Origin of the sequence: Methylotenera sp. (assembly GCF_030653755.1) — a bacterium.
Taxonomy (GTDB): Bacteria; Pseudomonadota; Gammaproteobacteria; order Burkholderiales; family Methylophilaceae; genus Methylotenera.
Genome location: NZ_JAURYU010000036.1, coordinates 1 through 57,671, shown reverse-complemented (window position 1 = coordinate 57,671; position 57,671 = coordinate 1). Strand labels below are relative to the sequence as shown.

59 protein-coding genes and 2 tRNA genes (1 of these 61 running past the window's edge) are annotated in these 57,671 nt (G+C 41.0%); 13 read left to right on the top strand and 48 right to left on the bottom strand.

Translation table 11 applies throughout. The features are described from left to right. From Q7U33_RS06530 to Q7U33_RS06445, 18 genes are all read right to left on the bottom strand, one after another. Nucleotides 1–158, bottom strand: the 5' portion of a protein-coding gene (locus tag Q7U33_RS06530) for a DUF6494 family protein (RefSeq protein WP_304858836.1). 49 nt of this gene lie to the left of the window's left edge; only the first 158 of its 207 coding nucleotides appear in the window; it begins with the start codon at nt 156–158; the stop codon falls past the left edge of the window. A 69-nt stretch (nt 159–227) separates the two neighbouring features. Next, complete coding sequence (locus tag Q7U33_RS06525; RefSeq protein WP_304858835.1) at nt 228–1,007, bottom strand: TIGR01458 family HAD-type hydrolase; 780 nt, start codon at nt 1,005–1,007, stop codon at nt 228–230. Nucleotides 1,008–1,314: 307 nt separating this feature from the next. Next, nucleotides 1,315–1,695, bottom strand: a complete 381-nt coding sequence (locus Q7U33_RS06520; protein ID WP_304858834.1) for a hypothetical protein — start codon at nt 1,693–1,695, stop codon at nt 1,315–1,317. Between the two features lie 79 nt (nt 1,696–1,774). Further along, complete coding sequence (locus tag Q7U33_RS06515) at nt 1,775–2,536, bottom strand: MBL fold metallo-hydrolase (RefSeq protein ID WP_304858833.1); 762 nt, start codon at nt 2,534–2,536, stop codon at nt 1,775–1,777. Nucleotides 2,537–2,597: 61 nt separating this feature from the next. Next, nucleotides 2,598–3,368: a TatD family hydrolase gene (locus Q7U33_RS06510; protein ID WP_304858831.1), complete on the bottom strand. Its 771-nt coding sequence runs from the start codon at nt 3,366–3,368 to the stop codon at nt 2,598–2,600. A 9-nt stretch (nt 3,369–3,377) separates the two neighbouring features. After that, nucleotides 3,378–3,761, bottom strand: coding sequence for a PilZ domain-containing protein (locus Q7U33_RS06505; protein ID WP_304858830.1), 384 nt, complete (start codon nt 3,759–3,761; stop codon nt 3,378–3,380). A gap of 94 nt (nt 3,762–3,855) precedes the next feature. Continuing rightward, nucleotides 3,856–4,854, bottom strand: coding sequence for a DNA polymerase III subunit delta' (holB, locus tag Q7U33_RS06500; protein ID WP_304858829.1), 999 nt, complete (start codon nt 4,852–4,854; stop codon nt 3,856–3,858). Next, nucleotides 4,851–5,456 carry a dTMP kinase gene (gene tmk, locus Q7U33_RS06495; RefSeq protein WP_304858828.1) on the bottom strand — a complete coding sequence of 202 codons (606 nt, stop codon included), beginning with the start codon at nt 5,454–5,456 and terminating at the stop codon, nt 4,851–4,853. The genes holB and tmk overlap by 4 nt, the downstream gene beginning before the upstream one ends. Nucleotides 5,457–5,460: 4 nt before the next feature. Continuing rightward, on the bottom strand, nt 5,461–6,456 hold the full coding sequence (mltG, locus tag Q7U33_RS06490) for an endolytic transglycosylase MltG (RefSeq protein ID WP_304858827.1): 996 nt from the start codon (nt 6,454–6,456) through the stop codon (nt 5,461–5,463). After that, nucleotides 6,449–7,285 carry an aminodeoxychorismate lyase gene (gene pabC, locus Q7U33_RS06485; RefSeq protein ID WP_304858826.1) on the bottom strand — a complete coding sequence of 279 codons (837 nt, stop codon included), beginning with the start codon at nt 7,283–7,285 and terminating at the stop codon, nt 6,449–6,451. Before pabC ends, mltG begins: the two co-directional genes overlap by 8 nt. A 105-nt stretch (nt 7,286–7,390) precedes the next feature. Next, nucleotides 7,391–8,623 carry a beta-ketoacyl-ACP synthase II gene (fabF, locus tag Q7U33_RS06480; RefSeq protein ID WP_304858825.1) on the bottom strand — a complete coding sequence of 411 codons (1,233 nt, stop codon included), beginning with the start codon at nt 8,621–8,623 and terminating at the stop codon, nt 7,391–7,393. 228 nt (nt 8,624–8,851) lie between these two features. Continuing rightward, nucleotides 8,852–9,088, bottom strand: a complete 237-nt coding sequence (gene acpP / locus Q7U33_RS06475) for an acyl carrier protein (RefSeq protein ID WP_015832083.1) — start codon at nt 9,086–9,088, stop codon at nt 8,852–8,854. 140 nt (nt 9,089–9,228) lie between these two features. Further along, the gene (fabG, locus tag Q7U33_RS06470; protein ID WP_304858822.1) at nt 9,229–9,969 is read right to left on the bottom strand and encodes a 3-oxoacyl-ACP reductase FabG; all 741 of its coding nucleotides are present in this window, start codon (nt 9,967–9,969) and stop codon (nt 9,229–9,231) included. A 31-nt stretch (nt 9,970–10,000) separates the two neighbouring features. After that, on the bottom strand, nt 10,001–10,927 hold the full coding sequence (gene fabD, locus Q7U33_RS06465; protein ID WP_304858820.1) for an ACP S-malonyltransferase: 927 nt from the start codon (nt 10,925–10,927) through the stop codon (nt 10,001–10,003). A 36-nt stretch (nt 10,928–10,963) separates the two neighbouring features. Then, nucleotides 10,964–11,908, bottom strand: coding sequence for a beta-ketoacyl-ACP synthase III (locus Q7U33_RS06460; RefSeq protein ID WP_304858818.1), 945 nt, complete (start codon nt 11,906–11,908; stop codon nt 10,964–10,966). After that, nucleotides 11,905–12,951, bottom strand: a complete 1,047-nt coding sequence (gene plsX, locus Q7U33_RS06455; RefSeq protein ID WP_304858816.1) for a phosphate acyltransferase PlsX — start codon at nt 12,949–12,951, stop codon at nt 11,905–11,907. Before plsX ends, Q7U33_RS06460 begins: the two co-directional genes overlap by 4 nt. Nucleotides 12,952–13,133: 182 nt before the next feature. Then, nucleotides 13,134–13,313, bottom strand: coding sequence for a 50S ribosomal protein L32 (rpmF, locus tag Q7U33_RS06450; RefSeq protein WP_304858814.1), 180 nt, complete (start codon nt 13,311–13,313; stop codon nt 13,134–13,136). Nucleotides 13,314–13,467: 154 nt separating this feature from the next. Further along, on the bottom strand, nt 13,468–14,025 hold the full coding sequence (locus Q7U33_RS06445) for a DUF177 domain-containing protein (RefSeq protein WP_304858813.1): 558 nt from the start codon (nt 14,023–14,025) through the stop codon (nt 13,468–13,470). A 332-nt stretch (nt 14,026–14,357) separates the two neighbouring features. Here Q7U33_RS06445 and Q7U33_RS06440 point away from each other — a divergent pair, with 332 nt between their 5' ends. The 5 genes from Q7U33_RS06440 to Q7U33_RS06420 all read left to right on the top strand — a co-directional run bounded on the left by Q7U33_RS06440 (nt 14,358) and on the right by Q7U33_RS06420 (nt 20,553). After that, on the top strand, nt 14,358–15,776 hold the full coding sequence (locus Q7U33_RS06440) for an acetyl-CoA carboxylase biotin carboxylase subunit (protein WP_304858812.1): 1,419 nt from the start codon (nt 14,358–14,360) through the stop codon (nt 15,774–15,776). A gap of 56 nt (nt 15,777–15,832) precedes the next feature. After that, a complete protein-coding gene (oadA, locus tag Q7U33_RS06435; RefSeq protein ID WP_304858811.1) occupies nt 15,833–17,680 on the top strand; it encodes a sodium-extruding oxaloacetate decarboxylase subunit alpha in 1,848 nt (615 codons plus the stop codon). 69 nt (nt 17,681–17,749) lie between these two features. Continuing rightward, nucleotides 17,750–18,331, top strand: coding sequence for a Maf family nucleotide pyrophosphatase (locus Q7U33_RS06430; RefSeq protein WP_304858810.1), 582 nt, complete (start codon nt 17,750–17,752; stop codon nt 18,329–18,331). A 60-nt stretch (nt 18,332–18,391) separates the two neighbouring features. Then, nucleotides 18,392–19,837: a DUF4139 domain-containing protein gene (locus Q7U33_RS06425; protein WP_304858809.1), complete on the top strand. Its 1,446-nt coding sequence runs from the start codon at nt 18,392–18,394 to the stop codon at nt 19,835–19,837. Continuing rightward, complete coding sequence (locus Q7U33_RS06420) at nt 19,837–20,553, top strand: SAM-dependent methyltransferase (protein ID WP_304858807.1); 717 nt, start codon at nt 19,837–19,839, stop codon at nt 20,551–20,553. The genes Q7U33_RS06425 and Q7U33_RS06420 overlap by 1 nt, the downstream gene beginning before the upstream one ends. Here the strand turns inward: Q7U33_RS06420 and rnhB are convergent. The 16 genes from rnhB to Q7U33_RS06340 all read right to left on the bottom strand — a co-directional run bounded on the left by rnhB (nt 20,542) and on the right by Q7U33_RS06340 (nt 36,371). Continuing rightward, nucleotides 20,542–21,150 carry a ribonuclease HII gene (gene rnhB, locus Q7U33_RS06415; RefSeq protein WP_304858806.1) on the bottom strand — a complete coding sequence of 203 codons (609 nt, stop codon included), beginning with the start codon at nt 21,148–21,150 and terminating at the stop codon, nt 20,542–20,544. The two genes, Q7U33_RS06420 and rnhB, sit on opposite strands and share 12 nt — an antisense overlap. Continuing rightward, nucleotides 21,147–22,280, bottom strand: coding sequence for a lipid-A-disaccharide synthase (gene lpxB / locus Q7U33_RS06410; RefSeq protein WP_304858805.1), 1,134 nt, complete (start codon nt 22,278–22,280; stop codon nt 21,147–21,149). Before lpxB ends, rnhB begins: the two co-directional genes overlap by 4 nt. Nucleotides 22,281–22,289: 9 nt before the next feature. After that, nucleotides 22,290–23,072, bottom strand: coding sequence for an acyl-ACP--UDP-N-acetylglucosamine O-acyltransferase (gene lpxA / locus Q7U33_RS06405; RefSeq protein ID WP_304858804.1), 783 nt, complete (start codon nt 23,070–23,072; stop codon nt 22,290–22,292). A 59-nt stretch (nt 23,073–23,131) separates the two neighbouring features. Further along, nucleotides 23,132–23,602, bottom strand: a complete 471-nt coding sequence (gene fabZ / locus Q7U33_RS06400; RefSeq protein WP_304858803.1) for a 3-hydroxyacyl-ACP dehydratase FabZ — start codon at nt 23,600–23,602, stop codon at nt 23,132–23,134. Between the two features lie 56 nt (nt 23,603–23,658). Further along, the gene (lpxD, locus tag Q7U33_RS06395; protein WP_304858802.1) at nt 23,659–24,693 is read right to left on the bottom strand and encodes a UDP-3-O-(3-hydroxymyristoyl)glucosamine N-acyltransferase; all 1,035 of its coding nucleotides are present in this window, start codon (nt 24,691–24,693) and stop codon (nt 23,659–23,661) included. A 38-nt stretch (nt 24,694–24,731) separates the two neighbouring features. Continuing rightward, nucleotides 24,732–25,196, bottom strand: a complete 465-nt coding sequence (locus tag Q7U33_RS06390) for an OmpH family outer membrane protein (protein ID WP_304858865.1) — start codon at nt 25,194–25,196, stop codon at nt 24,732–24,734. Between the two features lie 152 nt (nt 25,197–25,348). Then, complete coding sequence (bamA, locus tag Q7U33_RS06385) at nt 25,349–27,673, bottom strand: outer membrane protein assembly factor BamA (protein ID WP_304858801.1); 2,325 nt, start codon at nt 27,671–27,673, stop codon at nt 25,349–25,351. A 4-nt stretch (nt 27,674–27,677) separates the two neighbouring features. Further along, the gene (rseP, locus tag Q7U33_RS06380; RefSeq protein WP_304858800.1) at nt 27,678–29,045 is read right to left on the bottom strand and encodes an RIP metalloprotease RseP; all 1,368 of its coding nucleotides are present in this window, start codon (nt 29,043–29,045) and stop codon (nt 27,678–27,680) included. A 39-nt stretch (nt 29,046–29,084) separates the two neighbouring features. Next, nucleotides 29,085–30,323 carry a 1-deoxy-D-xylulose-5-phosphate reductoisomerase gene (gene ispC, locus Q7U33_RS06375; RefSeq protein ID WP_304858799.1) on the bottom strand — a complete coding sequence of 413 codons (1,239 nt, stop codon included), beginning with the start codon at nt 30,321–30,323 and terminating at the stop codon, nt 29,085–29,087. After that, nucleotides 30,316–31,140 carry a phosphatidate cytidylyltransferase gene (locus tag Q7U33_RS06370; protein WP_304858798.1) on the bottom strand — a complete coding sequence of 275 codons (825 nt, stop codon included), beginning with the start codon at nt 31,138–31,140 and terminating at the stop codon, nt 30,316–30,318. The genes ispC and Q7U33_RS06370 overlap by 8 nt, the downstream gene beginning before the upstream one ends. A gap of 38 nt (nt 31,141–31,178) precedes the next feature. After that, entirely contained in the window at nt 31,179–31,937 is a 759-nt protein-coding gene (locus tag Q7U33_RS06365) for an isoprenyl transferase (RefSeq protein WP_304858797.1), read from the bottom strand. A gap of 71 nt (nt 31,938–32,008) precedes the next feature. Beyond that, nucleotides 32,009–32,566 carry a ribosome recycling factor gene (frr, locus tag Q7U33_RS06360; protein WP_304858796.1) on the bottom strand — a complete coding sequence of 186 codons (558 nt, stop codon included), beginning with the start codon at nt 32,564–32,566 and terminating at the stop codon, nt 32,009–32,011. A gap of 142 nt (nt 32,567–32,708) precedes the next feature. Continuing rightward, nucleotides 32,709–33,425 (bottom strand): UMP kinase, encoded by a 717-nt coding sequence (gene pyrH / locus Q7U33_RS06355; RefSeq protein WP_019898403.1) that lies wholly within the window; start codon nt 33,423–33,425, stop codon nt 32,709–32,711. 170 nt (nt 33,426–33,595) lie between these two features. Beyond that, complete coding sequence (gene tsf / locus Q7U33_RS06350; protein WP_304858795.1) at nt 33,596–34,471, bottom strand: translation elongation factor Ts; 876 nt, start codon at nt 34,469–34,471, stop codon at nt 33,596–33,598. A 128-nt stretch (nt 34,472–34,599) separates the two neighbouring features. Further along, complete coding sequence (rpsB, locus tag Q7U33_RS06345) at nt 34,600–35,337, bottom strand: 30S ribosomal protein S2 (RefSeq protein ID WP_304858794.1); 738 nt, start codon at nt 35,335–35,337, stop codon at nt 34,600–34,602. 197 nt (nt 35,338–35,534) lie between these two features. Further along, nucleotides 35,535–36,371, bottom strand: coding sequence for an HDOD domain-containing protein (locus Q7U33_RS06340; protein ID WP_304858793.1), 837 nt, complete (start codon nt 36,369–36,371; stop codon nt 35,535–35,537). A gap of 204 nt (nt 36,372–36,575) precedes the next feature. On the opposite strand from Q7U33_RS06340, the gene map reads away from it, so the two are divergent. Continuing rightward, entirely contained in the window at nt 36,576–37,382 is an 807-nt protein-coding gene (map, locus tag Q7U33_RS06335; protein ID WP_304858863.1) for a type I methionyl aminopeptidase, read from the top strand. A gap of 55 nt (nt 37,383–37,437) precedes the next feature. Further along, the gene (locus Q7U33_RS06330) at nt 37,438–40,059 is read left to right on the top strand and encodes a [protein-PII] uridylyltransferase (protein ID WP_304858861.1); all 2,622 of its coding nucleotides are present in this window, start codon (nt 37,438–37,440) and stop codon (nt 40,057–40,059) included. A gap of 21 nt (nt 40,060–40,080) precedes the next feature. Here Q7U33_RS06330 and Q7U33_RS06325 read toward each other — a convergent pair whose 3' ends face one another. The 5 genes from Q7U33_RS06325 to Q7U33_RS06305 all read right to left on the bottom strand — a co-directional run bounded on the left by Q7U33_RS06325 (nt 40,081) and on the right by Q7U33_RS06305 (nt 42,321). Next, complete coding sequence (locus tag Q7U33_RS06325) at nt 40,081–40,353, bottom strand: cupin domain-containing protein (RefSeq protein WP_304858792.1); 273 nt, start codon at nt 40,351–40,353, stop codon at nt 40,081–40,083. 132 nt (nt 40,354–40,485) lie between these two features. Next, complete coding sequence (locus Q7U33_RS06320; protein ID WP_304858791.1) at nt 40,486–40,761, bottom strand: cupin domain-containing protein; 276 nt, start codon at nt 40,759–40,761, stop codon at nt 40,486–40,488. A gap of 81 nt (nt 40,762–40,842) precedes the next feature. Then, nucleotides 40,843–40,932: transfer RNA gene (locus Q7U33_RS06315), tRNA-Ser, on the bottom strand. Nucleotides 40,933–40,978: 46 nt separating this feature from the next. Next, complete coding sequence (gene def, locus Q7U33_RS06310; RefSeq protein WP_304858790.1) at nt 40,979–41,524, bottom strand: peptide deformylase; 546 nt, start codon at nt 41,522–41,524, stop codon at nt 40,979–40,981. Between the two features lie 50 nt (nt 41,525–41,574). Then, on the bottom strand, nt 41,575–42,321 hold the full coding sequence (locus Q7U33_RS06305; protein ID WP_304858789.1) for an S-methyl-5'-thioinosine phosphorylase: 747 nt from the start codon (nt 42,319–42,321) through the stop codon (nt 41,575–41,577). Nucleotides 42,322–42,476: 155 nt separating this feature from the next. Between Q7U33_RS06305 and hpnC the strand changes: the two genes are divergently transcribed. Genes hpnC through hpnE form a run of 3 tightly spaced genes read left to right on the top strand, consistent with a single transcriptional unit; the run spans nt 42,477 to nt 45,611 of the window. Continuing rightward, nucleotides 42,477–43,379 carry a squalene synthase HpnC gene (gene hpnC / locus Q7U33_RS06300; protein WP_304858788.1) on the top strand — a complete coding sequence of 301 codons (903 nt, stop codon included), beginning with the start codon at nt 42,477–42,479 and terminating at the stop codon, nt 43,377–43,379. Between the two features lie 30 nt (nt 43,380–43,409). Next, nucleotides 43,410–44,252: a presqualene diphosphate synthase HpnD gene (gene hpnD / locus Q7U33_RS06295; RefSeq protein WP_304858787.1), complete on the top strand. Its 843-nt coding sequence runs from the start codon at nt 43,410–43,412 to the stop codon at nt 44,250–44,252. A gap of 27 nt (nt 44,253–44,279) precedes the next feature. Then, the gene (gene hpnE / locus Q7U33_RS06290) at nt 44,280–45,611 is read left to right on the top strand and encodes a hydroxysqualene dehydroxylase HpnE (protein WP_304858786.1); all 1,332 of its coding nucleotides are present in this window, start codon (nt 44,280–44,282) and stop codon (nt 45,609–45,611) included. Between the two features lie 18 nt (nt 45,612–45,629). On the opposite strand, the gene radA is transcribed toward hpnE, so the two are convergent. The 8 genes from radA to uvrB all read right to left on the bottom strand — a co-directional run bounded on the left by radA (nt 45,630) and on the right by uvrB (nt 53,359). Beyond that, nucleotides 45,630–46,988 carry a DNA repair protein RadA gene (gene radA / locus Q7U33_RS06285; RefSeq protein WP_304858785.1) on the bottom strand — a complete coding sequence of 453 codons (1,359 nt, stop codon included), beginning with the start codon at nt 46,986–46,988 and terminating at the stop codon, nt 45,630–45,632. Beyond that, a complete protein-coding gene (gene alr, locus Q7U33_RS06280) occupies nt 46,988–48,076 on the bottom strand; it encodes an alanine racemase (RefSeq protein ID WP_304858784.1) in 1,089 nt (362 codons plus the stop codon). Before alr ends, radA begins: the two co-directional genes overlap by 1 nt. Before the next feature lie 22 nt (nt 48,077–48,098). Next, the gene (gene dnaB, locus Q7U33_RS06275) at nt 48,099–49,481 is read right to left on the bottom strand and encodes a replicative DNA helicase (protein WP_304858783.1); all 1,383 of its coding nucleotides are present in this window, start codon (nt 49,479–49,481) and stop codon (nt 48,099–48,101) included. A gap of 213 nt (nt 49,482–49,694) precedes the next feature. Continuing rightward, nucleotides 49,695–50,144, bottom strand: a complete 450-nt coding sequence (gene rplI / locus Q7U33_RS06270) for a 50S ribosomal protein L9 (RefSeq protein ID WP_304858782.1) — start codon at nt 50,142–50,144, stop codon at nt 49,695–49,697. 11 nt (nt 50,145–50,155) lie between these two features. Beyond that, nucleotides 50,156–50,389 (bottom strand): 30S ribosomal protein S18, encoded by a 234-nt coding sequence (rpsR, locus tag Q7U33_RS06265; RefSeq protein WP_015832124.1) that lies wholly within the window; start codon nt 50,387–50,389, stop codon nt 50,156–50,158. A 38-nt stretch (nt 50,390–50,427) separates the two neighbouring features. Next, nucleotides 50,428–50,712 carry a primosomal replication protein N gene (gene priB / locus Q7U33_RS06260; RefSeq protein WP_304858781.1) on the bottom strand — a complete coding sequence of 95 codons (285 nt, stop codon included), beginning with the start codon at nt 50,710–50,712 and terminating at the stop codon, nt 50,428–50,430. Then, nucleotides 50,713–51,108 carry a 30S ribosomal protein S6 gene (gene rpsF, locus Q7U33_RS06255; RefSeq protein ID WP_304858780.1) on the bottom strand — a complete coding sequence of 132 codons (396 nt, stop codon included), beginning with the start codon at nt 51,106–51,108 and terminating at the stop codon, nt 50,713–50,715. Nucleotides 51,109–51,325: 217 nt separating this feature from the next. Then, complete coding sequence (uvrB, locus tag Q7U33_RS06250; protein ID WP_304858779.1) at nt 51,326–53,359, bottom strand: excinuclease ABC subunit UvrB; 2,034 nt, start codon at nt 53,357–53,359, stop codon at nt 51,326–51,328. Between the two features lie 244 nt (nt 53,360–53,603). Here uvrB and Q7U33_RS06245 point away from each other — a divergent pair, with 244 nt between their 5' ends. Both Q7U33_RS06245 and Q7U33_RS06240 read left to right on the top strand, forming a co-directional pair. Further along, nucleotides 53,604–54,611: a serine protease gene (locus Q7U33_RS06245; protein ID WP_304858778.1), complete on the top strand. Its 1,008-nt coding sequence runs from the start codon at nt 53,604–53,606 to the stop codon at nt 54,609–54,611. Nucleotides 54,612–54,763: 152 nt separating this feature from the next. Next, nucleotides 54,764–55,966: a pyridoxal phosphate-dependent aminotransferase gene (locus Q7U33_RS06240; RefSeq protein ID WP_304858777.1), complete on the top strand. Its 1,203-nt coding sequence runs from the start codon at nt 54,764–54,766 to the stop codon at nt 55,964–55,966. 118 nt (nt 55,967–56,084) lie between these two features. On the opposite strand, the gene Q7U33_RS06235 is transcribed toward Q7U33_RS06240, so the two are convergent. After that, a complete protein-coding gene (locus Q7U33_RS06235; RefSeq protein WP_304858775.1) occupies nt 56,085–57,419 on the bottom strand; it encodes an AsmA family protein in 1,335 nt (444 codons plus the stop codon). Nucleotides 57,420–57,493: 74 nt separating this feature from the next. Here Q7U33_RS06235 and Q7U33_RS06230 point away from each other — a divergent pair. Further along, a tRNA-Asn gene (locus Q7U33_RS06230) sits at nt 57,494–57,569 on the top strand. Nucleotides 57,570–57,671 lie beyond the last annotated feature (102 nt).

The window sequence follows — 57,671 nt, the reverse complement described above, 5'->3', positions numbered from 1 at the left end:
CCTATTGTAAGGGTCATTTTTACCGGTAACTTCTCGTTACCATCTAGTTCAAGCTTGGCGCATGCTTGTGCCACAGCCTGCTCGATTTCTCTCTGGGAATTAATACCCACCATTTTCAAAAACTGGCGAATGCTCATATTGAAAGTATCGTTGTTCATATTAAACTCCACACTGAATGGTTGAATTGTTGATGACACATACATAGAAAAATCTTTAAATACTCAATCTTAGAACCCTATTACGCCCAATAAGTTTGCAATTGAATCTATGGTGAAATCTGGCTTAATGGTCGATGCATCAGCATAACTCTGGCGGTATTTCCCCGTTTTCACTAAAACCCCTTTTAGGCCAACTTGTTGCCCACCGCTAACATCCACATCGATATCATCACCTACCATCATCACATCACAAGGCATAAGACCCATATCATCAAGGGCAATTCGAAAAAAGTCAGAAGATGGCTTACCGATAACCATAGCATTAACTCCGCTTGCATACTCCAGCGCCGTGACAAAACCACCAATGTCCATTTTTAGCCCTTGGTCTGTTTGCCAAAACTTGTTTTTATGAATGGTGATTAACTTAGCGCCATTCATCAGCGCATTAAAAACATCATTCAGCAACGCATAGGTCCAAGCATTACCAATATCGCCAATCACTATGTAGTCAGGGTTAGCCTCTGATTGCGGTAACTCATTAAAGTCTTGTTTAACATCTTCGGCTAATAATAAACGGCATACAGGGTGATTTTGCTTCCTTAAATAAAGCAAGGTAGCCTGAGGTGCACTGATGAGCTCATTTGCAGGGATATCAAACCCTAAGGCATTGATTTTTTTGAGTAGTGTAGCTAATGATAATGTGCTGGCGTTAGTAACAAAACGGCATGGTATACCACTAGCGCGTATTGCTGTGATTGTATCGACTGCACCCTCTATGGGGCTGTCACCAGTATAAAGCACACCATCTAGATCAAATAAAATGCCTTTAATTGATAGCTGATTGTTCATATTTGGCTTCACCTCCATACTAGGTTAGCAAATGATATCAATAACGATAATCACAATATGAAAGCATGAAAAAACTATGCACTCATCAATAATATCGCAAAATACGCAAATTAAGTGTCTTATTAAACTAAGCTGTGTAGTTTTAAACTAAGATTTATTATTAAACTAAAGAAGATTTAAAGCAGCGGCGTTAATCAATACTAATGGTTGGATGGTGAGAATAGAATAAGGTTTTAAATGGATTGACCATTAAAGAAGCATAACTTAGCTATCTACAAAGCTATGCTTCTTATCGGCTATCCCGGAATTAACGATTATTAAAGAATGCTATGTTCATTGCCTTGTCATTTACAAATGTAATTTCAGTTTCTTTGTAAGTGCGTTTTGGATCATATTTCACAATGTTTTTGTAATACCACATCTCAACTTTAACTGGCTTAGATTTACTTTCATCTGCACCAGCCTTGAGCATTACTGTATTAGCGCCAGATGGCTTAACTGACATTTCCTTTTTAAAAGGCGCACCTAATTTATCAGTCACTACCTTTTTAGTTTTTCCGCTAAATGTATCTAAAAACTCATTCTCAGTATATGTTTTAGGAGGCGCAGCATGTGTCACTGACATTGAGGCGGCTAAAAAAGAGGCCATCGCGATGGTTAACAATAATTTCTTAATACTAAATTGCATATCTATCTCCATAATTAACACTTTATTATCTCATTTATCGGTGCATTAACAAACGTCTCACTGAGTAATTGGTTTACTATTAAATCGTAATTTTTAATCCATCGTAGCCAACAAACACATTATCTGGCAGTTGCGCACTGAGTGTAGTGTATTCCAAATCATGTGTCATATGAATCAAATAAGTTACTTTAGCCCCTATCTGACTAGCAAAAGCAAGGCTTTGTTCCACATTGATGTGGCTATAGTGTGGGGTAACGCGTAAACAATCTAATAACAAAACATCAACATCTTTCAAAAGTGCCATCGATGTATCTGGTATTGCAGATACATCTGTCAAATAAACTAAATTACCAATTCGATAGCCGTATATATCGCTGTGCCCGTGCTTGATTGGAATCGGTATGATGACTTGGTCAAATAATGTGAATGATGCAACAACTGGATTTACTTTCAGAATGGGTAAATCCCAAAAGTCACCAGCTTCACGCAACGTATAGCCAAATTTATCTGCGATATGTCGCATCGCATCTGGACTGCCATACAACGGAATTTGACAGCGCTGTTTTTGACAATAAGCGCGCAAATCATCAATACCATGTAAATGATCAGCGTGTGTATGCGTGTAAAGCACGGCATTCACATTCATCAAACCTTCTCTCAAAGCTTGATAACGCAAATCTGGCCCTGTGTCGATAAGAATCACGTTGCCATTATCCAGCGTGATAGCACTTGAGCAACGCGTTCTATGGTTACGTTTATCTTTAGAGACGCAAGTGATGCATTGGCAGCCAATCATTGGCGTACCAGCACTTGAACCTACCCCTAACATTGTTAATTGCATTGACAACCTTTATCTGTGATACCTGCGCCTACAATTTTACTATGCGTAGAGATTAGACAAATTAATGCTTAGCATGCTTAAACAAGCGGAAGAAATTCTCCGTCGTAGCCGCAGCAAGCACATCAAAAGAAATACCTCGTAGATTAGCAACCTCCTCAGCGACATGCTTGACATAGCTCGGCTGGTTTGTCTTTCCACGATAAGGCGTTGGCGCTAAATAAGGTGAGTCAGTTTCCACCAGAATTCGATTTAATGGCACATGCTTAGCCACTTCTTTGATGGTATGTGCATTTTTGAAGGTGATGATGCCAGAGAATGAAATATAAAATCCTAACGCAATCGCCTCTAATGCAACGTCCAAACTTTCGGTAAAACAATGCATCACACCACCCACTTGTTGCGCGTTTTCTTCCCGCATAATACGTAAGGTATCTTCAGGTGAGTTTCGTGTATGAATCACCAACGGCTTGCCAGTGGCAATCGCAGCGCGTATATGCGTACGGAAACGTGTACGCTGCCACTCTAGGTCACCCGTGAGTCTAAAGTAATCTAATCCCGTTTCACCAATGGCAATCACCTTAGGATGATTAGCCAGTTTGATTAACTCATCGATGGTAGGCTCTTGAATGTCTTCATAATCGGGATGAACACCCACAGAAGCATAAAAATTTTCATTTTCCTCCGCTAATGCCAAAACTTGAGGAAAATCAGGCAAAGTAACCGAAATGCATAAGGCATGTCCTACCTGATTATCCTGCATAGCCTGTTTAATGGCAGGGAGGTTAGCTAGTAGCTCTGGAAAATTAAGATGGCAATGAGAATCAACAAGCATGGTTTTCAACTAAATCGTATGAGTAGCACGTAATGATTTAAGCGCGTTACCTAAAAGTCCCTCTATTTTAGTGCGAGCTTCTAAGCCACCACTTTTTTCATTAAACTGCACGCCAATACCCTGTGGTTTATTACCTTGTGTGTTGGGCGTAATCCAAACAACATTACCAACCACTTTTAATTTTACTGGGTCTTCAATCAAGCTAAGCAGCATAAACACTTCTTCGCCCATTTGAAATGCCTTAGTGGTTGGAATAAATAACCCACCACCCACTAAAAATGGCATGTAAGCTGCATAAAGTGCGGCTTTTTCCTTGATAGCTAATGACAAAACCCCAGGTTTGGGTGTAGTCGTATTTGCACTTTTAATTTCGTCTTGTATATCTTCAGCCATAATTAAACTCTATTGAGAAACTCTACTTAAAATGATTTGTTTATCAAGTTAACGAAAAATCGGAATTAAAAAATCTAGCTCTAAAAATCCATATTTAAAAAATCTTAGTGTAATCAAGTAAAAGGCTTTCCATCTGCAATTCATGATTCAATGGATGTGAGGCTAATTTTCTTAACTCATTCATTTTTTTATGCATATCGAACAATCTACTTAAGTTTACTCTGTCAGCCAGCGCTTGCAAAGCGCCTATGTGTTGCAAGTGATAACGTGCTTGTTGCCCCAACTTAACGGCAACCATATCATATATCCATTTCTGAATGGTGATCACACCAGCCTCAGCTGAGTTTGCGATTAACAACGGTGCAAGGACATAAGGCTCTAATTTGGGACCAAGTGCCAGATGCTTCCAAATATCAGATAATTGATCAAACTGTATTTGTTCAGAACATACTTTAATCGGGGAGCCTTCTAAATAAGCTAATTGCTGCTTTGCATTTTTAACCCCCTGCTCCTCTAGCCACGACAGCGCTTGAGACTCATTGGGTACAGGCATGTTTATTTTTTGACATCGACTGATAATCGTTGGGAGTAATCGCTGTAATTGATGTGCAACCAAGATAAAAATTACACCTTGAGCCGGCTCTTCTAGCATTTTGAGTAATGCATTTGCAGATGCTATATTCAATGTTTCAGCTGGATGAATTAAAACAATACGGAGACCACTACTTTGATGGCTTGATAAGCTCAAAAAGTCACTTAAATCACGAATCTGTGCAACAGAAATCTGTGTTTTCTTTTTGGTCTTTTTACTCGGCACAGCATCATCAGATTCAGCTTCTTGTTCAGGGCTCAACAAACGAAAATCAGGGTGGCTCTCATCATTAAACCAGTGACAGCTAGCACAAGTTTTACATGCGCCTCCATTGGACATTTTATTCAAACACAATAACGCCTGACTAAAACTACGTGCGAAATCGTACTTACCAATACCTGCCCTGCCATGCAGCAAAAGGGCGTGGGGCAAGCGTTGACTATCATGCGCTAAACGCTCCCATAGTTGGGTTTGCCATGGGTAGATGTGAGTATCTGTCATAAAGAGGCTATCGCTTGCGTCACAGATTGGGAAACCTCTTCTAACGGTCGATTACCATCAATGATTTTAAATCTGGCAGAGTTTTGTTGTGCACGCTGTAAATAAGCATTGCGTATACGCGTAAAGAAATCAGCAGATTCTCTTTCAAATTTATCTGGCGTACGCGCAGCGGACAACCGTTGCATGCTGACTTCAACAGGCACATCAAACAGCAAAGTCATGTCTGGTTGTAAACCATCTTGCGCCCAGTGTTCCAGATGTTCTATTTTTGAAGCTTCTACGCCTTTAGCGCCACATTGGTAAGCATAAGTCGCATCTGTGAAACGATCAGACAGTACGTAAGCTCCGCGTGCTAATGCAGGCCTAATCACCTGTGCAATATGCTCACGCCTAGCTGCAAACATTAATAAAGTTTCAGTCTCCGGGTGCATAGCCTCATGCAACAATAACTCCCTCAGGCGCTCACCTAACTCAGTGCCACCCGGCTCACGCGTTGAAACAACCTCTACACCACGAGCACTCAGTAACTCAATAATGCTGGAGATATGCGTGCTTTTACCTGCACCATCCATCCCTTCTAGCGTAATAAACTTGGCTTCCATATTTTTACTTTTTCAACTGATAACGCACGACTGCTCGGTTATGATCATTTAGATTGTTAGAAAACACATGACTACCATCACCCTTACCCACAAAATAAAGTGCTTGGGTTTTAGCAGGGTGCAAAGCGGCTTCAATGGCAGCGATACCAGGCATCGCGATGGGCGTCGGTGGTAAGCCACCTCTTGTATAAGTGTTATAGGGCGTATCTGTTAATAGATCTTTTTTTCGTATATTACCGTTAAATTGTAAACCCATTCCATAAATAACCGTTGGATCAGTCTGCAATCGCATGCCAATGCGCATTCTGTTAATGAAAACACCCGCTATAATTGGACGTTCACTTGCCTTGCCTGTCTCTTTTTCTACAATTGAAGCCATAATTAATGCCTCGTAGCTATTTTTATAAGGTAAGTTTTCTTCTCTGTTTTGCCATGCTTTATACAGTTTAGTCTGCATGGCATCGTAACTGACTTTCAACAACGCAATATCTGTTGTGTCACGATTAAAGTAAAAAGTATCTGGGAAAAACAAACCCTCTGGCACGCTATAAGGCGAGCCAAGTAGCTGCATAATTTCACGGTCAGATAAACTGTGAATGGTTTGCTTAACTGCGTCATTCTTTGCAAGTTTTTCACGCATCTGTGCAAAGGTACGCCCTTCAATAAAGGTGACACTACCTTGGGTTGTCTTGCCATAATTTAGCGAAAGCAACAGTTGATAAGGTGAAATATTTTTATTTAAGGTGTAACTTCCCGCTTGTAAATATTGTTCTTTATTTAAAAGCTTGGCGATTAAAACAAATCGCCATGGTTCACGCAATACGCCTTGCGCCACTAATTGGTTCGCAATACTTCGAAGCCCACTATTAGGAGCAATCACAACCTCTTGGCTACTAGGCTGGAGTTTTAGAGGTGTAATCGCGTAGTACACTAGCCATCCTGCTAGCAATGCAGTGATGATTAGACTGATAAAAAGCCAACCTTTAACGCGCTTAACCATGAGTGAGTATGTTTCTTATTTTAGAAGCCAAATTCTGTTGCTCCCATGTTTGATTACCTACTGCAGTAACCTGAAATGCGCCATACAGACTATTACAAATCAACACTTCATCTGCACTTAGCAGTTCTGGTAATGTTAATGTTGCTTGACTACAAGTCAAGCCGAGTAAGCTTTCTAAACCAAGTATTCTTTGCCTAGTAATGCCAGCAACACCACACTGGCTTAAATCTGGCGTGTATAAGTGGCCACCTACACGGACAAAAATATTACTCATCGTACATTCAATAACATTAGCGTTCGTATCAAGCATAAGTCCATCAAAGATAGACTCTTCACGCCACTCCATACGCGCCAGTATATTTTCCAAGCGATTAAGATGTTTGATACCAGCAAGTTTAGGCTGTAAGGCTAACCGTGTTTCACACAAGTGTAAGCGAATCCCCTGCACATAATAGGTTTCAGCATAGGTAGGCATGGCTGATTTAATTATTACACGCGTAGGAATTGTGACTGCAGGCGGTGCATAGCCTCGCTCACCCTCGCCTCTGGTGATAATAATTTTAGCGACAGAAACTTCAGCATTGTCAAACTCATCAATAGGAAAAAGTTGCTGAATATCCAACATTAACAACTCAGCACTCGGACAAACTATCCCAATCACAGCACAATCTGCCACCAACTTCTGATAATGAAAAGGCCAGCTAACAGGTTGACCATCTCTAATTTTCATCGTCCGAAAAACACCATCCCCGTAACTAAATCCACGGTCTAAGGCTGAAATTTCTTGATCAAAACTGCCATTTACTAAAGATGTGTGATGATGAATCATAAGACGTAATTAAACCATACAGACCACAAATACACTATTAAAACAGCTAATAAAAAACCCGCAATGACTATCAATGCGGGCTTATATAATAGCAATTATTACTACTTAGATTTTTTTAAATACTAAACTGCCATTAGTACCACCAAAACCAAAGTTATTTTTCAGTGCGTACTCAATTTTCATATCACGCGCAGTATTCGCACAGTAATCTAAATCACACTCTGGATCTTGGTTAAAGATATTAATAGTAGGTGGAGACAATTGATTGTGAATTGCCAGCACAGTAAATACTGATTCCAATCCACCAGCGCCTCCAAGCAAATGACCTGTCATTGATTTAGTCGAGTTCACTACAAACTTGTAAGCATGATCACCAAATGCAGCTTTAATTGCATTTGTTTCATTGGCATCACCAAGCGGTGTTGATGTGCCGTGCGCGTTTACATATTGCACTGCATCTGGATTAATACCAGCGTTCTGCATTGCATTGCGCATAGATCGGCGCGGGCCATCCATGTTTGGCGCAGTCATGTGGTAAGCATCAGCACTCATGCCGTAACCACTCAGTTCGGCATAAATCTTCGCGCCACGTTTTTTTGCATGCTCATACTCTTCTAGCACCATCACGCCAGCGCCTTCACCGATGACAAAACCATCACGATCTTTGTCCCAAGGGCGACTAGCTGTTGCAGGGTCATCATTACGTGTTGAAAGTGCACGTGAAGCGGCAAAACCACCTACGCTTAAACGTGTAATCGCAGCTTCTGCACCCCCAGCAATCATCACATCAGCATCGCCGTACTCAATCATGCGTGAAGCGTCACCAATTGAGTGAGTTCCAGTTGTGCATGCTGTTACGATAGAAACATTAGGGCCTTTAAAACCAAACATGATACTCAGATTACCTGAGATCATATTGATGATAGTACCTGGAATGAAGAATGGTGATATTTTACGTGGACCAGACTCTTTATAAAGGATATCAGTATCTTCAATAAGTTGCATACCACCAATGCCTGAGCCGATTGAAACACCGATACGTTCAGCATTTTCTTCTGTGGCGACAATGCCTGAGTCTTTGACTGCTTCAATAGCGGCAGCTAGGCCGTATTGAATAAAAGTGTCCATGCGTCTCGCGTCTTTTGCAGTGATGAAATCTTCAGGATTGAAGTTTTTCACCTCCCCTGCGATGGTCGATGAAAATGCACTTGCGTCAAATTTAGTAATTTGCGTAATACCAGATTTACCAGCAACCAAATTATCCCAAGCAGTTTTAACACCAATTCCAACAGGTGAAACAACACCAAGACCAGTTACTACAACTCTACGTTTAGACATACAGGATACCTCTAAGAATTCTTTACTATGTGTATTACATAGTCCGTGAACTAGTCACGGCTACACTGTGCAACAAGGACTATCTCGGTTTCTATTCCCTGCGTCTAGTGATGTCACTTATCCATTGGATGTTAAAGCCGCTCTAAAAAAGCGCTTTAAGACGAGGTCTAGGAAACAAAAAGGCAAAAGGCAGTAAGCTCTGAATGAGCCAACTGCCTAATTGTGAATTTATTTGAGGTTAGTATTGATGTAATCAATCGCTAATTGAACTGTAGTGATTTTTTCTGCTTCTTCATCAGGAATTTCGCAGTCAAATTCTTCTTCTAGCGCCATTACCAACTCCACTGTGTCTAGTGAATCAGCACCTAAATCATCTACAAATGATGATGCATTTTTAACATCAGCTTCATTTGCACCTAGTTGTTCAGCAACAATTTTTTTAACACGTTGTTCGATGTCAGACATCTAAATACCCCTTAATATAAAAAATAGCTTAAATATAAAAAATAGTTCAGCTAAGGCAGCATTCTACCAAAACTCAACGATAATACAAAAAACTTAATCAATAGTAGCAAATCTAACGGCATCTTTATACAAAAAGGCCATTAAACCATTAACATTCCACCATTTACATGGATTGTTTCGCCCGTAATATAAGCAGCATTTGGTGAAGCTAAGAATGCAACCGTTGCTGCGATTTCTTTTACAGACCCTAAACGCCCTACAGGAATGCGAGCAAGCATTTTATTAGTGATATCCTCAGACAGCTCTGCTGTCATGTCGGTTTCAATAAAACCTGGCGCCACACAGTTTACAGTAATTCCACGACTTCCAACCTCTGCTGCCAATGATTTTGTAAAGCCAGTCATACCTGCTTTAGCAGCAGCATAGTTAGTCTGTCCTGCGTTACCCATATGGCCAACTACTGATGAAATGCTAATAATACGCCCTGTACGCGCCTTCATCATTGGACGTAAAACTGCTTGGCTCATGCGAAACACTGAGGTCAGATTGGTGCTAATGACAGCATCCCAATCATCATCTTTCATACGCATGAGTAAAGTATCGCGTGTAATACCTGCATTATTGACCAGGACACTTACATCGCCAAACTTTTCGCTAATCAATTTTAGCGTCACTTCAACCTGTTCAGCGTCATTAACGTTTAATGACATGCCTTCACCTTTAATACCAGCTTCGGAAAAAGCCTCCGTAATAGCAGCTGCGCCTTTGTCAGAAGTTGCAGTACCAATCACTGTAGCACCTTGCTTACCCAACTCTAAAGCAATTGCAGCGCCAATGCCACGGCTTGCACCTGTAATTAATGCAATTTGACCTGTTAACATAAGTACCTCTGTATAAAATTACTGTATAAAATTAAAGTGTGTTTTTAAGTTCAAGTAAAGCTTCATTACTTGTCATTGCGATGCATGGCAACTCTGCAACGATACGCTTAGTTAAGCCTGCCAACACTTTACCTGGCCCGCACTCGGCGGATTGAGTAACTCCTTGTGTCGCAATATACTGCACTGTCTCAACCCAACGCACTGGGCTGTGTAACTGACGCACTAATGCGTCTTTTATTTTATCACCATCATCATAAGCCATCACATCTGCGTTGTGTACTATTGGTATCAACGGCTTGTTAACGGCGACGTTAATTAAGTAATCTGCCAACTTAAGTGCCGCTGGGCGCATTAATGCGCAATGAGAAGGCACGCTGACTGGCAAAGCCAGTGCACGCTTAGCACCCTTAGCTTTTGCAGCTTCCATACCACGCTCTACAGCCGCTTTATTACCAGCAATCACTACTTGCCCTGGTGAATTTAAATTAACTGCTTCTAATACCTCACCTTGCGCAGCCTCACTACAGACCATGCGCACAGCATCATCATCAAGCCCTAAAATTGCTGCCATCGCACCCACGCCAGCTGGCACCGCATTCTGCATGACTTCTGCACGATATTTAACCAATGGCAATGCATCTTTAAATGATAAGGCACCAGCAGCCACCAAGGCCGTATATTCACCCAAGCTATGACCAGCCACCACTGCTGGCATTTGGTCTGATACAGATTGCCATGCACGCCAAGCAGCAACACCTGCTGTCAGCATGATAGGCTGGGTATTGCTGGTTTCGTTAATCAGCTCATTAGCTTCCGTGGCCATTACCCAAAAATTCACACCTAAAATATCGGATGCTTCTTGAAATGTGTCGCGGATGATTTTATTGTCACCAAAGCCGCTCATCATGCCTACTGATTGGGAGCCTTGACCTGGAAAAAAGAATGCTGTTTTTTTCATAAATTACTTTATATTATTTATATAATCGATTGAATATTAATATTTAATTAATGCAGAACCCCAAGTGAAGCCACCACCAAAAGCTTCCATTAATATGACGTCGCCACGCTTAATGCGCCCGTCCCTGACAGCTGTATCCAGCGCCAAAGGAATGGACGCAGCAGAAGTATTACCGTGTATATCTACAGTCACTACCACTTTATCCATGCTCATATCTAGCTTTTTGGCTGTTGCTTGTAAAATGCGAATGTTAGCCTGATGTGGCACGAGCCAATCAATATCTGACTTCTGCATTTGATTTGCCGCAAGGGTTTCATCAACAATTTGGTCTAAAGTGTTAACCGCCATTTTAAACACAGAGTTGCCTTCCATGACAACAGTATCAGGCTTATCAGCATTACGTGGCACATGGAGCATGTTTTCGTAGCGACCATCTGCATGCAGATGGGTAGAAATAACACCTTGCTCAGTTGATGCCTGCAAAATCACGGCACCAGCGCCATCACCCCAAAGAATACAATTACCTCGGTCGGTATAATCTGTAATGCGTGAAAATGATTCAGCGCCTATCACTAGGGCACATTTAACACCACCAACTTTAATAAAATTATCTGCTGTTGCAAGTGCATACACAAAACCACTGCAAACAGCTTGCATGTCAAATGCAGGACATCCTGCTATATCCAACTTTTTTTGCACCATCGTGGCTACGCTAGGAAATATCTTATCTGGTGTAGTTGTCGCAACAATAATTAAATCAATATCATTTGCACTAACACCTGCGCTTGCAATCGCGTTCTTAGCTGCTTCAAACGCCAAATCACTTGTAAACTCGCCCTCTGCAGCGATGTGACGTTCGCGAATGCCAGTGCGCGTAAAAATCCATTCATCTGTAGTATCTACCATACGCTCTAAATCAGCATTGGTGAGTACTTTACTCGGCAAATAACTACCGGTACCTGCTATACGAGAAAATATCATTGCATATCCTGAGAATTTTTTACAGCCATACTTGGTTGTAAATGTTCGATTTCCAGCTGCTCTGTAATGCGGCGCAACACCCCACTACGAGCTTCTTCTATTGCCACATGAATTGCCGAAATAAAAGCGACGTGATCTGCACCACCATGGCTTTTTACAACAATTCCACGCAAACCCAAGAAGCTCGCACCGTTATATCGACGCGGATCTAGTCGCTTTTTGAAAGCTTTAAGTACTGGCATCGCACAAAGTGCCATCAGTTTAGTCAGCCAGCTTTTTTTGAATTCCTGAGTTAAGAACTTACCCATCATATGGGCCAAGCCTTCCGTGGTTTTTAACGATACATTACCAACAAAGCCATCACAAACCACTAAATCTGTTGTACCTTTAAAGATGTCATCACCTTCAACATTGCCGTAAAAGTTTAAATGACTCGCTTTAAGTAGCTCACCTGCCTGCTTAGCAACTTCGTTACCTTTGATATCCTCTGAGCCAATATTGAGCAAACCGACAGTTGGACGCTCTTTGTGCTCCACACAACTTACCAACATAGCACCCATGATGGCGAACTGATATAGATGTTCTGCGGTACAGTCGGCATTTGCACCTAGGTCAAGCATATAAGTATTGCCTTTTTCGCTTGGTAAGGCAGAGGCAATTGCTGGGCGATCAATTCCTGGCAAGGTTTTTAATACAAAACGAGCAGTTGCCATCAGTGCGCCTGTATTGCCTGCACTTACGCATGCGTTAGCTTCGCCACTTTTCACCAAGTTAATGGCAACTCGCATAGACGAGTCTTTCTTATTTTTTAGGGCACTTTGTGGCGACTCATCCATGGTAACAACTTCAGCTGCATGATGAATACGCAAACGAGGGTTAACTGCTGCCTTATGTGCTTTGAGCTCAACTTCAATGGCATCAGCCAATCCGACCAGTACAATATTTAGCTGAGGATCTGAATCCAATGCTTTTAATGCTGCTGGCACTGTGACGTGGGGGCCGTGATCGCCGCCCATTGCGTCAATTGCAATTGTAATGTCCATTACTTTTACTCAACTTGAATAATAAGATTTTTAATTGGAATATGTTGCCAATTTAACAACAAGAAATATAGCCAACCATTAAAACATAACGCCGCTCCAAACAAATGGAGCGGCGTTATGTTTCCTGTACTACCAAACAATTCAATCTAACTAACAGATACTGATATTGTTCGCCGAGTAAATTACTCGCCTTTTGATGGCAATACTTTACGGCCACGGTAGTAGCCATTAGGACTAATATGGTGACGCAAGTGTGTTTCGCCAGTAGTTGGCTCAACTGCTAATGGTGGATTTGTCAAAAAATCATGCGAACGGTGCATACCACGCTTTGAAGGTGACTTTTTGTTTTGCTGAACTGCCATAATAAACTCCAATAAAATGATTAAAACATCATCTCAATTACTTGTAAATCGATGCAATAAAATGAATAACGCATCACTAATTTAAGATTACACTAAATAACTAACCCGTAATGATAATACAAAACATAAGTTTTGTCAGCCAATACTATATATTTTAAGATTTAATTAACCCTTTTAATGCTGCAAAAGGGTTAGGCTTCTCGCCACTTTGCATCGTAACGGCAGCGCAGTCGTTGTTATGGACGGGCGCTATCGGTAGCGCCATTATAACCTCATCTTCGATAAGCAACTTCACATCCATCTCTTGACTTACTTCTTGCAAATCAAAATCATCACCAATTGTCGCTTCCACATCATCCAACGAGCTGTCATCCGCATCGCTAATTAAGTAATGAAAATCCAGCGCCAAACTTAAAGGCATTTTAGACAAGCAGCGCTGGCAAGAAGTGACTAAGCTGACATTTAGCACTAAATGCAAATAACATTGACCCAATACGTTTTTCTCACCATTTAAAACGAAGTTAACTAAACCTTCTAGCTTAGAGTTGGGGCTCGCAACGTCACCAGGGGGGTTATTTGCATCAGCTTCTAAATGTTGCGACTCAATCAATTCACATAGTCTAGGAAAGAATGACAGCGGAAGGCTTGCTTCCAAACGCTCACCGCGCGCAGCAAAAGCAAGGTTGTCAATTAAAAAGGTTTGATTGGTCATGTTCAGTTCTTGGCTTAAATTAAAGTTTGCAAAATTATCCTAGATAATTAACGATGCATGTGAATTATTCTCGTGTTTATTATTCTAAAGTATTCAGTAAAGAATATTCAGATCACAGACATTTGCTAATAAAATATAAAGTTTGACAGTACGTTTATACTTAAATTAAGCACATCTTAAAGGTACTAACAACCGTATCTAAAGACCAAAAAAATTACTTTTTGCGCTCAATTCAGTGCTTAAATTTGCACTAGGGATTTAGCTATTAAGGCTGCCATGTTACAATCACACCGTTTTTGTAACGTCATTTAATAAAATTAAGGCTTACCTACGTGTTCAAAAAAATTCTAGTTGCTAACCGCGGTGAAATTGCAGTACGTATTGTGCGCGCGTGCTCTGAAATGGGCATCAAATCTGTTGCTATTTATACAGATGCTGACCGCCAAGCGTTACATGTTAAAAAAGCGGATGAAGCTTATCATATAGGTGCAGATCCTGTTGCTGGGTATCTAAATGCGCATAACATTGTGAATCTAGCCGTTGCTGCTGGCTGTGACGCCTTGCATCCTGGCTATGGTTTTTTATCTGAAAATCCAGAATTAGCTGAAATTTGTGAGCGTCGTGGCGTTAAATTTATTGGGCCTAATGCTGACGTCATTCGTCAAATGGGCGACAAAATTCAAGCACGTAATGCAATGACCAAGGCTGGCATTCCATGTACGCCTGGTAGTAATGGCAACTTGAAAGACCTTAATGAGGCTATCACGCTTGCAAACAAAATTGGTTACCCCATTATGCTTAAAGCTACTAATGGTGGTGGTGGCCGCGGCATTCGTCGCTGTGATAGTGAAAAAGACTTACTAGGAAACTATGATCGCGTCATCAGTGAAGCGAGTAAGGCTTTTGGTAAACCTGAAGTGTTTATTGAGAAGTGTGTTGTTTCTCCACGTCATATTGAAGTGCAAGTATTAGCTGACTCACAAGGCAACGCCATTCATTTATTTGAGCGTGACTGTTCAATACAACGTCGCAACCAAAAGCTCATTGAAATTGCACCATCACCGCAGTTGTCTCAAGCGCAACGAGAGTACATCGGTGGATTGGCAGTAAAAGCAGCTAAGGCAGTTGGTTATGAAAACGCTGGCACTGTTGAGTTCCTGCTTGATTCTGACAATACGTTCTATTTCATGGAAATGAATACGCGCTTACAAGTTGAGCATACTGTTACGGAAACAATTACAGGTATTGATATTGTTCAGGAACAAATTCGGGTTGCTTACGGACTACCTTTACAATACAAACAAAAAGACGTGACTTTTAGAGGTTACGCAATGGAATTCCGTATTAATGCGGAAGATCCAAAAAATGGCTTTTTACCAAGTTTCGGTAAAATCACACGCTATTATGCGCCAGGTGGTCCTGGTGTTCGTATGGATGCAGCAATATTTAGCGGCTATGTAATACCTCCCTACTATGATTCCATGTGCGCTAAGTTGACGGTATGGGCGCTTACCTGGGATGGTGTTATTGAGCGCGGTCGTCGAGCGCTCGACGATATGATTATTTATGGTGTAAAAACTACCATTCCTTATTATCAAGAAATTCTTAAGCATCCAGAATTTAGGGCTGCAGAGTTTAATACCAGTTTTGTAGAGGCGCATCCTGAGTTAACTAACTATGCTAACGAAATTCCGCCCGAACTCATCGCGGCAGCAATTTCAGCGGTGATTGCGGCGCATGAAGGTATATAACAAGATTTTCAAGTATTAAAAATTAATTTTAACCTTAGAACTGATAGATTAAAAATATGGCAAAAGTATCTGTTACTGAACTAGTTTTACGCGATGGTCATCAATCGCTTATTGCAACTCGCATGCGTACTGATGACATGCTACCTATTTGTGCAAAGCTCGATGCTATTGGCTTTTGGTCACTTGAAGCTTGGGGTGGTGCAACATTCGATGCATGTGTACGTTTTCTTAAAGAAGACCCATGGGAGCGCCTTGCAAAATTACGTAAAGCACTACCCAACAGCCGCATCAAAATGTTGCTACGCGGTCAAAACTTACTAGGCTATCGCCATTACTCCGATGACGTTGTACGCGCTTTTGTCCAGAAATCTGCAGACAACGGTGTTGATGTATTCCGTATTTTTGATGCAATGAATGACTTACGTAATATCAAAACATCTGTTGAAGCGGTTAAGAAATTAGGTAAACATGCAGAAGGCACGATTGCCTATACAACTAGCCCCGTTCATGATGTCGCTTACTTCGTTGAGTTAGCCAAAGAACTAGAATCTATGGGTTGTGACACGATTGCAATTAAAGATATGGCTGGCTTACTAACGCCTAAAAATACAAGTGAATTAGTAAAAGCCTTGCACAGTTCAGTTAATTTACCAATTCAACTACATAGCCATGCTACTTCAGGTCTGTCTGCAATGAGTCTGCTAAAAGGCATTGAAGCTGGCGCAAGCATTATTGATACATGTAACTCATCTTTTGGTGAAGGTGCGAGCCACTCTTCTACAGAAAGTTTAGTGGCCGCATTGCAAGGCACAGAATATGACACTGGTTTAGACTTGGGTGCGTTACAAGAGATTACCGCTTATTTCAGGGATGTCCGTAAGAAATACTGGCAATTTGAAAGTGAGTTTACAGGGGTTGATACTAGAGTCTTAGTGAGCCAAATTCCTGGCGGCATGATTTCGAACTTATCTAACCAACTAAAAGAGCAAGGCGCTCTTAATAAAATGGATGAGGTTTTACTGGAAATTCCTAGAGTACGTGAGGATTTGGGTTACCCTCCACTGGTTACACCAACCTCTCAAATCGTAGGTACGCAAGCTGTACTTAACGTGATGACTGGTGCTCGTTATAAATCAATTACCAATGAAGTTAAGAACTACTTCCTTGGACAGTACGGGAAAGCACCAGCCGCTGTTAATGAAACAATTAAGCAGCAGGCTATTGGAAATGCAGAGGTTATTAGCTGCAGACCAGCTGATTTGTTAAAGCCAGAAATGGCTAAATTGACTAATGAAGCAGAACGCTTCGCCAAATCTGAAGAGGATGTGCTCACATATGCGATGTTTCCAGATATTGGCCAAACTTATCTACAAGAGCGCAATGCAGGGTCACTAACACCTGAGTTGTTATTAGATAAAAATACAATTCAATCTAACGGTCCAAGATTTGCACCAAATGAATTTAAAGTGACATTACATGGAGAAACGTTCCATATCAATGTAACTGGTAGCGGTCATGCAGGTGAAGAGCAACGCCCTTACTTTGTATCTATTGATGGTATTGCGGAAGAAGTCATCGTAGAAACACTCAGTGAAATTGAGATTGCTAACGACGGCACAGCAAGTAACGGTAGCAAAAAGAAAATCGCGAACAATACAAGTAGTGGTCGCCCTCGCCCATCTCACCCAGGTCATGTGACAACATCAATGCCAGGTACAATTGTTGCGGTCAAAGTGAATGTTGGTGATAAAGTAAAAGCTGGCGATGGCGTACTAGTGATTGAAGCCATGAAAATGGAAAACGAAATTCAAGCATCAACCACAGGTGTTGTCGTTGCTATACATGCCATTAAAGGTGATACAGTGACACCTGATGAGTCTTTACTTGAAATTCAACCAGAATAACCAATGTATTAATTAACAAACCAAGCCGACGGGTATGTACTGTCGGCTTTTTTATTAGCTCCATTTATTATGCAAAACAACCTGATACTAGCCTCATCTTCAATTTATAGACGTGAATTATTAACGCGTTTACAAATTCCCTTTAGCTGCATTTCACCAGACGTTGATGAAACCCAAATAGAAGGCGAATTACCAGAAGAGACCGCCTTAAGATTAGCTAAAGATAAGGCAATAAAAATTGGCACTAGTCATGTAGATGCCTTAATTATTGGATGCGATCAAGTGGCAACACTAGATAACATCCAATTAGGTAAGCCATTGAATCATGATAATGCAACAAAACAACTACGTATGATGCGTGGTAGAGAAGTTATCTTTCATAGCGCATTATGTTTATATAACGCAAAAACACAGAATATGCAGGCGACTGTGGTGCCTTATATTGTGCAGTTTAGAAACTTAACCGATGCACAAATTGAAAATTACCTTTTAAAAGAACAGCCTTATCACTGTGCTGGTAGTGCTAAATCAGAAGGTCTTGGCATTGCAATTATCGAAAAAATGACAGGTGAAGACCCCAATGCATTGATAGGCTTACCTTTGATTGCTTTAATCAATATGCTTAATCATGAAGGCGTATCAGTGATATAAATCACCTAAATGCCTTTTTAATTGCTACATTTAACCATTCTCACTCTGAAGGAGTCTGTAATGCCTAATCAATACAAGTTTATTGTACTTTGTGTACTCTCGGCTCTATCAAGCAATGTGCTATCCGCCGACACAGATGAAATCACTAGCAGTTTACATGATCAGCAATCTGTGGCAGTCACCATTTATAACAACAACCTAGCATTAGTCAAAGATCAGCGTAAAGTTAAATTAAATAGCGGCCTAAATAATTTAGCATTACGTGATGTAAGTGCGCAGATCAGACCTGAAACAGCATTGTTGCGTAGCATTAGTCATAAAGGAAGCTTTGACACCTTAGAGCAAAATTTCGATTTTGACTTACTCACACCACAAAAGCTACTTGAAAAATACGTAGGTAAAATGGTTCGAGTTATTAGCATGAACCCTTCTACAGGTGTGGAAACAAGTGAACAAGCTTCTGTATTGTCTGCGAACAATGGCGTTGTGATGAAAATCGGCAATCGTATTGAAACGGGCATTCCAGGGCGAATTGTGTATGACAATGTTCCTGCAAATCTACGTGACCGCCCTACTTTAATCACTAAAATTAACAATAAAGTAGCTGGTGAGCACTCCGTTGAGTTGAGTTATCTAACAGGTGGTCTCGACTGGAAGGCGGATTACGTTGCTGAACTAAGCCCAAAAGAGGATAGTCTTGATTTATCAGGGTGGGTAACTTTAACCAACACAAGTGGTACTAGCTATCAGAATGCAAAATTACAGCTAGTTGCTGGAGATGTTAACCGCATACAAGAAGATTACCCACGTGCAATGAGTATGAGAAAAGACATGTTAATGGCCGCAGAAGCTGCAGCGCCAATGGCAGAGGAGTCACTACTTGAGTATCATTTATACAGTTTGGACCGCCAGACGTCTATTGCAGAGAACCAAACTAAGCAAGTCGCCCTACTCTCTGCATCACAAGTACCAGCTCGCAAAGAGCTGGTCTTACGTGGTTCAGATTATTACTACAACTCAAGTTACGGTGACTTAGGTCAAAAGTTAAAAGTGAGCGTGTTTGTAGATTTTGATAATAAAGAGGCTGCAAAATTAGGTATTCCACTACCTAAAGGCATTATGCGTGTCTATAAAAAAGACAGCCAAGGTAATGCTCAGTTTGTAGGTGAAGACCGTATCGACCACACACCTAAAAATGAAATTGTACGCCTTAAACTTGGCGAAGCATTTGATGTAACAGCCGATAAAAAACAGTCTGACTTTAAAACATTACCCCGCCCCTCCAAAGGCAATAGTATGTTTGAAAGCGCTTACGAGATTGTGATCAAAAATGCAAAAAAAGAACGCGTTTCTATCACAGTTCAAGAGCCGATTCCCGCAGACTGGAAAATCATCAAAGAAAGCCACCCTAGCCAAAAAGCGACTAGCAATACTGCTGTTTGGAAAATAGACGTACCTGCCGAAGGTAAAGTCACGCTGAATTACCGTGTACAAGTGAAATATTGATGACTAATAAAAAAACAGGGACCTTATATTTTATTCCAGTCACACTTGGTGAAGATAATATCACCAAGGTTTTACCCTCAGAGGTTGTAAAGATAGCTCAACAATTGGATGAGTTTATTGTTGAAAATGAAAAAACTGCACGCCATTTCTTAGGTGCAATTCAACATAGCAAACCAATACGTGAGCTGGTACTTAAAACACTAAATGAGCACACGGGCGATAAAGAATTACCAGCACTACTTAACTCATTAATGGCGGGGAAAGATGTGGGCCTGATGAGCGAGGCTGGTTGCCCTGGCATTGCAGATCCAGGTGCAAAACTTGCAGCACTGGCACATCAAAAAGGCATTCGCGTAGCCCCCCTAGTTGGCCCTTCATCCATTTTACTTAGCCTAATGGCAAGTGGTTTAAATGGACAACGATTTACTTTTTTAGGGTATTTACCAAGCGATAAAGTTGCAAGAATCAACCAGCTTAAAGAAATTGAAAAGCAATCAAAACAACAAGAAACTCAAGTGTTTATAGAAACACCCTACCGTAATCAGCACATGCTAGAAGATATTATTAACAACTGTAACGGGGAAACAAAGTTATGTATTGCCTGCAATATAAGTTTAGCAGATGAATTTATTGGCACTAAACGTATAAAAGAATGGAAAACATCACCTTTACCCGATTTACATAAGAAACCAACTGTGTTCTTATTATTGGCTTAATGATGATTGAATCAAAGCCTTAACAGGCGCATAGCTAAGTCTATGTACAGGTGAAACACCATGCTGACGTAGTAGTGCCATGTGAGCCGCGGTAGGATAACCCTTATGCTGTGCAAATCCATACATAGGATACTGTCGGTCTAAGTCATACAATGCTGCATCACGCGCAGTTTTGGCCAGAATAGATGCGGCGGATATTGCTTGCACTTTACTATCACCCTTAACAATCGCTTCGCAAGGCAAGCCAATTTTTGGCCGTTGATTACCATCTACCTGCACAAGCAAGTTTAGCTGATCAGCATTAGTCAAACTTGACTGAACAGACTCGATAGCACGTTTCATCGCAAGTAAACTTGCCTGCAAGATATTAAGCTGGTCAATTTCCTCGACTGTACTGTAAGCAATGGCCCATGCAAAAGCATGTGCTTTAATTTCAAGCGCTAATGCATCACGTTTTTTTTCACTCAGTTTTTTAGAGTCAGCTAAACCCAAAATTGGCTTTTCAGGATTAAGTATCACTGCTGCTGCATAAACCGCACCAGCCAAAGGCCCTCGCCCTGCTTCATCTACACCACAGATCAACTGATTTTGGTTCATTTTAAATGTGCAAGTATCGCAATTGCTGCTTTTTCTGCTGTATTTTGCTTTAATTGCTGATGAATATCTGTAAACTCTTTTTTAATTTCAGCGAGCTTTTCTTTATCGTTGACAAGATCAAGTGTTGCTTGAGCAAGCTTCTCAGGGGTAGCGTCATCTTGCAATAACTCAGGTACGACAAACTTTCCTGCCAATATATTCGGCAAGCCTACATATGGCTGCAAGCGCATACGTTTGAGTAATTGCCAACTTAAATTAGACATGCGATATGTAATCACCATCGGCTTTTTAAGTAACGCCGCCTCAAGCGTTGCAGTACCAGACGCAACAATCACTACATTAGCTGCTTCCATTGCATCATGTGCATGACCAAACAGCAACTGAATTGGTAGTGGCTCTGGTTCATTAAAAATAGCTAATTCAAATATATGTCGTGTTTCACGCGTAATCAATGGCACTAAAAATACGGCATTAGGGTGTTGTGTGTAAATGTGTTTAGCTGTTTGTACAAATAGATCTGCATGCTGCTCTACTTCACTTTGTCTACTGCCTGGAAGCATTGCAATAACTAACGAAGATGGCTCTAGTTTTAAAATTTCCCGTGCACCAGCGACATCAGGCTCCATCGGTAACATATCAGCTAATGGATGTCCTACATAAGTGACAGGAACGCCCTTTTCTTGATATAAAGCAGGTTCAAAAGGAAACAGCGCTAAAACCTGAGTGACCGCTTTCTTAATCTTTTTGATACGATTCTTACGCCATGCCCAGATAGATGGGCTTACATAATGAATTGTTTTAATGCCTTTTCGCTTAAGTTTTTTTTCTAACCAGAAATTAAAATCAGGTGCATCGATGCCAATAAATAAATCTGGTGGGTTACTTAAAAATTGATTCAATAACTCACGGCGTAACTTTAACAAACCCCATAGGTGCTTAATCACCTCAAGATACCCACGCACAGAAAGTCGCTCTATTGGATAAAGTGATTTAGCGCCTGCGCTAATCATTTTTGGACCCGCAATACCAATAAACTCTATATCTGAGCGTTTTTGTTTCAGCGCTAGTATAAGATGACTACCAAGTAAATCACCAGAGGCTTCTCCAGCCACAATGCCAATTCTAACCATATTGTGCGATTAACGGACAATGCCGCGAGTAGATACATTCAGAAAATCAGTCAAAAGTCCGATTTCTGGTGTTTTTGATAACATAGCTTCTAGTTCAACTTTAGACTCTTCTAAAGTTAAGCCTTTGCGATATAGCGTTTTATAAGCACGTTTAATTTGCAAAATACTCTCTGGCGAAAAACCTCTGCGTTTCAGGCCTTCGGAATTAATACCATGTGGTTTGGCATCATATCCTGCTGCTGTTACATATGGCGGGATGTCTTTAAACACAACAGAGCCTACCGCAGTAATGACATGAGAGCCGATCTTACAGAACTGATGCACAAGCGTGAAGCCACCTAAAATTGCATAATCATACATATCGACATGGCCAGCAAGTGATGAGTTATTCGCTAAAATAGTATGATTGCCAACTTGGCAATCATGTGCAATATGCACATAAGCCATTATCCAATTATCATTACCGATTTTTGTTGTGCCTTTATCTTGGATTGTACCGCGATTAAAAGTGCAAAATTCTCGAATGGTATTGTTATCACCAATCTCCAATAAGGTCGGCTCACCTTTGTACTTTTTATCCTGTGGCGCTTCACCTAATGACGAAAACTGAAAAATTTGATTATTTTTACCGATAGTCGTAGGACCATTAATCGCTACATGGCTGGCAATTCGAGTGCCTGCATCGACTTTTACGTGAGGCCCAATCACAGAAAATGCGCCAACTTCAACGCTAGAATCAAGCTCTGCTGAGGCATCTATGAGAGCTGTTGGATGAATTTTTGCAGTATGCATTTTAACTTCACTTATTTTTATGAGTGGCATTAGTGTGCGACTTGATGCGCACTCATCACTTATTTTTCAATTGCTTTTAAGATGCACATCATCTGTGCTTCAGCAACAACAGTTCCATCAACAGTAGCAACACCAGAGTACTTCCAGATACCCTTTAGAATGCGGTCGATTTTCACATTCAGTACAATTTGGTCGCCTGGGGACACTGGCTTTTTAAAGCGTGCACTATCGATACCTGCGAAATAGTAGACAGAGTCATCAGTAGGTTTAGTATCCATTGTTTTGAATGATAATATTGCAGCAGCTTGTGCCATTGCCTCAACAATCAAAACGCCAGGCATCACTGGATGGTATGGAAAATGACCTGGGAAATAAGGCTCATTAACACTTACATTTTTAATCGCTGTAATTTCTTTACCTAACTCCATAGACAACACTCGATCAACCAATACGAATGGATAACGATGTGGCAAGTGCTCTAGAATTTCATGAATATCCATACTAGTAGTAGAGGTTGCATTATTAGTCATATTATTCTCGGTTTGCTTCTTATAAAGAGTTTTATCGTTAATCCTTGAAGTCTTCATTACTTTGTTTTAAGCAAGGCAATCTCAATCTCAAGTTGTTTAATTTTATCTGCAAAATCATCTAAGTGACGAATCCTCGCAGCCGTACTTAACCATGCCTTATGTGTTTGAAAAGGCATTAATGCAGTGTATGTATCCGCAGTCATCAACGAACGAGTAATCATACTACCAGGCGAAATTGTGACATGATCTGCTATTTCCAAATGTCCCAATATCATTGCAGCGCCACCAATTTTACAGTGCCGACCAATACGCGCACTACCAGCGACACCAACACAGCCAGCAATAACGGTATGTGCGCCAATCACACAGTTATGCCCTATTTGAATTAAATTATCGAGTTTTACGCCCTCTTCGATAATTGTGTCATCAATTGCACCTCGGTCAACTGTAGTATTGGCACCAATATCTACATTGGCATGAATAACAACACGCCCTACTTGTGGTATTTTAAGCCATCGTCCTGCTTCTTCAGCGTAGCCAAATCCATCTGAACCAATAATCACACCTGAGAAAAAATGACAGTTTTCACCAATTTCACAATGATGCTTAATTACAACATTGGGCTCTAACCGTGTTCCATCTGCTATTTTTACATCGTTTTCGATGACACAACCACTTGTAACGACAACATTTTCACCAAGCGTAACATTTCCACCAATAGAAACCAGTGGGCCAATACTGCATGAGCTCGGAATATGTGCAGTTGGATGGATGACAGCAGTTTCATGAATGCCTTGAGGCATTACAGTTAGTGGATTTAGAAAAGCTGACAGTTTCGCAAAATAAGCATAAGGATTATCAACAATAATCTTGGGTTGCGTACTTAAATTACTATGCGTTTCTTTCATAATAAAAGCGCTAGCTTCACTTGTAACCAGCGCTTTCTGATACTTAGTATCATTAAAAAAACTAATAGAACCTGCTTTTGCATTTGCAATAGAAGAAACTCTATTGATTAACACATTGCCATCACCAATTACATGACCGCCTAGCGCAGTGGCAATATCGTTAAGCGAGTATTGCTGACTCATACTTTAACTCGAAAATGTAAGGTTATCAGACAAACTACTTATTTTTTACCTAACATTTTTAACACTTTGTCTGTAATGTCAATTTTCTTACTTGCGTAAGCAACGCCACTATAGACTACTAAATCGTAACCCTCTGCTTCAGAAACTGACTGAACAGCTTTGTTAATGCGATCTTGCAATGAACCTAACTCTTCATTTTTACGTAAATTAATATCTTCACGCAACTCACGTTGTTTACGTTGAAATTCAATTTTAATATTTTGAGCATCACGTTCTTTTGTGCGGCGCTCAGACTCAGAAAGTGTTAGCCCTTCTTTATCTAGGATTGTTTCTAAATCTTTAATTTGCTTAGCCATACGATCAAGCTCTTGTGAGCGTGGGCTAAATTCTTTTTCTAATTTTTTACCACTTTCAGCAGTTTGTGGGGCATCTTGTAGAATTTTATCTACTTGTACGTAACCAACCTTTAATTCTGCTGACTGTGCGTTCATTGCACATGCCATCAAACTTGCAACTACTATACTTTTAAAAAAATGATTCACTTAACTTCTCCTTACCCTGCAATACGAATATTGGCATCATTATGCCATAAGACACTCTATCGAATAAGTAACCAGCACTATATTTCGATACGACTGCCCTGATGAAAATCTTTTTAGAACTGCTGACCTAACTGGAATTGGATTGCTTGTGTATTATCCCCACTTTTGCTATTCAATGGTTTAGCAAATACTAACTTCAAAGGACCAAATGGTGATATCCAACTTAACCCCAAGCCTGTTGAGTATCTTAGCCCGCCAAAATCATACGATTCGTCTGGGCCAAACACATTGCCAGCGTCAATAAATGCACTCATCCTAAACTGCTTGGACTCTTTCAAACCTGGTATTGGTAGATACAATTCAGCGTTAGCTAACAAACGTTTAGTACCACCTAACGCAAAATCACGACCCGATAATGTGTCGGTAGTTCTAGGACCTAATGAGCCATTATCATAACCCCTAACAGAGTTTACACCACCCATATAAAAGTTTTTAAAGAATGGATAGTTCTTATTACCGTAAGAATCGGCGTAACCAATTTCACCGTTCAACATAAGGGTGTACGCAGGAATAACTTCCTTAAACCATGCATGTTTATAGTCAATTTTATAATACTCAAGATCTAGTACAGGAAGCGCCAACTCTCCCGTTAGTCTTTGCAATACCCCTTTAGTCGTAAACATGATGCTATCTCTTGAGTCATGCACCCACCCAGCACTAGCTACTACAGAATTACTTGTACAGCCAGTAGTGTTTCCACAAAAGTCTTGATATTGAATCGGACTATTTGCTCTTAGCTCAACTTTGGTAAAGTCTGCAGAAAGGCCAAAATTAAGACCATCTCTTTCGTTTAAAGGAATACCAAACCTAACACCGCCACCATAAGAAGAGGTGTTATAGGTGCCGATATTGAGAGAGCTTGTATTAACATCACGACGATACACGTCAATACCGCGACTCACACCATCTGGCGTGAAATACGGGTCTGTATATGAAAGCGAATATACTGTGTTCACTTTACCAGTATTTACTTGAGCACTAACGCGATTACCAGTTCCCAAGAAGTTGTTCTGGTTCACTGTAATACCAAAAACCACACCCTCGTTACTAGACAAGCCCGCACCAAATTGTACGCTACCTGTAGACTTTTCTGTCACGCTAATATTCAAATCAACCTGATCTGCTGTGCCAGGTACTGCTGGTGTTTCCACATTAACGTCTGAGAAGAAATCAGTACGCACAATACGTTCTTTTGAACGATCAATTTTATTAGATGCATACCAAGCAGACTCAAGCTGACGTACCTCACGCCGAATCACTTCATCACGCGTACGCGTATTGCCAACGACATTAATTCGTCTGACATAAACACGTTTACCTGGATCTACGAAAAAGGTAAACGCTGCGGTGTGCTGCTCTTTATTAATTTCAGGTACTGGATTGACGTTAGAAAAAGCATACCCATCGTTACTTAATCGATCACTAATCGCTTTGCTTGTTTGCGTTACTTTCTCGCGGCTGAAAGTTTCACCAGCCTGCACTTGAATCAATTGACGTAACTCATCTTCAGGCACTAAAGTCTCACCTGCCAACTTCACTTCGGAGATAGTATATTTTTCACCTTCGGTAATATTGATTGTGATGTAAATGTCTTTTTTATCTGGCGTAATTGACACCTGTGTTGAGTCAATATTAAATTCAAGATACCCTTTGTTCATGTAAAAAGAACGTAAGGTTTCTAAATCTGCATTTAATTTTTGCTTAGAATATTGATCGTCTTTATTCCACCAACTCATCCAGTTTGGTGTAGTAAGCAGAAATTCTGCTCGAAGATCATCTATCGAGTAAGCTTTATTACCTACGATATTAATATCACGAATCTTAGAAACAGCACCCTCTTCGATATCGAACCTAACGGCAACACGATTACGTTCAAGCGGTGTTACGACTGTTTTCACAGAAGCGCCGTATTTACCTTGTGACAGGTATTGACGCTTGATTTCCTGCTCAGCACGATCTAACTGTGATTTATCGAAAATTTGACTTTCTGAAATGCCAACCTGCTTCAAACCCTCTTTCATTTTATCGGTAGGGAATGACTTATTACCACTAAAATCAATCTGTGCGATTGCGGCACGCTCTTGCACAGTAACAATTAGCACATCATTTTCAGCTTCAATGCGCACATCTTTGAAGAAACCTGTGCCATACAGTGACTTAATCGCTTGTGATGCTAGATCATCATCCATGATCTCACCGACTTTAACAGGTAAGTGGCTAAAAACTGTGCCAGCTTCTGTTCTCTGAATACCTTCTACTCGAATATCTTTAACTTGAAATGGTTCAAGTGCCATCACTGATCCAGCATATAAGCTAGATACAAGCAGCAACATAGACTTAAGTTTTAGTTTTGGGTGTTTCAAATTTTGAATTGCCATTCAATTAGCCTGTTATCAATCTGTTTATATCATTATAAAGCGCTAAAACCATCATACACGCGAGTAGAAAAACGCCTATTCTTTGCCCTACATTCATTGCTGCTTCAGATACAGGTCGCCCTGTAAAAAATTCAAACATATAATACATCAAATGCCCGCCATCTAATACGGGAATCGGTAAGAGATTAAGCACACCTATACTAATACTAATTAGCGCCAGAAACCCTATAAAAACTTTCAGCCCCATATCAGCGCTTTGTCCAGCATAGCTAGCAATAGTGACTGGTCCACTCATGCCCTTCCATGAAACATTACCCAGCACCATATTACCCAACATTTTTAAACTAAAAGTAGCCGTGTCCCATGTTTTTTCTACCGCTTTTAAAAATGCACCAGCCACTGAATAGTGAGTTGTAATGAAAAAATCATCTAACTCACTTTGCTGCATATTAAACCCAGCTCCGATACGGCCTATTTTTTCATCTTTTTCGAAAATAGCTTCTGGTGTAATACTAAGGTTAATTAACTGACTGTCTCGTTCAACTAATAATGGCATCATCATTTCAGGATGCGACTTAATCTCTTTAACAAACGCATCCCAGTCAGTCACTTTGATTTTATTGAGTTCAAGCACAATGTCATTGGTTTTTAATCCAGCCAGTTCTGCACGACTGCCTTTAATTACCTCTCCAATTTTAGGGGTGATTTTAGGCATTTCTACAATGAAGCCAATTTTTTCTAAAATATCCAGCTTCTCATCATCAAAATCAATCTTGGCTACATTGAGTTGATAATATTTTATTTCCTGCTGAGGACTTATCGTTTGTATTGCAACATCAGTTTTCTTTAAAGTCTCTTTCAATAATAGCCAACGCACGTCTTGCCAGCTACTCACGTTTTGATTGCCAACTTTGTGAATCACCTCACCAGCTTGTATATTCAATAAAGCCGCTGGGCTACTGTCTATCAAACTACCTACTGTAGGTTTAATTCCCACAACACCTGTCATGAATAAAGCCCAGTAAAGGAGAATTGCGAGCAGAAGATTTGCAAAAGGACCTGCTAATACGATAGCAATTCGCTTGCCTACACTTTGCCTGTTCAGTGCACGGGACATATCTTCACCGCTCACATGCGACTCGTCAGTCAACGTATCTTCCCCAAGCATTTTCACATAGCCGCCTAAAGGGATTGCTGCAATCACATATTCTGTTTGATCTTTACCAAATTTTTTACTCCAAAGCGGCTGGCCAAAACCGATAGAGAATTTCAGCACTTTTACACCGCACCACCTTGCAACTTGAAAATGACCATACTCATGGACAGTCACGACTATGCCGAGTGTAACTATAAAAGCGAGGGCTGTTAACATAGCGATTGGTATCGAGTAATCAGGAAATATGGCATATCGTTAATTAACCCTTGATAGCGACTTAAGCCAAGACCTTGCAACACGTCTTGCGTTTGCATCGACATCGACTAATTGTGGTATTGACGTCACGGCATCTATACTAGATGCCGTTAAAACGGATTCAATTAACGCTGGAATATCCATAAATCCAATCTGATCAGCGAGGAATGCTTCAACTGCAACTTCATTGGCTGCATTCAAAATGGCTGGTGCGGTTCCACCTGCATCCAATGCTTCGTAAGCTAGGCGTAAACAAGGAAACATATTCTGATCAGGCGCACAAAAGTCTAATCGCCCAATTTTCAACAAATCCAAACTACTGACGCCACTCGCCAACCTGTCAGGATAGCCTAATCCGTATGCAATTGGTGTGCGCATATCAGGGTTGCCTAGTTGCGCTAACACACTACCATCATTATATTCAACCATCGAGTGTATGACGCTTTGAGGATGCACAACCACTTCAATTTGGGCGGAAGCTGCATTAAATAGCCAATGCGCTTCAATGACCTCCAAGCCCTTATTCATCATCGTAGCTGAGTCAATCGTAATCTTTGGCCCCATCACCCAATTTGGATGATTCAATGCCTGTGCTCGTGTTACGTTACTTAACTGTTCTATAGTTGCATTACGAAATGGGCCGCCTGATGCTGTTAACAAAATCCGCTTCACCCCTATATCGACTAAAACTCGGGTACGCTGATATGGCATGACCTGAAATATCGCATTATGCTCACTGTCAATAGGAAGCAAAGTCGCACCGCCATCAATGACAGCTTGCATAAACAAATTGCCTGCCATCACCAATGTTTCTTTGTTCGCCAACAAAATTCGTTTACCAGCACGCGCAGCGGCCATCGCTGGATGCAAGCCCGCAGCACCAACAATTGCCGCCATGACCACATCGACATCCTGATGCGAAGCAACATCACTAAGCGCATCCTCACCTTGCAACACCTCTGTTGCTAGGCCAGCCTTTTTTAACTGATCAGATAAAGCCGAAGCAGCTTCTGACGACAACATGACTGCATAGCGCGGCTTATGCTTTACACACAGATCAAACAAGCTCTGTACATTTGTACTTGCTGTTAAAGCAAATACTTTAAATCGGTCTGGATGTTGACTAATTACATCTAAAGTTTGTGTGCCTATTGTGCCAGTTGCACCAAGTATAGTCACTTGCTGAACTGCACATTGGGAAGATGCACCCTTACTATCTACTGCTGATGCATTAACCATGCACATTTAACCCTGAAAATTGTAAAACATAAATAAAGAGTAGCACCATTGGCAACGTTGGGATAAATCCGTCAATCCTATCTAAAACACCACCATGCCCTGGCAATAACTGACCACTGTCTTTTAATCCAGCTTGACGCTTCATTAAAGACTCCACCAAATCGCCCACGATGCTAAACGTAACAAGTATCCACAATGCAGGTATTAGCCACATATTTAGTTGTAGATAAAAACAAAGTAACCCACCATAAACAGTAACCGCACCAAGCGCACCTAACACGCCTTCCCATGTCTTTCCTGGGCTGATATTAGGTGCCAGCTTATGGCGACCAAAACGTTTCCCTGCAAAATATGCAGCACTATCTGCCAAACTAACCGTAGCTAGTACACCAAGCAACAACCAAGGATTGATTTCATGCAATCCAACCAGTGCAATCCATGTTGCAATAATCATTAAAATACCGACAATTCTCATCATTAAGCTATTTTGACAAGCTTTGCGTTGCAGTAGCCATAATGGCGCCACAACAATCCAAAACAAAGTAGAAAGACCTAACAAGCATAAAATAATGGTATGCAGATATGGCGCCAGAGCAGTATGAGGCAGCAACAACAGGAAAACGCCAGCTAACGTAGCCAACGCAATATAGATAAAAGACTGAGTACGGCTGAGCTTAATCAAATCAGCCCATTCAGCAACAGCAAATAATGAAATAGCAAGCATAAATAGCGCCCATACCTGCTTAGATGCTAAAAATATAGTCAACAATAGACCAGTAACCAACAATATGGCGGTAATCACTCGAGTTTTTAGCATTTTTATATCATTATTATTAATTGAAATTCGAGTAACTTTTAACGAGGTGTCTCTGAAAGTTGCTCACTGGTACGCCCAAAGCGACGCTCACGTTGTTGATAAGATTGAATAGCCGAATTAAATGCAGCCTCATTGAAGTCTGGCCACAGCGTATCTGTGAAATAAAGCTCTGTATAGGCCAGTTGCCATAAAAGAAAGTTACTAATCCGCTTCTCACCACCTGTGCGTATAAATAAATCTGGCTCTGGTGCATAATTCATCGATAGATAAGGGGTTATGTGATCTTCATTATAGGCGCCAGCTAGTGCTGGCTCTGCACTATGGAGCTTATTAACAGCCTGAAGCACATCCCAGCGCCCACCGTAATTAGCGGCTATCGTTAATACCAAGCCTGTGTTATCAGCTGTTAATTGCTCGGATGCTTCTATTTTCTTAATCAACCCTGCATCAAAGCGACTTCGATCACCAATCATTACAAGCTTGATATTATTTTGGTGTAGCTTATTGACTTCACGTTTAAGCGCCTCCATAAAAAGGCCCATCAAAAAAGAAACCTCTTCTGGCGGGCGACGCCAATTCTCACTACTAAAGGCAAACAAAGTGAGATATTCAACTTTAATTTCTATGCACTTTTTCACTAAATCACGCACAGTCTCTACACCACGTTTGTGGCCAGCGATGCGTGGTAAAAAGCGCTTTCGCGCCCAACGGCCGTTACCGTCCATGATGACCGCAACGTGCTTAGGCACCTCGGCTACTGGAGGAACTCGTTGTGTTGCACTTGAGAACAAAGCCAATTAATACCTCAAGTCTAAACAAATAGAATAACTACAATAAGAATGTGCCATAGACTTAACCATTTGCACTATTAGACCGCCATTAAATCTGTTTCTTTAACTTGCAACATTTTATCAACTTCAGCAACTGCTTTATCTGTTGCTTTCTGTATTTCATCTTGCGCGCGGCGCTCATCATCTTCAGAAATTGCTTTATCTTTAATTAACTTTTTAAGCGCATCATTTGCATCACGACGAACGTTGCGAATGGCCACTTTAGCGCCCTCGCCCTCTGTACGAACGATCTTTGTTAAATCACGACGACGCTCTTCTGTGAGCATCGGCATCGGCACACGAATCAAATCACCGTTAGTTGCGGGATTCAAACCTAGGTCACTGTCACGAATCGCTTTTTCTACTTTACCAATCATATTTTTTTCATATGGTTGTACATTAATTGTACGTGAGTCACCCAAGTTAACATTGGCTACTTGGTTAACGGCGACCATAGAGCCGTAATAATCAACCATCACATGATCTAATAAGCCTACATGAGCGCGACCAGTACGTACTTTAGCCAAATCATTTTTTAGAGACTCTAATGATTTTTGCATTTTTAGTTCAGCATTTTTTTTAACATCTTCTAGCATTTATTTCTCCAACTCAGCTTTAATATTATAAAACTGATTTATATATTAACCTTTACTTCACCCTATAATGTATTAACATCACATTCACTACAAATCTGGCACAAGCATACATTTGATAATCAAAACATATGCAATATGCACTTTATGGTAAGACCATTGTTCCCTCATCTTCACCCATTACCACTTTTTTCAAAGCGCCTTGCTTAAAGATACTGAATACAGAGATAGGTAGCTTTTGATCACGACATAGCGTTAGCGCTGTTGCATCCATTACTTTAAGGTTTTTTGAAATTGCCTCATCAAAACTAATCGTTTTATAACGCATCGCTTCTGGATTTGTTTTAGGATCATCGGTATATACACCATCTACCTTTGTAGCCTTTATCACAATTTCAGCATTGATTTCCATGCCACGCAAGGCAGCAGCAGTATCTGTTGTGAAAAATGGATTACCTGTCCCTGCACCAAAAATCACCACACGACCTTCTTCTAAATAACGAATGGCTTTACCGCGGATATAAGGTTCAGCCACCTGCTCTATACTCAAGGCTGACTGCACACGAGCATTTAAACCAATATTTTTCATAGCATCTTGCAATGCCATCGCGTTCATGACGGTTGCCAACATCCCCATATAGTCGGCTGTTGCTCTATCCATGCCTTCCGCTGCTGGTGCTACTCCACGGAAAATATTACCTCCACCGATTACCACTGCAACTTGCACGCCTAAATCTACTACTTCTTTGACTTCATTCACAATTCTGGTGATGGTTGCGCGATTGATACCATATGCATCATCGCCCATCAATGCCTCACCTGAAAGTTTAAGTAAAATGCGCTTGTAAGCTGGTACGGACACGAGGACTCCTCAAATTTTAAGTTTGCTTATTTAAGCATAAAATAAGGCATTTAGGCATAAAAATTGAACCTTAAAGACGTAAATTTAATGCTTATTTTTATTAAAAAAAATGGACTAAGCAACTTGCTTAATCCATTTTAATTTTCAAAGGTGTTTAACCTTATCGTTAATTACACTTTCGCTGCTGCTGCAACCTCTGCTGCATAGTCAACAACTACTTTTTCAATGCCTTCACCAACTGTATACATGGTGAATGAAGCGATTGTTGCACCTTTTGATTTAAGCAATTGCTCAATCGTCATTTTGTCATCTTTAACAAAAACTTGGCTTAACAACGTCACTTCTTTTAAGAATTTTTGCACTGTACCATCTGCAATTTTTTCCAACATCGCTTCAGGTTTACCAGCTTCTTTTGCTTTTTCGATTGCAACACGACGTTCTGCTTCAATTAGGCTTGCATCAATACCAGATGCATCTAATGATTTAGGTTTAGCTGCAGCAATATGCATTGCTACATCTTTAGCTAAAGCATCATCACCACCAACGATATCTACTAAAACACCAATTCGGCTACCATGTACATAGCTTGTTAATTTGCCTTGCACTACTGGGCGAACAAAACGACGTGGTGTAATGTTTTCACCAATTTTACCAACTAACTGCGCACGTGTTTCTTCAACAGTTGAGCCTGCCATTGTAAGTGCACCAGCTTCAGCGATGTCGCTCGCATTGCTAGCAGCAATCACACCAGCCAACTCGTTCACAAATTTCAAGAAGTCTTCGTTTTTAGCACAGAAGTCAGTTTCAGAGTTAACTTCAACCATCGCACCTGTTTTGCCATCAGCACTAATAGAAATACCCACTGTACCTTCAGCAGCCACACGACCAGCAGCTTTGCTCGCTTTGTTACCAAAACGTACGCGTAAGATTTCTTCTGCACGCGTCATGTCGCCTTCAGCTTCAGTTAATGCTTTTTTGCAATCCATCATCGGCGCATCTGTACGCTCACGTAATTCTTTTACCATGCTTGCGGTAATTTCAGCCATTTTAAGCTCCTTAATATTCATAGTTTGCATTAAAAATGCAAACTAACTATTTGATATAATTGTATTTTTTATATTTAAATTGTTAAAATTAAAAAGGGGCCAGAAGCCCCTTTTTCAAACAGAATTAATTACTCTGCAACTGTTTCAGCAACTTCTTCAGTCGCTGATTTAACAATTTCAGTAATCACTGAACTACGACCTTCCAATACCGCATCAGCGATACCACGTGCATACAAGCGAATTGCACGGCTAGAGTCATCGTTACCAGGAATTACATAAGCCACGCCATCAGGTGAGTTGTTGGTATCAACAACACCAATCACTGGAATACCCAACTTAGCCGCTTCAGTAATTGCACCACTTTCATGGCCAACATCAATGATAAAAATAGCGTCTGGCAAGCCACCCATCTCTTTAATACCACCGATAGAACGCTCAAGTTTTTCAACTTCACGCTTGTAGCCTAAAGCTTCTTTTTTACCGAATTTTTCAAGACTGCCATCTTGCAACATTGTTTCAAAGTCTTGCAAGCGCTTGATAGATTGCTTAACTGTTTTAAAGTTAGTCAGCATACCACCTAACCAACGGTGATTTACGTAAGCACAACCTGCACGAGTCGCTTCTTCTTTCACAATGTCGCGTGCTTGGCGTTTAGTACCTACAAATAGAATACGACCCTTGTTTGCAGCCAATGTACGCACGTGCTTTAGTGCATCTTCAAACATTGGTAATGTTTTTTCAAGGTTTACGATATGGATTTTGTTGCGGTCACCGAAAATGAACGGTGCCATTTTTGGGTTCCAGTAACGAGTTTGATGGCCGAAGTGAACTCCAGCTTCCAGCATTTGACGCATGGTAACAGACATGTTAAATCTCTCTTCTAAAGGGTTATCAATTCACACAGCACCAGAAACACTCAGAAAAAATCTAAGCACCCTAGAATGGGCTGTATGTAAATTAGTCATTTACTAGTTAATAGAAAATGTTTTGCAGAAAACGCAAAGGCGTAATAATAACACCAAGCAGTTGAGTATGCTAGAGTTTGTTGAATATTATTTCAGAATCATGATGCGTCAGGTACGCCAACCACACGCATCACTCTATCTACATCTAAACGAAGCAACTCCGCAATATCGCGATAATCATCAGGTAACGCTGCATCACCCCAACCATTAGCTGAATGCCTTGCTAGGTTCACCGCAAGCGTAACATTTCTGACACGCTGCTCATCTGAAGCACCATCTTGCATAAGTTTGCCAAGTAACGGTGGAAGTTGGAAGACCTCCACCAGCTGCGCTTGTAAATCATGTAGCACGAACCCCAGCACCTCCTGCTGCACAGCTTTGCTACGCAATGCCTTATCAGCCACTTGCATGGTATGAATCAGATTCATTTTATCAGGAACGTAACACCACATCAGCATTTCAGATAAATCATGCAGCAATGCAGCAATAAGCACTTCTTCCGCATGCAAGTCATTCAAATGTGCAGCCCAATCAACCGCAAAACTGGCTGCTATATGTGCTCGTTTAATCAACTTAAGCAACTGCATCAATCCGGTTAAGTTAGCCTTAAGGGCATCTTCAACTAAAGGTACTGGGGGAATGTTTCTAAAAAACACACCAGTACCCATCATCATGATGGCTTGCTCCACCTGTGCAAGGTCTTGCAACTGGCTACGTGACCGGTGTTTCTGGGCATAACTTAGCACTTTAAAAACCATCATAGGGTCATTAAGAACGACATTTGTGATTGCACGCGCACTGAGGTTATCCTCATCTTCTTGTAAACGTCCAATTTCACGCGCAGTTTGTTTGAGCACTGGGATTTCCGCAGTTCTCAAAAAAGTCACCCATGCATTTAAGTCTCTTGCCGCCAAATCTACAGGTATCGTTGCCATGTACCAACCTCCTTTTACTGGACTATATTACATATTACATTTTTAAGCTGAAACAATCATTTATAAAAATTAAAGTAATAGCACTTAATTGATGAAGCTAAATTTATTGAACACTAAAGAATGTCTTGCAAAATGCCGGTGTCGCATCAGGCTAGATTTGTTATGCTATGATAAAATGACACATTAGCAATCTACAACAAAAAAATCATGGCAATCTCAATTAAGAATCAACAAGATATCGAAAAGATGCGCATCGCGGGCAAGCTAGCCTCAGAAGTGCTGGACTTCATTACTCCTCACGTCGTACATGGCATTACCACAGATGCACTTGATAAACTTTGCCATGACTATATTGTAGATATGCAAAAAGCAATTCCTGCGCCTTTAAATTATGCGCCGGATGGCCACAAACCTTACCCGAAGTCCATTTGCACTTCTATTAACCAGCAAATTTGCCACGGCGTTCCTAGTGACAAAGTCCTAAAAAATGGCGATATCGTCAATATTGACATTACCGTGATTAAAGATGGTTACCATGGTGACACTAGCCGCATGTTTTATGTAGGTGAAACTTCAATACAAGCAAAACGCTTATGTGAAATCACTTACCAAGCGATGTGGTTAGGTATTGATAAAGTTAAACCAGGTGCAACTTTAGGCGACATTGGGTTTGCCATACAAACATTTGCTGAGAAAAGTGGCTACAGTGTCGTGCGTGAGTTTTGCGGTCATGGTATCGGCAAAGTTTTTCATGAAGATCCTCAAGTGCTACATTATGGAAGACCAGGTGCAGGACTAAAATTGCAAGCTGGCATGATGTTTACTATTGAACCTATGATTAATGCAGGAAAGCGCGATATCAAACAAATGCCTGACGGCTGGACTATCGTAACTAAAGATCGTAGCTTATCTGCCCAGTGGGAGCACACCATATTGGTCACAGACACAGGCTATGAAGTCATGACACTATCTGCTGGCTCGCCTCCCCCTCCAGCATTTATTAGCAATTGATAAAGTTTTAATGCCAAATTTTTAAATTAACGTTTTAAATTAACGATGGTGCATGATGCAAGTAAATAACCTTATAGAAACCATCGAAATTTCAAAAGAAAGAATTGCCTTTTTACGCACTTCCTTAAAAAAGCAATTCTTGGCATTAAAAGAAGACTTTGCACAACACTCTAATACCACTCGCCTATTTAAACAGCACTGTAAATTTATTGATCAACTACTCATAGAACTGTGGTCAGATTTGCAAATTGACCCCGCCTGCTGCCTGATTGCAGTTGGCGGATATGGGCGAGGTGAACTCTTCCCTTACTCTGATATAGACCTATTGGTTTTAATACCAACAGAATCCCAAACCAATCTCCAACTAAATAAAAGTATTGAGTACCTTATTGGGCTTATGTGGGACTTAAGTCTAAACATCGGACACAGTGTAAGGAACTTAGAGGAATGTATCAGCGAGGCGCAAAAGGATATTACCGTACAAACAAACGTACTTGAATCACGCTTACTATCTGGCAGCGACTTGATGTATCAAAACTTTTTATTTAACATCGCTCAAAACTTAAGCCCAATCGATTTTCTAAAGGCAAAATTAAAAGAACAAGAGTTGCGCCACGCAAAATTTAATGACACCGCTTATAACTTAGAGCCAAACATCAAAGAAAGCCCTGGTGGTCTGCGCGACTTGCACATGCTAATATGGATAACGCGTAGCTTACAAGCAAAAAAGAGTCTGTATGAAGCGTCAAGCAACCCTTGGCTCTCGCTTGCAAAAGATCAAATAATTTCAGTGACTGAAGCAAGGCGCATTCGCCACCATGAAAAAAAACTACAGCTATTGCGCTGTCATTTACACTTTTTAAGTAGCCGTCGCGAAGATAGACTACTGTTTGACTTCCAAAACGACCTCGCTGCCATTTTAGGCTACACAAACACACAACGCAGGCGCGCAAGTGAACAGCTCATGCAAAGCTACTACAGAAGTGCTAAGTTTATTGAGCTCATGAATGAGATTGTATTAAAGCTACTTGAAGAGATCATCGTTGCATCTCCTCCAGCAGTGCGTGTTATCAACGATAAATTTGAAGCGCGCAATGATTTACTAGAAGCTAAAACGGCAAATTTGTTACAGCGAGACCCTTCTGCAATTTTCGAGGCTTTCTTGCTACTTCAGCAACAGCCCGAACTGTCAGGGATGGGTGCTTCACTATTACGAACACTACAGCGCGTAAAGCCTCTGGTTAATAAAGACTTTCGGCAAAAGGCTCAAAACAAAAAAATATTCATAGACATTCTGTCACAACCAAGTGGTGTGAATCGTGCGTTACGCGCCATGAATCGATACGGCATTCTAGGTAGCTACATTCCTGCTTTTGGGAGGATTGTTGGTCAGATGCAGCATGATTTGTTTCATGTCTACACCGTAGATGAACATATCCTTAATGTGCTAGGCAATTTACGCCGCTTTGCCAAGCCTGAACTTAAACATGAATTTCCACTATGTAGCCAAATTTTCTCAGAATTTGATGCACCGCATTTACTTTACCTAGCAGCCTTATTTCACGACATTGCTAAAGGACGCGGCGGAGACCATTCTACGTTAGGCACTATAGATGCCATTAAATTTTGCAAATTACATCATTTATCTAAAGCCGATAGCGCGCTTGTCTCTTGGTTAGTAGAAGCGCATTTAAAAATGTCGTCAATAGCACAAAAAAATGACCTATCAGACCCGAGTGTGATCGAATCATTTGCTGACTTTGTTGAAAACGAACGTAGATTAAACGCACTATATTTACTCACCGTCGCAGATATTCGCGGTACAAGCCCTGCCGTGTGGAATGCCTGGAAAGCTAGATTATTAGAAAACCTATACACCGCAACCTGTCGCGCACTGTCAAACCCTACATTCCACGCAAAACAAACCATCCAACGACGAATTAAAGAGGCATCAGAAAAACTCAGTCGGTTTGGCTTAAGTAACCATACTTACGAGCAACTCTGGATGCAATTCGGAGAACACTACTTTGTTCGTCATGAGAGCGACGAAATAGCATGGCATAGCCGCTTATTAACGCCACACTTATACAGTGAAAATCCTATCGTACGCGCTAGACTTAGCCCATATGGGGACGGCATTCAAGTTATGCTGTACATCAAGGATAAAAATGACTTATTTGCAAGAATATGTAACTTCTTTGATCGTATGGGATATAACATTGTAGAAGCAAAAATCTTTACAACCCAACATGGTTACGCCTTAAATAGTTTTATTGTATTAGATCAGTCTGGTAAGTCTGTGAGTTATAGTGGATTATTGAAGTTTATTGAACTAGAACTTGCTAATCAACTTGATGATCAATATCAACTAGAGTCACCGCTTAAGGGGCGCGTCAGTCGGCAGGTTAAACACATGCCAATTCAGGCGCAAGTCACCATTACCAAAGAGACTGAAAACAATAACCATAAGCTTGATATTATTGCCAACGATAGACCTGGTCTATTAGCCACACTAGCGCAACAGTTTTTAAAACACGATATCAAGCTTCATAATGCAAAAATTAACACATTAGGAAACCGAGCCGAAGATACATTTTTAATTTCCGCTAAAAATGGTGAATGCTTAGACTTTAACCATGTCCATTCATTACAAATGGCTTTGCTTGACGAACTCTAAAGCAACCACTGCGCATAAGGCTTAGCCAAGCTGATAATGTTTTCTCAGTGTTTTTTTAACATGCCAAACGCAAGACAACCCAGCTGGAAATGTTACCAAATCTCCCACAGTAAAGCTTACAGGCTCACCTTCTGATGGCTGAACAGTCACTTCACCTTCTAGAATATAAGCGATTTCCTGCGTGCTAAAGCGCCAAGGAAACTCTGACACCTCTTTAGACCATGTTGGCCAACTTTTTACACCTAAAGAAGCCAACTGGTCTGCACTAGGTTTTTCTACGGTAATTTTACTCATGCCATTCTCCATTATCGTGTTGATATTAAATAAATGATAAGCAATAGCTAATAAAAAAGCCTTGAAGATTCAAGGCTTTAATTTTAAAACTTAATATAGCAATCTAGCAACTATATATTAGCTAAGTTTTGATTAGCTATGTTTGTAGTGTTTACGTAATGGTTGAACCACTTCCCACATTGATTTCATTCCTTTTGGGAACACAACAAAATCACCAGCTTTAATCACTACTTTTTCACCACCTTGTGGTGTCACGTGAATTTCACCTTCTAGCAAGTAAGCGCTTTCGGTCATACCGAAATCTAACGGGAATTTAGAAACTTCTTTTTCCCAAATAGACCAGCTTGATACGCCTAATTGTTTTAATTTCTCTTCTGATGGATTGTGTTCTACGATGATTTGAGACATGTTGATTCCTAGGATAATGTTTGATGATACTAGCGTTAAAAAACAAAGCCGCTTAATGTAAGTTAAGCGGCTTAAAATTCTTGGCGGAAGAGGTGAGATTCGAACTCACGGTGGGCTCGCACCCACGACAGTTTTCAAGACTGTAGCATTAAACCGCTCTGCCACTCTTCCATCTAAATCGTTACTTGCGTTACGAGGTCAGCATTATAACAACAAATTAGTCATCTTGAAAATCCTGATTTGGAAAAAAAACATCAGAATATCCAAAATCTTTTAAATTTATGATCCTCATCGGATATAAAACGCCATCTAAGTGATCACATTCATGTTGTACAACACGTGCGTGAAAGCCGCTTACCAATCTATCGACTTTATTTCCGTACTGATCGAAACCTGTGTAATGCAATCTCAAATGACGCGGCACTATACCTCGCATTCCAGGAACTGACAAGCACCCTTCCCAACCATTTTCAGTTTCATCGCCAATAAATGTTAATTCTGGGTTAATTAGCACAGTATATGGCACTGCATCGGCATCTGGGTATCTAGGATTAGTTGCTGTTGATTCTTTTTGACCAAAAATGACCACCCGAAGACTCACGCCAATTTGAGGCGCAGCGATGCCAGCACCGTTCATGTGTTGCATCGTGTCCTCCAAATCTTGTATCAATTGATGCAGGGCCTCTGTATCAAACTGCTCTACAGGCGCAGCCTTCGTCAGCAAGCAAGGCTCGCCCATCCTTAATACAGCTTTAATCGCCATTTTTTACCTTAATATTTACCAAAAGTGTCTCGGGAATTAAATTACGTTTGCTAGTGCCCGTTCTGTTTTACTAATTGCGCAATAATATTTCGCACTCGCACCATCGTGAGGTTTAAGTTAGAGATAACTTCCTCATATTTAATTTCATGTAAATTATCACCTCGACCAGCCGCATAGTTCGCTACTGGACAAATTGATGCATAGCTGATGCCCAATTCACGCGCTAAGGCTGCTTCTGGCATGCCTGTCATCCCCACCACGGTTGCCCCATCTCGCTCTAAACGGTTAATCTCTGCTGCTGTTTCAAGCCTAGGCCCCTGTGTCGCAGCATAAACGCCATGATCAACCACTTCCTCACCTACTGCAATGGCCGCTTTTTTCCATTTTTCACGCAAAATTTGACAGTACGGCTCCGTAAAGTCGATATGTTTAACAGGGTTACTAACCCCATCATGAAACGTCGTTTTTCTGCCATAGGTGTAATCAATGATTTGATGCGGAATCACTATTTTTCCTGCTGACAATTCTGGATGAATGCCACCTACCGTTGCTATCGCGGCAACTTCAGTCACGCCCTGTAAATGTAAAGCTGCAATATTGGCACGGTAATTAACTTCATGAGGTGGAATAGTATGTCCATTTCCGTGACGTGCTAAGAAAATAACTTCCCGACCAGCAATCTCACCAAAGATAAGCGGCTGTGATGGCTCACCATAAGGCGTTCGTACGATTAAACGTCTAGTTATCTTTAAGTTGTCTAATTGTGTTAGACCTGTGCCACCAATAATTGCTAACATAATTGCCTTCTCTATGAATACGTTTTTATTTTAACAAAGCTTTAATTATTTTCAGAAAAAATTTTACCGTCTTAAAAACAAATGTTCATTGTAAATACCAGACAAATACTAGTTTTGCCATCAAAAATGATTTAATTTTGTGGCATACTCACGCCATGGTAAATAATTGCTCAAAGTTTGGTGAAACATCTATAGCAGTGGCTCAAGAAAGCCTCGACTTAGCTAATCGTCATTATGAAAACTTTCCTGTAGCGTCATTCTTTTTACCTGAACATTTACGTCAGCCTATTGCCCTAATTTACAGCTTTGCAAGGCAAGCAGATGACTTTGCTGATGAAGGCGAGCTCACCATTGAGCAGCGATTAAATTTACTTAGTGGCTTTCGTGATGAACTTGATTTATTACAAGCTTATATAAATCCCAAAACAGCTTTTTTTGTGACCTTAGGTCAAATGATACGCGAAAGAAAGCTTCCACTTAGCCCATTTTACGATTTGCTAGATGCATTTAGCCAAGACGTGACTAAAACTCGCTACGCTGATTATGACGATGTACTAGATTACTGCACTCGCTCTGCAAATCCTATCGGGAGACTTTTATTGCACTTGTATCACCAAGCTACTCCCGACAATATACAATATTCAGACCATATTTGCTCTGCATTACAGCTTATTAATTTTCTGCAAGATATTGCGATTGACTTTAAGAAAAACGAAGGCAAACAACGCATTTATCTATGTCAGGATGAACTGATGGCTTTTGGTCTCACTGAACAAACAATCAAATCTTATGTGAATGCAGCCCTAGCGACAGATGAAAATTGGCAACAGTTTATGCACTTTAATCTGCGCCGCACCCATGCCTTGCTTAATGCTGGTAAGCCTCTGGGGAGAATCTTAAAAGGCCGCATTGGTTTTGAAATGCGCATGATTATTGCAGGTGGAGAACGTATTCTTCATAAGATTAGCGTAGTGAATGGCGATGTTTTTAATTATAGACCAACACTAAATTGCTGGGATTGGACAATTGTCTTCTCTAAAGCATTGCTAAAACTATAAACACTCATTATTTAGTTTCGATAATCCCATATGACACCTAAGCAATATTGCCAAGAAAAAGCATCAAAAAGTGGCTCTAGTTTTTATTACAGCTTTATGTTTTTACCAAAACAGAAACGCGAAGCAATTATAGCGCTATATGCTTTTTGCCGTGAGGTAGACGACGTTGTCGACGAATGTACTGAATTAAAAGTCGCCCAAGTAAAACTGGCTTGGTGGAAAGATGAAGTTCGTAATCTATATCTGAAAAAACCAATACACCCAGTAACAAAAGCTCTTGAGCAAGTTATCCACCAATATCAATTAGATGAAGAACACTTTCATGAAATTATTGATGGCATGGAGATGGATTTAAATTTCAACCGCTACGAAGACTTCAAGCAACTGCAACTGTATTGTTATCGTGTTGCCAGCGTTGTAGGTATACTTTCAGCGCAAATATTTGGATTCGAGAATAGAAAAACACTTAAATTCGCACATGATCTTGGCATGGCATTCCAACTGACCAACATTATCAGAGATGTCGGTGAAGATGCTCGCCGCAATCGTATTTATATCCCATTAGATGAACTTGCAAAGTTTAATGTCACAGAAGATGACATATTAAAAAGCCGTGAATCTGATGCGGTTAAAAAACTGTTAGATGCGCAAATTGAGCGCGCTGAGATGTATTACGATAAAGCACTGAACGAACTACCTGCTGACGACAAAAATAACCAGCGTGTAGGTTTAATTATGACGGCTATTTATCGCACATTGTTACGAGAAATAAAAGCAGATGGCGCAGAAAAAGTCCTTAATGCGCGAATATCGCTGGGCACACTACGCAAGCTTTGGATTGCCTTTAGTACATGGCTTAAGCACCTAGTATAAGTATCTATAACCTTCCTGAGAATACGCTTGAATACCAATCTACACAGTATTGCAATTATTGGCGGGGGCTGTGCAGGCCTAAGCGCCGCCGCAACTTTAAGTGATCGTGGCTATTCAGTCACATTATTTGAAGCAAGCTCACAACTCGGCGGACGTGCCCGTTCAGTAGTCGTTGAAAATAAAGACTTATTGCAACTACTCGATAATGGTCAACATATTCTATTGGGCGCATACAGTGCCACTTTGGCATTACTTGAAAAGGCTGGTGTAAAAGAAAACGAAGCTTTTTTAAGGCTACCTTTACAACTCAACATGATGTCCAGCAGTGCTAAATCTATATTTTCATTAAAATCTGCTAATTACTTACCAGCTCCATTCAACATACTCGTCGGTTTCTTACTTTGTAAAGGCCTGTCATTAAGAGAGCGAATAACCGCTTTAACGTTCATGAGGCATTTACAGTCCTCACGTTATGAAATCATTAGTGATAAACCGCTGGCAAAATTTCTAAAGCAACATCATCAGTCAGCAAAACTAATCCAAATGCTATGGGAGCCTCTGTGCTTAGCTGCGCTTAACACTCCAATTGCAAAAGCAAGTAGTAAAATATTTTTAAATGTATTACGCGATTCATTTAGTGGTGACAAAGGAAATAGCGATTTTTTAATTCCTAAACTAGATTTGTCGCAGATTATCTCCCATCCTTTAGCACATTACATACAAGCTAAAGGCGGCATCATAAAATTAAACCATCGGATACGTACGCTAGTGGAAGTAGACAACGGTTTTAATTTAGAAACTAGGCAAGGGACATTTCATTTCAGTCATGTCGTTGTTGCTACCTCTCCTGCTAGGACGGACAAGCTATTAGCGCAGCTCCCTAAATTAAAAGCTAGTCAAGATAAAACAGATCACTACCAATATCAGCCTATTTACACAGTTTACTTGCAATATCCAAGGGAAACAAAACTACCGCAAGTCATGACTGGATTAAGCAATACGTTAGGTCAGTGGGTATTTGACAGAGGGGAACTGTGCGGAGAAAGTGGACTACTCGCTGTCATCGTGAGTGCAGAGGGTAAACATCAAAAACTGACACAAGATGATCTTGCATTAAAAATTGCAAAAGAGTTAAGCCATGCCTTTCCGTATTTATCAAAACCGTTATGGTATAAAGTGATTGCTGAAAAACGGGCTACTTTCTCGTGCTTACCTGATTTAGCGCGTCCCACTAACAGAACTGCACAAAACAACCTTTACTTAGCTGGAGATTACACATATGCCAGTTACCCTGCCACTATTGAAGGCGCTGTTAGAAGTGGTATTTACTGTGCGAATCTTATTACTAACGCATCATAAAATTCAGTAATTTTTAACTTAGTAATTTTTAACATAGTTGAGCGCTTGCTCTAATCGTTCAACCGCAACTACTTCTATTCCATCTATCCGCTGTTTTGGTGCATTGGCTTTAGGTACGATTGCTTTCGTGAAACCAAGTTTAGCGGCTTCTTTCAGGCGTTCTTGTCCTCGTTGTACAGGCCTAACCTCCCCTGCCAAACCAACCTCACCAAACACTATAAGTTTATTATCTAATGGTTTGTTTTTTAAAGAAGAAGTGATCGATAAAAGCACCGCCAAATCAACCGCTGGCTCTGAAATTTTAACGCCACCTACCGCGTTGATGAATACATCCTGATCAAAACATGCTACGCCCGCGTGGCGATGCAATACTGCCAACAACATCGCAAGACGGTTTTGCTCCAAGCCAACACAAAGCCGTTTTGGGTTGGGTGCATGGGCTTCATCGACCAATGCTTGAATTTCGATAAGTAGCGGACGCGTACCTTCCATCGTCACGGTAATACAAGATCCCGCGACCTGCTCACTATGATGTGATAAAAACAAGGCAGATGGATTAGTGACTTCGCGCAAACCCTTTTCGGTCATTGCAAAGACGCCTAGCTCATTCACTGCGCCAAAACGGTTTTTAAATGCACGAATCAAACGGAAGCTTGAGCTTTGATCACCTTCAAAATACAGCACAGTATCTACAATATGCTCCAACACACGCGGCCCTGCTAACGCGCCCTCTTTGGTCACGTGACCAACCAATATCACAGTAATACCAGCTTGCTTAGCCAAACGCGTTAACTGTGCAGAACATTCACGCACTTGTGCAACAGACCCAGGAGCCGATTGCAAAGCCTCCGAGTAAACGGTTTGAATCGAGTCAATCACCGCAATATCAGGTTTATGCTTTTGCAGCATGCTGATAATTTTTTCTAGATTTATTTCAGCCAATAGGGAGATTGGGCTTGCGTCTAAACCAAGACGCTTAGCACGCATGGCAATTTGCTGTGGCGATTCTTCACCACTGACATAAATCGCTTTTCTCGCACTGCCTATATGGCATAAGGTCTGGAGCAATAAGGTGGATTTACCAATGCCAGGATCTCCACCAATTAGTACAACCCCACCAGAAACCAAGCCACCACCTAATACGCGATCAAACTCACTTACACCAGTTGGTTGTCTTGGTACTTCAGCCGCTTCCACTTCAGCGAGCTTCTGTAAGCCAGCAGTTTCAGCCAATGGAGCAAATCGGCTGGCACTTGCTGTTTCTGCGATGGTTTCAACCAATGTATTCCATGCATGACAACTCGGGCATTGACCTTGCCATTTAGGCTCACTAGCGCCACATTCAGTACAGGTGTAAATGGTTTTTGCTTTAGCCATCAATCAGCTACTTTCATTGGTACACGTGGAGCAACTGCGCAAAGTAACTCATAGCTAACTGTATCAGAAGCTGCCGCTACTGCATCCACAGGCACATGCTTACCCCAAAGCTCGACTGGAGAGCCGATATTAGCCTCTGGTATGTTTGTTAAATCACAAAATAACATATCCATTGAAACGCGTCCTAATGTGGAAGTTAATTTCCCAGCAACGGCAATTGGTGCACCACCCTGCTGGCAACCACTGACCAAGCCCGCGTGTCTTGGATAACCATCTGCATAGCCACAAGCTACGATACCAATACGCGTCGCTTTAGTAGCTGTAAAGCGGTTACCATAACCTACAGACTCACCAGCTTGAACTTCTTGCACCCCAATAAGTTCTGAAGTGAGCTGCATTGCTGGTATTAAATCGTATGTAGTAGCTGCTGTATCACCCACAGGGCTAGCACCATAAAGCATAATACCAGGGCGCACCCAATCAGCATGTGCATCAGAATGTCGTAAAATAGTGGCAGAATTAGCTAAAGACACAGGCGACGGCAAGTCTTGAGTAATCCTTTTAAACAAGCTAAAGGGTTTCTCAATACCAATTTCATCATCTGCAGTTGCAAAATGTGTCATCAGCGTGATATCTGCAACATTTTTGCAAGCTTTCAGACGCTCATAAGCTGTAGTAAAGGTATTGGGTTGAAAGCCAAGACGATTCATACCTGTGTTCATTTTAAGATGAATGTGCATAGGCTTAATTAAAGTAGCTGACTCTAGCATGATAAGTTGCGGCATAGAGTGAACGACAATATTCAGACCAAAACTTGATGCAACATTAAGCTCTTGCTCGCAAAACACACCTTCTAACAATAAGATTGTTTGCTGAAAGCCCGCGTCACGTAAATTAATAGCTTCATCAATGCCCAATACAGCAAAGCCATCAGCAGCGCCTAATCCATGCGCAACATTGATTAAACCATGTCCATAGCCATTGGCTTTCACTACAGCCATCACTTTTGAACGTGGTGCAAATTTTCTTACAGCAGCTAAATTGTGCCGTAATGCATGAAGATAAACTGTAGCTAATATTGGGCGCATTGCTTTACTCTAGCTAATCTGTCTAGTACTCATCTGACATATGACCGCTACCAGCAAAGTTCTCAAAGCGCGTATGTTGACCAAGGAACGTCAATCTGACCCTACCGATTGGACCGTTACGTTGTTTACCAATGATAATCTCTGCTGTGCCCTTATCTGGGGTATCAGGGTTATAAACCTCGTCACGATAAATAAACAAGATAACGTCAGCATCCTGCTCAATCGCGCCTGACTCACGCAAGTCACTCATTACGGGACGTTTATCTGGGCGCTGCTCCACGCTTCGGTTAAGCTGAGAAAGTGCAATCACTGGCACATCTAACTCTTTAGCCAAGGCTTTTAATGACCGTGAAATTTCAGAAATTTCGGTTGCTCGGTTTTCACCTTGCTTACCTGCAGGGGCTGCCATCAATTGTAAGTAATCGATCACGATCAAACCCAATTTACCTGTTTGGCGATGCAGCCTACGTGCTCTTGCACGCACATCAAAGCTGCTTAAACCTGCACCTTCATCAATAAAGATAGGTGCTTCGTTTAGCTTACCTAATGCGGTCGTTAATTTTTCCCAATCTTCATCTTCTAATCGACCAGTACGCATACGGTGTTGATCTAAGCGGCCAACGGAACCAATCATACGCATTGCAAGCTGTGTGCCTGCCATCTCCATCGAGAACACAGCAACAGGCAAACCAGTATCAAGCGCTACGTTTTCTGCAATATTCAGTGAGAAAGCCGTCTTACCCATCGATGGTCGCCCTGCGACAATCACTAAATCCCCACCTTGAAGACCAGACGTCATTGAGTCTAAGTCTGCAAAACCAGTTGGAATGCCAGTGACGTCTGATTGATTATCACGTGAGAACAACTGGTCAATACGGTCAGCGACCTGTGGCAATAGCACTTTAATATCAATAAAGCCCTCAGTGCTACGTTTGCCACCTTCAGCAATCTGAAATATTTTGGCTTCAGCTTCATCTAGTAACTGCTGCGCATCACGACCATTGGGTGCGTAAGCGCTTTCTGCAATACCTGAACCCACAGTCACTAATTGGCGCATCACAAAGCGCTCATGCACAATTTCTGCATATCGTCGAATATTAGCTGCTGTCGGTGTGTTTTGGGCCAACAACCCTAGGTAGGCAATACCACCAACCCCAGAAAGTTCGGCTGCATTTTCCAGAGACTCTGCTACCGTGACGATATCAGCTGGCTTGTTATGCTCAATAAGTTTGGAAATATGCTCAAAAATAAGCTTATGATCGTAGCGGTAAAAGTCTTTAGCGCTAAGGATATCAGCAACTTTATCCAGTGCTTCATTTTCAAGTAGCAAGCCTCCAATAACGGATTGCTCTGCTTCTACAGAATGTGGGGGTACTTTGAGTGCATCTAATTGTTCATCAGCCATAAGCATGATTATATCAGTGCGCGATTAACTCGCTAAGGGTTTATGCAATCTAAAGTCGATTATTCACCACGATAGAAATTAGATGGTTCTTGATGAAAAGACTGTGGGATTAACATGCTAATTTCAGGCTACAAACTCAACATCTACAATGGTTTTAAGTTTGTTAAAAAAAAAGCCGACCATCAGGTCGGCTTTTTTAAAGCAATAACTTAATTACGCTTCAGCAATCACTGTTACAGTGATGTCTACTACTACGTCATGATGTAACGCAACTGTTACAGCGTGATCACCAATTGTTTTCAATGGACCGTTTGGTAAACGAACCAATGATTTAGCAACGTCATGGCCTTGAGCAACTAAAGCTTCAGCGATGTCACCGTTTGTTACAGAACCAAACAAACGACCGTCAACACCAGCTTTTTGAGTAACTGTCACAACAAAACCAGCTAATTTTTCGCCACGTGCTTGTGAAGCAGCTAAAATTGCAGCTTGTTGCTTTTCTAATTCAACACGGCGTGCCGCAAATTCAGCTTTGTTAGCTTCAGTTGCACGTTTAGCTTTACCTTGTGGAATCAAAAAGTTACGACCGAAACCGTCTTTAACTTTAACAACATCACCTAATACACCAAGGTTAGCTACTTTTTCTAATAAAATTACTTGCATCTTAAATCTCCTTAGCCTGGGTGTTTGTCAGTGTATGGTAACAATGCCAAGAAACGAGCGCGTTTAACCGCTGATGTTAATTGACGTTGATAGCGAGCTTTAGTACCCGTCATACGTGCTGGGATGATTTTTGCATTTTCTGAGATGAAATCTTTTAAAAGATCAACATCTTTGTAATCTACTTCTTTGATGCCTTCTGCTGAAAAACGGCAGTAACGGCGGCGTTTGTACATATCTCTTGCCATCTTAAACTCCTAAATTCTTTAATTTACGTAAGCGCTGCTTACATAGTCTTTATGTCATTAATATGCATAACCAATTGTGTGCTTTTAAGACTGCGTTTAGCTAAAAAACCTTGAGCTACTACTTGAACGCCCTGCTTTAAACCTTTTAATGCCAAGTCACCTAGAACTACTGCATTAACATCACACTCTACTTTACGCTTCATGCCAGCTTCAATTTGCTCTGAAACATGTCGCAATACAACACTTAACAACGGTATGCCTGCTGGTGTGTAGCGAAGCGGTTCAATTTGCACTACCTCCGCTTGTATCACCAATTTATTCAATTAAGCAGCAGCTGCCTCTGTAGGGGCAGCTGGAGCTGGAGCTGGAGCTGCATCTTTACTCAACACTGATTTAGATTTCTCTTCTTTCATCATTGGTGATGGCGCAGTTACAGCAGTTTTAGTAGCCATTGTTAGATGACGCAATACTGCATCATTGAATTTAAAGCCATGCTCTAATTCTTCTAACACTGTTTGGTTACATTCAATGTTCATTAACACGTAATGTGCTTTGTGGATTTTTTGGATTGGATAAGCCAATTGACGACGGCCCCAGTCTTCTAAACGGTGAATTGCGCCACCGTTAGTGGTGATTAGCGCACGGTAACGCTCAATCATCGCTGGCACTTGCTCGCTTTGGTCCGGATGGACGATAAATACTACTTCATAATGTCTCATAGACACTCCTTTTGGATAAAAGCCACCTACTTTATGTAGTGTGACAAGGTAAAAAATCAATCACTACTTGATATCGCTACCAAGCAAGCGCGGAATTATAGACAAAACCACGCCACTAATCAAATTATATTTAATAAAATCAATTGTTTTGTGGCATTTCCCATGATGAATTGTCTTTTTTAGTTTTAAATATTAGCCTTTAATGCCAACCTAACATCTAAACAAGGTCAGGCATTTCTGCACCGTAAAACTTAATTCTGAGTTTTTTAAGCTGATCTCTAAAGTCAGCGGCTTTTTCAAACTCTAAGTTTTTAGCCGCATCGTGCATGGCTTTTTCCAAGCGTTTCATTTCTTTTGTGATTTGTTTTTCACTTAAAGATTCGTAACTCGCTTGGTCTTGCAAGGCTTTACGCTCACGCAATGCTTCATCTTTATCATAAACACCATCAATAATATCTTTAATACGTTTGGTTACCCCTTTAGGTACTATGCCGTTCGCCTCATTAAAGGCACGCTGAACACCCCGCCTACGCTCAGTTTCATCCATCGCCAGCTTCATACTGCGCGTGATTTTGTTCGCATAAAAAATTACTTGTCCATTTAAATTACGTGCAGCGCGCCCTGCCGTTTGAATCAAACTTCGTTCAGAACGTAAAAAGCCTTCCTTATCAGCATCCAACACCGCTACCAAAGATACCTCTGGGATATCCAAACCTTCGCGTAACAAGTTAATGCCAACCAGCACATCAAACTCACCAAGGCGCAAATCACGAATAATCTCCACACGCTCTACGGTATCAATATCGCTATGCAAATAACGTGTTTTAACGCCATGCTCACTCAAATAATCAGTTAAGTCTTCTGCCATGCGCTTAGTCAGTGTGGTTGCTAAAACGCGCTCACCAATATCAACACGTTTTTTAATTTCACCTAGCAGATCATCTACTTGCGTATCAGCAGGCTTGACGATGATTTCGGGATCAATCAACCCTGTTGGGCGGGCAATCATTTCAACTACTTGTTGCTGATGGTTTTTTTCGTAGTCAGATGGCGTTGCAGAAACAAACACACACTGACGCATAATGTGCTCAAACTCTTCAAACTTTAAAGGTCGATTATCTAATGCTGATGGTAATCGCCAGCCATAATCTACCAAGTTTTCTTTACGTGAACGATCGCCTTTATACATACCCCCTACTTGCGGCACGGTCACGTGACTTTCATCAATAATCATGAGCGCATTTTCAGGCAAATAATCAATCAGCGTAGGCGGAGGATCGCCTGGGTTACGTCCTGAAAGATGGCGTGAGTAGTTTTCAATACCTTTGCAAAAACCAATTTCATTGAGCATTTCAAGGTCAAAGCGTGTGCGCTGTTCAATTCTAGCGGCTTCTACCAGCTTATTATTCTGAATATAAAAGCTCACACGGTCTTTAAGTTCATGCTTGATTTTTTCCATCGCACGAATCGTCGTCTCGCGCGGCGTAACATAGTGGCTTGAAGGGTAAACCGTATAACGAGGGATTTTATTAAAAATTTGACCTGTCAGCGGGTCAAATAAAGTGATTGATTCAATTTCATCATCGAACATGGAGATGCGGACCGCAGTTTCATTATTTTCTGCTGGGAATACGTCAATCACATCGCCACGCACCCTGAAAGTACCACGCGAGAAGTCAAACTCATTTCGGTCGTATTGCATCCCTACTAGACGTGTAATCATATCGCGCTGGGGTATTTTCTCGCCCTGCTGCACATGTAACACCATGCCATGATAGTCAGTTGGATCACCAATCCCGTAAATGGCCGAGACGGTCGCTACAATAATACTGTCTTCACGCTCTAATAGCGCTTTGGTTGCAGAAAGTCGCATCTGCTCTATATGCTCATTGATGCTGGAGTCTTTTTCAATAAACAAATCACGTGATGGAACATACGCTTCAGGTTGGTAGTAATCGTAATAACTTACAAAATACTCAACGGAATTGTTAGGGAAAAACTCTCGAAACTCACTATATAACTGTGCAGCTAGCGTTTTGTTTGGTGCCATCACAATCGCTGGGCGACCCGTGCGCGCAATTACATTAGCCATGGTAAAGGTTTTACCTGAGCCAGTGACGCCAAGCAAAGTTTGAAACTTCAACCCATCATTAACACCTTGCGTTAATTTATCAATCGCCTGTGGCTGATCGCCAGCAGGAGGAAAAGGCTGATGCAGTTGATACTTACTATTAGGAAATGTAACGAACACGTTATGCTTTTATTTATATAAACACTTAAATTTTAACAGAAAAAACATTAGCCTCTATATAACTATATATATCCAAATTTTCTTGAAATGATGAATGGTTAGAACTTTGCTAATACTCAATAGTCATTTAACAGAGGCTCAATTAACCACTTAGTTTAAGTATCAATCATTAAGCTGTTAGAGATTAGCCGTATAAATCAGTTTGCACTAAATAATCAGAAAACATTAACTTTTGGAGTCACTTATGCGTGGATTAATTCTGCTTACAGCATTAATGAGTTTTGCACAAACCGCTTTAGCATTAGATCAGGCTAAAGTACTTAAATCTTTACAATCCGTTGTCATGATACGTGGATACAATAGTAGCGGTGGTTTGGCATATGGTTCTGGCGTTGTTGTTGCTGAAAACAAAGTGATTACTAATTGCCATATCTTTCGTAGCACTAAGTCACCTTGGGTTGCCCGTGGCGAAGACACTTATGAGATAGATTCAGTACAAGCAGATCGTTGGCATGACTTATGTTTAGTGACAGCGAAACTTCCGTTCACGCCTGCGCCTATCGGCAGCAGTGCTAATATTAAAAGAGGTCAGGAAGTCTTATCCATTGGCCACTCTAATGGCGTGCTTGCACCACTTACCTCCTCAGGTGTTATTAAAACCACTTATGACTTTGACGGTGGCATGGTTATCCGTAGCAGTGCTAAGTTTTTAATGGGTGCAAGTGGTAGCGGCATATTTGACCTTGAAGGTAATCTTTTAGGCATTAATACTTTTAAAACACCTGGTCGTCCAGCCTACTTTTACTCACTCCCTATTGAATGGTTAGCTAATTTAGAGAAGCTTCCTGTTGAAACCACATTTCCCATTACAGGCAAAGCATTTTGGGAAGAAGAAGATAACAACAAGCCATTTTTCATGCAAATGGCCATCCCTGAAATTAATCAAGATTGGCCGAAGTTAATGCAAGTTGCAACTAAGTGGACTGAAATTCATCCTAAAGACACAGAGGCTTGGTACGAGCTTGGCGTAGCTCAAGAAAAGTTAAACAAAACAGATGAAGCAAAGCAGTCATATCATCAGTCAGTAGTGCTAGATGCAAACAACACCAATGCATTATTTAGGCTTGGTGCAATTGCACAAGCAGCAGGCGATCAAGACAGCGTGAGCAAGATTAATTCGACCATTGCTAAAATTGATGAAAATTTAGCAAAAGAATTCGGTGAAATGTTAGGCTGCAATATTCAATGCTAACAATACCTTAGCAACAAAACACAAGGCAGCATGATGATACTTGCTGCCTTGTTAAACATTTTAAATGCTGCACTATTCCTAATAAACATATTTGTGCGTAAAATGGCGGCAATTCAACTGGTTACATACAAATTTGTCTTAAGGAACAGACCTTGTCACACTCCGTATTATCTCAACGCGTTTTATCAATCAAAGAGTCTCCTACACTGGCCATTACCGCTAAAGCAGGTAAATACAAAGCTGAAGGTCGAGACATTATCGGCTTAGCCGCTGGAGAACCAGACTTTGATACACCGCAACACATTAAAGATGCAGCTAAAGCCGCGATTGATGCTGGTTTTACAAAATACACTCCCGTTGCTGGTATTCCAGGCCTAAAAAAAGCGATTGTTGCAAAATTTAAGAACGAGAATGGTTTTGACTACGCACTCAATGAAGTGATTGTAGGGGTTGGTGGCAAACAAACTATTTTCAACCTATGCTTAGCTGTACTGAATAAAGGGGATGAGGTCATTATCCCCGCACCATACTGGGTGTCTTACGCAGACATTGCGTTAGTTGCAGAAGCTAAACCAGTGATTCTGGAATGTGGTATTGAGCAAGGGTTTAAACTCACAGCAGCCCAATTAGAAGCCGCAATCACACCACAAACAAAACTGTTTATGATCAACTCACCGTCAAACCCGACGGGCGCTGTGTACACACTCGCCGAGTTACAATCATTAGGTGAGGTTTTGCTTAAACATCCACATGTTTTAGTTGCAACCGATGATATGTATGAACATGTTAATTTAACTGGTAACCAGTTTTACAACATATTGAATGCAACACCAGCACTAAAAGACCGTTGCATTGTGCTTAATGGTGTATCTAAAGCTTACTCGATGACTGGCTGGCGTATTGGTTATGCAGCAGGACCAGCATACATTATTAAAGCGATGGAGATTTTACAATCTCAATCGACTAGCAACCCTACTTCAATCTCTCAAGTAGCAGCACAAGCTGCTCTTGAAGGCTCTCAAGAATGTATCGTACCAATGGTCACGGCATTTAAAGAGCGTCACACCTATGTTGTCAACCGCTTCAATAGCATGCCTGGCTTAAGCTGTCTGATGGCTGGCGGCGCTTTTTATGCATTTCCTGACGCACGCGGTGCGATTGATACTTTATTTAAAGCAGGAAAGATTAAAGCAGCGACCGATATGGCACTCGCTGAATACTTGCTCGAAGCGTTTGATGTTGCCGTTGTACCAGGCTCAGCGTTTGGGGCAGAAGGTTACTTCAGAATTTCATTTGCAACATCAATGGATAACTTACGTAACGCACTGGATCGTATTGAAAAAGCACTACAATAAAATACGAACCCAGTAAAATGAAAAATCAGTGCGGCATGGCTAAGTCAAAAATATTTAGCCGTGCTAAATGGATGCAAAAACATCTTAACACACTGAAAATAAGGATTATTTAGAACGGTTAATCGTCCTGAAATAAGCCTTTCAGTTTACCTATCGCACCAGCAGCTTTTATCCCCACACTAGTGCCAACACCTGGGCCTAGAATTGCAGTTCCTGCAACCGCACCAGCGAGTGCTGCTTTAGAAGGTAAAACAACTGGACTCCCAACAGTACCAGACACATCAAGCGGAATAGCTACTAAGCTTGCACTCCGCTTGAGCTCCACTTCACCAGCACCATCCAGCTCTTTATTGGCGTTAATCTTAACCTGCCCTGTTCCAGATAAAAGACCTGAACTTATTTCAAGGTTATTTAAATGATATTGCTTACCTTTAGCATTAAATACACCCGAAAACTCATCAAAAGCAGTCTGACCACCTACGGTTTGCTTAGTTAATAAGCTTGCTACTTTAATTAAATCTAAGCCATGCAGCACGCCATCATTCACTTTAAATTTAAAATCAGCATTCAGATGATCGGCTAATGCAGCAACATCTTTTGCCGAGCCAGAGAAATATCCATTACCGGATAATTTGCCACTCAAATAAACTGCCTTACTTACCAATCTGCTTGGCTCTTTAACTGAAATATGCGCTACTTTCACGTTGCCATTAGTGCGCCAACTCTTATTCCAGAGCAGATTTAAATTAGCAGTCACTTTACCGCCATACATGGCAATATCCGCGCGTGGAATCTCTAATCGGTTGGCTTTTAAATGCATATCAAGCTCGGCGCTATCAACAAATAGAGGCAACCCCACTGGTAATGTCCATTTTTTAGCCCTAACAGAAATTAAATACGACTCAGCCTCAGGCGTTATATTGGCAATTAAAGCTGCATCCAGCGTCTCAAGTTTCGCAGAGTCTAATTGATTAGCGCCCGTTAAATTAACCTCAAGATTAAGCATTGGTAACTTCATGTCTGGCCAGTCAAAGCTTAGCTCATCGACAGTAATATGCTGGATATTAATAGCATTAGACTGACCAATTGATGCTGAACGTTTATCAAGCATAGCAGATACGATATCTATAGCCGATTTTTTGACGATTGGCTTAATAATATCAATATCAATGACTCTCGTTTCAGAAAATATAGTACTTAACGATGGGATGACAGTAACCTGCTCCACCTTCAGTTCACTGCTTTTCCCCACATTTAAACCGTTGATGACAACTCGCGGGCTAGGAAATAACACCAACCGGCCAGAAGAAATAGTCACAGGCACCCCCAACTCATCACTAACAAGTGCCTCGGCGTCATTTAGGTAAGACCTGATTGAAATTAAAAAAGGTAGAATAATCAACAAGCTAATTAAAACCAGAATTCCAATTAATATTTTTTTATTTTTTTTCATTAAAATTTCCTAGATTTTAGCGAGTAGTGATTGACCAAAGCGCGCTCGATAAGTATTATAGCGCCTTCACCGATTCCTCAATAGCTCAGTCGGTAGAGCGCCGGACTGTTAATCCGTAGGTCCCTGGTTCGAGCCCAGGTTGAGGAGCCAAATACTTTTTCTTCTGATTTAAAGTTTTATATCGAGTGAAACCAATATTCCTCAATAGCTCAGTTGGTAGAGCGCCGGACTGTTAATCCGTAGGTCCCTGGT

Bases quoted from the DNA above. Each gene is read 5' to 3' on its own strand.
- Q7U33_RS06525 (WP_304858835.1), bottom strand. From the start codon at position 1,007: ATGAACAATCAGCTATCAATTAAAGGCATTTTATTTGATCTAGATGGT.
- Q7U33_RS06520 (WP_304858834.1), bottom strand. From the start codon at position 1,695: ATGCAATTTAGTATTAAGAAATTATTGTTAACCATCGCGATGGCCTCT.
- Q7U33_RS06515 (WP_304858833.1), bottom strand. From the start codon at position 2,536: ATGCAATTAACAATGTTAGGGGTAGGTTCAAGTGCTGGTACGCCAATG.
- Q7U33_RS06510 (WP_304858831.1), bottom strand. From the start codon at position 3,368: ATGCTTGTTGATTCTCATTGCCATCTTAATTTTCCAGAGCTACTAGCT.
- Q7U33_RS06505 (WP_304858830.1), bottom strand. From the start codon at position 3,761: ATGGCTGAAGATATACAAGACGAAATTAAAAGTGCAAATACGACTACA.
- holB (WP_304858829.1), bottom strand. From the start codon at position 4,854: ATGACAGATACTCACATCTACCCATGGCAAACCCAACTATGGGAGCGT.
- tmk (WP_304858828.1), bottom strand. From the start codon at position 5,456: ATGGAAGCCAAGTTTATTACGCTAGAAGGGATGGATGGTGCAGGTAAA.
- mltG (WP_304858827.1), bottom strand. From the start codon at position 6,456: ATGGTTAAGCGCGTTAAAGGTTGGCTTTTTATCAGTCTAATCATCACT.
- pabC (WP_304858826.1), bottom strand. From the start codon at position 7,285: ATGATTCATCATCACACATCTTTAGTAAATGGCAGTTTTGATCAAGAA.
- fabF (WP_304858825.1), bottom strand. From the start codon at position 8,623: ATGTCTAAACGTAGAGTTGTAGTAACTGGTCTTGGTGTTGTTTCACCT.
- acpP (WP_015832083.1), bottom strand. From the start codon at position 9,088: ATGTCTGACATCGAACAACGTGTTAAAAAAATTGTTGCTGAACAACTA.
- fabG (WP_304858822.1), bottom strand. From the start codon at position 9,969: ATGTTAACAGGTCAAATTGCATTAATTACAGGTGCAAGCCGTGGCATT.
- fabD (WP_304858820.1), bottom strand. From the start codon at position 10,927: ATGAAAAAAACAGCATTCTTTTTTCCAGGTCAAGGCTCCCAATCAGTA.
- Q7U33_RS06460 (WP_304858818.1), bottom strand. From the start codon at position 11,908: ATGATATTTTCTCGTATAGCAGGTACCGGTAGTTATTTGCCGAGTAAA.
- plsX (WP_304858816.1), bottom strand. From the start codon at position 12,951: ATGGACATTACAATTGCAATTGACGCAATGGGCGGCGATCACGGCCCC.
- rpmF (WP_304858814.1), bottom strand. From the start codon at position 13,313: ATGGCAGTTCAGCAAAACAAAAAGTCACCTTCAAAGCGTGGTATGCAC.
- Q7U33_RS06445 (WP_304858813.1), bottom strand. From the start codon at position 14,025: ATGACCAATCAAACCTTTTTAATTGACAACCTTGCTTTTGCTGCGCGC.
- oadA (WP_304858811.1), top strand. From the start codon at position 15,833: ATGGCAAAAGTATCTGTTACTGAACTAGTTTTACGCGATGGTCATCAA.
- Q7U33_RS06430 (WP_304858810.1), top strand. From the start codon at position 17,750: ATGCAAAACAACCTGATACTAGCCTCATCTTCAATTTATAGACGTGAA.
- Q7U33_RS06425 (WP_304858809.1), top strand. From the start codon at position 18,392: ATGCCTAATCAATACAAGTTTATTGTACTTTGTGTACTCTCGGCTCTA.
- Q7U33_RS06420 (WP_304858807.1), top strand. From the start codon at position 19,837: ATGACTAATAAAAAAACAGGGACCTTATATTTTATTCCAGTCACACTT.
- rnhB (WP_304858806.1), bottom strand. From the start codon at position 21,150: ATGAACCAAAATCAGTTGATCTGTGGTGTAGATGAAGCAGGGCGAGGG.
- lpxB (WP_304858805.1), bottom strand. From the start codon at position 22,280: ATGGTTAGAATTGGCATTGTGGCTGGAGAAGCCTCTGGTGATTTACTT.
- lpxA (WP_304858804.1), bottom strand. From the start codon at position 23,072: ATGCATACTGCAAAAATTCATCCAACAGCTCTCATAGATGCCTCAGCA.
- fabZ (WP_304858803.1), bottom strand. From the start codon at position 23,602: ATGACTAATAATGCAACCTCTACTACTAGTATGGATATTCATGAAATT.
- lpxD (WP_304858802.1), bottom strand. From the start codon at position 24,693: ATGAGTCAGCAATACTCGCTTAACGATATTGCCACTGCGCTAGGCGGT.
- Q7U33_RS06390 (WP_304858865.1), bottom strand. From the start codon at position 25,196: ATGGCATGTGCAATGAACGCACAGTCAGCAGAATTAAAGGTTGGTTAC.
- bamA (WP_304858801.1), bottom strand. From the start codon at position 27,673: ATGGCAATTCAAAATTTGAAACACCCAAAACTAAAACTTAAGTCTATG.
- rseP (WP_304858800.1), bottom strand. From the start codon at position 29,045: ATGTTAACAGCCCTCGCTTTTATAGTTACACTCGGCATAGTCGTGACT.
- ispC (WP_304858799.1), bottom strand. From the start codon at position 30,323: ATGGTTAATGCATCAGCAGTAGATAGTAAGGGTGCATCTTCCCAATGT.
- Q7U33_RS06370 (WP_304858798.1), bottom strand. From the start codon at position 31,140: ATGCTAAAAACTCGAGTGATTACCGCCATATTGTTGGTTACTGGTCTA.
- frr (WP_304858796.1), bottom strand. From the start codon at position 32,566: ATGCTAGAAGATGTTAAAAAAAATGCTGAACTAAAAATGCAAAAATCA.
- tsf (WP_304858795.1), bottom strand. From the start codon at position 34,471: ATGGCTGAAATTACCGCAAGCATGGTAAAAGAATTACGTGAGCGTACA.
- rpsB (WP_304858794.1), bottom strand. From the start codon at position 35,337: ATGTCTGTTACCATGCGTCAAATGCTGGAAGCTGGAGTTCACTTCGGC.
- Q7U33_RS06340 (WP_304858793.1), bottom strand. From the start codon at position 36,371: ATGGCAACGATACCTGTAGATTTGGCGGCAAGAGACTTAAATGCATGG.
- Q7U33_RS06330 (WP_304858861.1), top strand. From the start codon at position 37,438: ATGCAAGTAAATAACCTTATAGAAACCATCGAAATTTCAAAAGAAAGA.
- Q7U33_RS06325 (WP_304858792.1), bottom strand. From the start codon at position 40,353: ATGAGTAAAATTACCGTAGAAAAACCTAGTGCAGACCAGTTGGCTTCT.
- Q7U33_RS06320 (WP_304858791.1), bottom strand. From the start codon at position 40,761: ATGTCTCAAATCATCGTAGAACACAATCCATCAGAAGAGAAATTAAAA.
- def (WP_304858790.1), bottom strand. From the start codon at position 41,524: ATGGCGATTAAAGCTGTATTAAGGATGGGCGAGCCTTGCTTGCTGACG.
- Q7U33_RS06305 (WP_304858789.1), bottom strand. From the start codon at position 42,321: ATGTTAGCAATTATTGGTGGCACAGGTCTAACACAATTAGACAACTTA.
- hpnC (WP_304858788.1), top strand. From the start codon at position 42,477: ATGGTAAATAATTGCTCAAAGTTTGGTGAAACATCTATAGCAGTGGCT.
- hpnD (WP_304858787.1), top strand. From the start codon at position 43,410: ATGACACCTAAGCAATATTGCCAAGAAAAAGCATCAAAAAGTGGCTCT.
- radA (WP_304858785.1), bottom strand. From the start codon at position 46,988: ATGGCTAAAGCAAAAACCATTTACACCTGTACTGAATGTGGCGCTAGT.
- alr (WP_304858784.1), bottom strand. From the start codon at position 48,076: ATGCGCCCAATATTAGCTACAGTTTATCTTCATGCATTACGGCACAAT.
- dnaB (WP_304858783.1), bottom strand. From the start codon at position 49,481: ATGGCTGATGAACAATTAGATGCACTCAAAGTACCCCCACATTCTGTA.
- rplI (WP_304858782.1), bottom strand. From the start codon at position 50,144: ATGCAAGTAATTTTATTAGAAAAAGTAGCTAACCTTGGTGTATTAGGT.
- rpsR (WP_015832124.1), bottom strand. From the start codon at position 50,389: ATGGCAAGAGATATGTACAAACGCCGCCGTTACTGCCGTTTTTCAGCA.
- rpsF (WP_304858780.1), bottom strand. From the start codon at position 51,108: ATGAGACATTATGAAGTAGTATTTATCGTCCATCCGGACCAAAGCGAG.
- Q7U33_RS06245 (WP_304858778.1), top strand. From the start codon at position 53,604: ATGCGTGGATTAATTCTGCTTACAGCATTAATGAGTTTTGCACAAACC.
- Q7U33_RS06235 (WP_304858775.1), bottom strand. From the start codon at position 57,419: ATGAAAAAAAATAAAAAAATATTAATTGGAATTCTGGTTTTAATTAGC.